This window comes from Streptococcus caprae (assembly GCF_042649745.1).
Classification (GTDB): Bacteria; Bacillota; Bacilli; order Lactobacillales; family Streptococcaceae; genus Streptococcus; species Streptococcus caprae.
Window position 1 is genome coordinate 1 of the sequence record NZ_JBHRZV010000025.1, and the last position, 51,690, is coordinate 51,690.

The following is a 51,690-nucleotide window of genomic DNA, read 5'->3' on the forward strand; positions in this document are numbered from 1 at the left end:
GAGTTCCTTTTAATGTGTTTGTGGTGAACTACATTATATCTCTCTGGGATGTTTTTTCATACTCTCAACTGGCTAACTTCATTTTAGAACTTTCAAAAACGAGTTTATCACCATTTTAGTCAATGAACTGACTGTTTTTCTTGTCTTTTGTGAGAAAATGTGTTATAGTATTAAAAATAATAACGAAAGGAGGCGAGGTTTTACCCCGCCTCTTGTCTATGTTTGCTACTAGAATATCTTTACTGATGTTAGAGTAGCACGCATTGCTTGAAATAGAAATGGAGGTAAGTCCTATCGCAACGATTGTAGAACTAGTAACGGAAGTGGTTGCTCCGCTCATTACCGAGCCTTACGAATTAGTCGACGTCGAGTATGAAAAGATGGGTTCTGACTACGTGCTGTCGATTTTGGTAGATAAGCCAGGGGGGATTGCAGTCGATGATACCGCAGACTTAACGGATATTATCAGCCCAGCCCTTGACAATATTAAGCCGGATCCTTTTCCAGACCAATATATGTTGGAGGTTTCCAGCCCTGGTTTGGAACGCCCCTTGAAGACCAAAGAGAGTCTGGAAGCAGCAGTTGGTAAGTATATCAATGTCAGTCTCTATAAGAATTTGGAGAAGAGTAAAATCTTCCAGGGAGACCTTGTTAGCTTTGATGGTCAGGAATTAGTCATCAACTATCTGGATAAGACTCGCAAAAAAACAATCACCATTCCCTACGACCTTGTCGCTAAGGCTCGCTTGGCAGTTAAACTATAAGAAAGGACCGAATTGAGACCATGTTTCTTTTGTCGACTAAAGACAAAAATGAATAGATCTCAACACAGATTACCATGAGCAAAGAAATGCTAGAAGCCTTCCGTATTTTGGAAGAAGAAAAACACATCAACAAAGAGGACATCATCGAGACGGTTAAGGAGTCCCTCAAATCTGCCTACCGCCGGCGCTACGGTCAGTCTGAATCTGCTGTTGTGGAATTTAATGAAAAGACGGGTGACTTCCAAGTCTTCACTGTCCGTGAAGTCGTTGAGGAAGTTTTTGACAGCCGTTTGGAAATCAGCCTCAAGGATGCCCTTGCAATCTCATCTGCCTATGAACTAGGTGATAAGATTCGCTTTGAAGAAGCGCCTAAGGAATTCGGCCGTGTCGCTGCCCAATCTGCCAAGCAGACCATTATGGAAAAAATGCGCCGTCAAATGCGCGAAGTGACTTATAATGAGTACAAGGAGCATGAAGGCGAGATCATGACGGGAACGGTTGAACGTTTTGACGACCGCTTTATCTACGTTAACCTTGGTTCCTTGGAAGCTCAGCTATCTAAGCAAGACCAAATCCCAGGTGAGACCTTCAAATCACACGATCGTATTGAAGTTTATGTCTACAAGGTAGAAAACAACCCTCGCGGTGTGAACGTATTTGTAAGCCGTAGCCACCCAGAATTCATCAAACGCATTATGGAACAAGAAATTCCAGAAGTTTATGATGGAACGGTTGAAATCATGGCGGTTTCTCGTGAGGCTGGTGACCGAACTAAGGTTGCTGTCCGTTCGCATAATCCAAACGTTGACCCAATTGGTACAATTGTAGGTCGTCGCGGAGCAAATATCCAAAAAGTTATCAGCAAGTTCCACCCAATGCGCCTCGATGCCAAGACTGGCCTGGTTGTTCCTGTGGAAGAAAACATCGACGTTATCCAGTGGGTTGAGGATGAAGCAGAATTCATCTACAACGCTATCGCCCCAGCTGAAGCTGACCAAGTTATCTTTGACGAAAACGATGCCCGCAAGGCTCTCGTTGTCGTACCTGATAACAAGTTATCTCTGGCTATCGGTCGCCGTGGACAAAACGTTCGCTTGGCCGCTCACTTGACTGGCTTCCGCATCGATATCAAATCAGCGACTGAATTTGAAGCAATGGAAGCGGAACTCTACGGGACTGAAGAACCTGCTCTTGAAGAAGAAATGGCTAGCGAAGAAGCCTAAGAAAGTCAAGGTGTTTGGATGGCAAAGACAAGAAAAATACCGCTCAGAAAATCGGTCGTGTCAGGTGAAATCATCGATAAACGAGACCTGCTTCGGATTGTCAAGTCCAAGGAAGGTGAGATTTCCATCGACCCGACAGGCAAGAAAAACGGCCGTGGTGCCTATATCAAATTAGATAATACAGAAGCCGCTCTTGCCAAGAAAAAGCAAGTGTTCAACCGCAGTTTTTCCATGGAAGTTCCTGAAGAATTTTACGATGAATTGATTGCCTATGTTGATCACAAGGTCAAAAGAAGAGAGTTAGGCCTTGAATAAGACAGAAAAACTCTTGAATTTATTGGGACTGGCCCGACGGGCTGGTAAGATTATTTCTGGTGAGGAACTGGTGGTCAAGGCCATCCAGACCGGCCAAGCTAGACTGATTTTCCTGGCCTTAGATGCAGGTCCTAATCTATCCAAGAAGATTACCGATAAAAGTAACTACTATGAAATAGAAGTCTCCACAGTGTTTACGACACTGGAATTAAGCTCTGCTATTGGCCAAAGCCGCAAGGTGCTTGCCATTACAGATGCTGGATTTTCAAAGAAAATGAGGACTCTTATGGATTAAGAATAGGAGGACAAGATTTGTCTAAGAAACGTTTGAATGAAATTGCCAAAGAAATCGGCAAAACCAGTAAGGAGGTCGTCGCCAAGGCTCTGGAACTTGGCCTCGATGTCAAAACCCATGCTTCGAGCGTGGATGAAGCAGGTGCTAAACGCATCGCGGATGCTTTTGGAAATGGCGGAGCTGCTAAACCAGCTGCTCCAAAAGCAGAGAAAAAAGCTGAAGTTAAGCCAGCAACACCAGCTCCCAAGGCTACAGTAGCTGAAGCAAAAGCTGAGGTCAAATCAGCTCCAACAAGTGAAACTAAATCAGCTGCTGAACAAAAGCCAGCAGAAGCTAAACCTGCTGAAACAGCAGCAACAACCGAAAGCAAGCCAGCGGTACGTCGTCCGAAAAGCCGTAACTTTAAGGCCGAGCGGGAGGCACGTGCTAAAGAACAGGCTGAGCGTCGTGCTAACGGACTAGGACGCGACAACGGCAACCGTCGCCAAGATGATCGTCGTCGTGATAATCGTGATAACCGTCCTGCACAAGGCAATAAACCACGTCAAGAGCAAGGTGGCCGCCAACAGGATCGTCGCCGTGATAATCGTCAAGGAGGCTTTAACGGAGGGAATAACCGACCAACCCAAAGCCAACAAGGTCGTTCTGCTGCGCCGAAAATTGACTTCAAGGCCCGCGCCGCCGCTCTGAAGGCAGAGCAAAATGCGGAATACTCTCGTAATAGCGAAGAGCGTTTCCGTCAGGAGCAAGAGGCAAAGGAACGCCGAGCTCAAGCACAACAAGCTGCACGTCAAGCTAACCTTAAGGCTCAAGAAGAAGAACTTAAAGCCCAGGTAGCAGCTCAAGCAGCTGTAGAGAGTGTGACAGCAGTCGAAACAACTACGCCGGCACCAACGGCTCAAGACACCCGCCGTAAAAAGCAAGCCCGTCCAGAGAAATCACGTGAATTTACGCGTGAAAATGAAAATGAAGATGGACCAAAAACAAAAAACAAGAAAAACTGGAACAAGCAAAACCAAGTGAGAAATCAGAAAAACAGTAACTGGAATAGTAAGAAAAATAAAAAAGGCAAGAATAATCGTAACGATGCTCCAAAACCAGTAACCGAGCGTAAATTCCACGAATTGCCAAAAGAATTTGAATATACTGAAGGCATGACCGTTGCAGAAATCGCAAAACGTATTAAGCGCGAGCCTGCAGAAATCGTTAAAAAACTCTTCATGATGGGTGTGATGGCCACGCAAAACCAATCACTGGATGGCGATACTATCGAACTCCTCATGGTAGATTATGGTATTGAAGCTAAGGCTAAGGTAGAAGTGGATAATGCTGATATCGAGCGCTTCTTTGTCGAAGAAGGCTACCTCAATCCAGAAAATATGGTTGAGCGAGCGCCAGTTGTTACCATCATGGGACACGTTGACCACGGTAAGACAACCTTGCTTGATACCCTACGTAATTCACGTGTCGCCACAGGTGAAGCTGGAGGAATTACTCAGCATATCGGGGCCTACCAAATTGAAGAAAATGGCAAGAAAATCACCTTCTTGGATACACCAGGTCACGCAGCCTTTACGTCTATGCGGGCTCGTGGTGCTTCTGTAACGGATATCACCATCCTGATTGTAGCGGCGGATGACGGTGTTATGCCACAGACTATCGAAGCCATCAACCACTCTAAGGCTGCTGATGTACCAATCATCGTTGCTATCAACAAGATTGATAAACCAGGTGCCAACCCTGAACGGGTTATCGGAGAATTGGCAGAGCACGGTGTTATTTCAACTGCCTGGGGCGGTGACTCTGAGTTTGTTGAAATTTCTGCCAAGTTTGGTCAAAACATCGAAGAACTTCTTGAAACTGTTCTTCTCGTTGCTGAAATTCAAGAGCTCAAGGCAGACCCAACCGTTCGTGCCATTGGTACCGTTATCGAGGCTCGTTTGGATAAAGGAAAAGGTGCGGTCGCAACCCTCTTGGTTCAACAAGGAACCTTGAATGTCCAAGACCCAATCGTTGTTGGGAATACCTTTGGACGGGTTCGTGCCATGACTAACGACCTTGGTCGTCGTGTTAAAACCGCTGAGCCATCTACACCAGTATCTATCACAGGTCTGAACGAAGCACCTATGGCCGGAGATCACTTTGCGGTTTATGAGGATGAAAAAGCAGCCCGTGCAGCTGGTGAAGAACGTGCTAAGCGTGCCCTCCTCAAACAACGTCAGGCAACCCAACGTGTCAGCCTTGAAAACCTCTTTGATACCCTTAAAGCTGGTGAAGTTAAGACTGTTAATGTCATCATCAAGGCCGATGTGCAAGGTTCGGTTGAAGCCTTGGCATCATCCCTTCTCAAAATTGATGTTGAAGGTGTTCGTGTCAACGTGGTTCACTCTGCCGTCGGTGCGATCAACGAATCTGATATTACCCTGGCTGAAGCATCAAATGCCGTTGTGATTGGATTTAACGTCCGTCCGACACCGATTGCGCGTCAACAGGCAGAGACTGATGATGTTGAAATCCGTCTCCACTCTATCATCTACAAGGTTATCGAAGAAATCGAAGATGCCATGAAAGGGATGCTGGATCCTGAGTTCCAAGAAAAAATCATCGGTGAAGCGATTGTCCGTGAAACCTTCAAGGTATCTAAGGTCGGAACTATCGGTGGATTTATGGTTATCAACGGTAAGGTTACCCGTGACTCTAGCGTCCGCGTTATCCGTGACGGCGTCGTGATTTTTGATGGTAAATTGGCCAGCTTGAAACACTATAAGGACGACGTTAAAGAAGTCGGTAACGCCCAAGAGGGTGGTCTCATGATTGAGAACTTCAACGATCTCAAGGTTGATGATATCCTTGAAGCCTACATCATGGAAGAGATTGTCCGTAAGTAAGTTTTAGGACGATAACCATAGCAGAGCTGAAACTAAAAGTTTACTCTGTCATGTCCTCCAATTACTTTAGAAAGGAACTACTATGGGAAATTCATTTCGTGTGGACCGGGTCGGGATGGAAATCAAGCGTGAAGTCAATGAGATTTTGCGACTGAAAGTCCGTGACCCTCGAGTTCAAGATGTCACCATTACTGATGTTCAAATGCTGGGCGATTTGTCTACAGCAAAGGTCTTCTACACTATCCATTCTACCCTAGCCTCTGACAATCAAAAGGCACAGATTGGACTGGAAAAGGCCAAGGGAACCATCAAGCGTGAACTTGGTAAGAACTTGACCATGTATAAGATTCCTGACCTGGAATTCATCAAAGATGAATCCTTGGAATACGGGAACAAAATCGACCAAATGCTCCGCAATTTGGAGAAAAAAGATTAAAGAAAAAATCTGTCCCCTGTGGCAGATTTTTTTCTTTTTTGTAACCCAAACCATCAGTTATTCGTTATACTATTGAATAAGGGAAGATGCATCAACTTGTTGAAGGGAGGTGAGAAAGTGAAGTTGGATGACTACGAACTACTTTTAATTGGCTATGCTAGAGAGATTACAGCCTATCTGATTAAGGGTGGGGCCAATCCTGCCCATGCCCAGGAAATTAGTCAGGACGTTCTCCTCCAGATGCTGGAAGCAGACCTGTTGGTCCCACCTGAAAAGATGCGGGCCTGGATGTATCGAACTGCCATCAGACGCTACATTGATAATTATCGCAGGGACAAACGCTACTACGATATCCTCCAAAAACACTTTTTCACCCCAGAGACCCTGGTCACCTATGACCAGGATGATTATGGCTTTCTCTACGATGCCATAGCAGAGCTGGCTGAGGACGATCAGCTCCTGCTGGATTTGTACTATTTCCAAGGCTTTTTAGCCAAAGAAATTCAAGAAATCACAGGATTTAGCTATTCTCATGTCAAAATCAAGCTCATGCGAGCCAGACAGCGGCTCAAGACCATACTAACGAAAGCAGGTTATCATCATGACATTCTATAAAAAATTCCCAAAATCATCAGGCACCAAGACAACAAGCACCTCAGATCCCCTCATGCAGATTGCCAAGAAACAAAAACGTAAGAACCGTTGGCGGACAGTCCTCATCAGTAGCCTAGCCAGCCTCACCCTCCTTGTAGCAGGGACTAAGGTCCTAACAGAAATTACCAGTAGTCATGGTCGACAGGTCCAAGATTACTACCAGACCTTATCTGAAATTGCCTATCCTAACGTAGATTACAGGTCTTCCTACTTTGAACCCAGCTCCAATTTTTCAGGTCAGTTTGTATCGGATAGGACTAAGGATATTGATGGAATTCAGGTTTTTTATGAACGCTATATCAGAAACTATAGTCTTACAGGGGCTGTTTACGGTAATGGCATGTCTACAACAACAGACCAGGAAGGGATGACTTACACGCGGCTTTCCAATCTCAAGGTTCCAATATTCTACAATGTCAAACATACCTATGATGAGACCAGTGAAAATCCTTACGATAAGACTGCCCAGGAGCTCAGCTATGTTAAGGAGATGACCGATCAGGCAGTAGAAGTTGCCCTAACCTTTGATAAGGCCTATACCATAGCAGAAATAGCAGAGCTGGTACCAGACAACCTCAAGGTGGAGTGGTACTGGATAGGAACCGAAAGTACTTTTGACACCAGCCAACTTGGTCCAAGCAACCAATTAGGCCTTGAAATCTATGACCAAGCAGAACTCTCAGCCCAACAAATTGATCAGCTTGAACAAATCGATTCTGCGGAAGAATATAGTCAAGCTTATGAAAAATTAGTCCAAGAAAATGGGGAATTGACAGACGAAAAAATTATCAACAATAACTTTACCTACTTCAAGAAATATGCTCAAAAGGCCTTGGATAAGGGCTGGCTTGAACTTATTAGCATAGGCTCAGAAGACGGAACTTGGACGGCTGATCAAGATCTTAAAGTCTTTCTAGATAAGTACAAAACCGGTACTGAGGCTAAATTTGCAGGAATTATCGTCACAGGTCGGGCAGAAAACTTTGCCCAACTGGAAGACAAGGACTGGATTTTTGCTTCCTCTATCGGTCAATCCGTCCAAATCCAACCCTACCACAAACTAGACAAATAAAAACAGGATTAGGGGCGACCAAGTGTTGCCTCTTTTGTACTCTTTCAAAATCAAAGTTATAGATTGTTAGGATTCCTTACTTAACTACATTTATACCTGCGTCAACCTGCCTTGTCTCTTTTGATTTTGAGTGAGTATTAGAGTGGGTCGGGCCTTATTGACGAAGATATGCGAACTTCCCCTAGAATTGTAAAGGGATTTCATCAAAATACTTGCAATTCTCTCGTTTTTTGTTAAAATAGATAGGTAAAGTTAGACTGTATTGCCTACTGTCTATCTATAAAATATATTTTATTGGAGGCTTTTACCAAAATGGCAAAAGAAAAATACGATCGTAGCAAACCCCACGTTAACGTTGGTACCATTGGACACGTTGACCACGGTAAAACTACTTTGACTGCAGCTATCACAACTGTATTGGCACGTCGCTTGCCTTCATCAGTTAACCAACCAAAAGACTATGCGTCTATCGATGCTGCTCCAGAAGAACGCGAACGCGGTATCACAATCAACACTGCGCACGTTGAGTACGAAACTGAAAAACGTCACTATGCGCACATCGACGCGCCAGGACACGCGGACTACGTTAAAAACATGATCACTGGTGCTGCCCAAATGGACGGTGCGATCCTCGTAGTAGCTTCAACTGACGGACCAATGCCACAAACTCGTGAGCACATCCTTCTTTCTCGTCAGGTAGGTGTTAAACGCCTTATCGTCTTCATGAACAAGATCGACCTTGTTGACGACGAAGAATTGCTTGAACTCGTTGAAATGGAAATCCGTGACCTCTTGTCAGAATACGATTTCCCAGGTGACGATCTTCCAGTTATCCAAGGTTCAGCTCTTAAAGCCCTTGAAGGTGACTCTAAATACGAAGATATCATCATGGAATTGATGAACACAGTTGACGAGTACATCGAAGAGCCAGTTCGTGACACTGACAAGCCATTGTTGCTTCCAGTCGAAGACGTATTCTCAATCACTGGACGTGGTACTGTAGCTTCTGGACGTATCGACCGTGGTACTGTTCGTGTCAACGACGAAATCGAAATCGTTGGTATCAAAGAAGAAACTACTAAAGCAGTTGTTACTGGTGTTGAAATGTTCCGTAAACAGCTTGACGAAGGTCTTGCAGGGGACAACGTTGGTGTGCTTCTCCGTGGTGTACAACGTGACGAAATCGAACGTGGACAAGTTATCGCTAAACCAGGTTCAATCAACCCACACACTAAATTCAAAGGTGAAGTCTACATCCTTTCTAAAGAAGAAGGTGGACGTCACACTCCATTCTTCGACAACTATCGTCCACAGTTCTACTTCCGTACAACTGACGTAACTGGTTCAATCAAATTGCCAGCAGGTACTGAAATGGTAATGCCTGGTGATAACGTAACTATCGACGTTGAATTGATCCACCCAATCGCCGTTGAACAAGGTACTACTTTCTCTATCCGTGAAGGTGGACGTACTGTTGGTTCAGGTATCGTTACTGAAATCGAAGCTTAAGAACATTAAGTTCCCAATTTAACAATTATAGAGTCAGACAACTCTTAAACCTCATCTTTGGATGGGGTTTTTAAGTTATTTTTTGAAAATTCCATAGAATGACTTTGAAAGCCTCTGAAAGTATGATAAAATAGAGAAGTATTAGGTGTCTGGCCTTGGTCCAGAACTCTAAAATAATCAAAAAGAGGTATGTGAAATGTCACGTAAACCATTTATCGCTGGTAACTGGAAAATGAATAAAACTCCAGAAGAAGCTAAAGCTTTCATCGAAGCTGTTGCCTCAAAATTGCCATCGTCTGACCTTGTTGAAGCTGGTATCGCAGCACCTGCCCTTACCCTTGCAACTGCTATTGAAGCTGCTAAAGGATCTGACCTTAAAATCGCTGCACAAAACAGCTACTTTGAAAATGCTGGTGCCTTCACTGGTGAAAACTCTCCACAAGTTATCGCTCAAATGGGTGCTGACTATATCGTGATCGGTCACTCAGAGCGTCGTGACTACTTCCATGAAACTGATGAAGACATCAACAAGAAAGCAAAAGCTATCTTTGCTAACGGCCTTGTTCCAATCATCTGCTGTGGTGAATCTTTGGAAACTTACGAAGCTGGCAAAGCTGTTGAATTCGTAGGTGCTCAAGTATCTGCTGCCTTGGCTGGTTTGACAGACGAGCAAGTATCATCACTCGTTATCGCATATGAACCAATCTGGGCAATCGGTACTGGTAAATCTGCGACTCAAGACGATGCACAAAACATGTGTAAAGCCGTTCGTGATGTCGTAGCAGCTGACTTTGGTCAAGCAGTAGCAGATAAGGTTCGCGTTCAATACGGTGGTTCTGTAAAACCTGAAAACGTTGCAGAATACATGGCGTGTCCAGACGTTGACGGTGCTCTTGTAGGTGGAGCTTCTCTTGAAGCAGAAAGCTTCCTTGCCCTTCTTGATTTTGTCAAATAAGCCTATTTAAACACAAAACCACTGCCGAGACCGGCAGTGTCAGATTGAGGACAAACTTCCCTGCTAGGAGGTTTGTCTTTTATTTTCCTCTTTTATGATAAAACCCCGCGTTGCACTTCATTTTACAACGCGGGGAAAGTTTAAATTTTGAAATTTTACCCATCCTATTTTCTTATAATCATTAGTTACCGCTCAATGTGAAGAATGATGCAGCTTGTTGAGTAGAATTTCTACAAATAACATAGGAATAGACTGTAGGTCCACAATAGAACTCGCATTGAGAGATTTTCCGGGTAATACAATCGTGTGTTTGAATAATTTTGAAAGGGGAGATTTTGCATTCAAGGTAATCAAGAAGGAGTTTGCTGGCATATGATGTTCAACTTCTTTCAAGGCTTGATTAAAGTTTTCTTTTGTTCCAGAGAGAGAAAAATAGACAAGGGTTGTATCTTCTTGAATCAGTTTATTAATATGTGCGGAATGATTGATATCTTCCGTACAGATGGAAGGTATGCTCAAATCTTCTAAACCAAACTGTAGGGCCTTGGCAGGCAGAGAGGAGAAAAAGATACCGACAAGAATATTTAAATTTGGATTTATTAAGGCTTCAATGAGGGAATCCAATTCCCTTTTGTTGATTGAACTAAGGGATTGAACCATATCCTGATATTCCAGTAGAAAGCTAGAGTAGGATTGTGAAGAATTTTGAGGGTGCTGTTGTTTTAATTCGCTTAATAAGGTAAACCGAAAATCCTTGTAACCATCATAGCCCATTGATTGACAGAATCGAAGAACAGCCGAGGTTGAAGTGTGAGCTAATTTAGCAATTCTTGTAATGGTGTAGGTTTCCACAGTGTCCGGCCTTGAGAGCAAATAGTTGGCGACTTTTTGTTCAGCAGGGGAGAGTGATCCTATTTTAGTTTGAATAGCTTGTAATAAGGTCATAATCACTTTTCCTTTCAAAGAATACAATTTTTTAATAAAAAAGAGGATTTAAGGTTGTAAAATCAGCTTTCATCATAGTCCCTAGACTCCAAGTTTGCTTTAAAAATTTAAAGAGAATTTGGAAGTTTGTTGTTACAAATTATTAAAAAATTAAGTACTATTTTCTTTCTTCATTCTTTTAAGAGTGTAGCAACTTGTCTTAATTATGTTCAGTCTATAAGCTTTTTCGCTAATAATATATTGTTTTGAAAAAAATGTCAAATAAAAATGATAAAGTTATCAAAAAGCATTGACAACGCTTACATAAAAGGGTATGATTACATTGTAAAAATTATCAAATCTCTTTGAAAAAATTACCGATTTTTAAAAAAGGGAGTTAAGAAAGGAGCCTAGTATGGCTAAAAATTATGATGATTTGGCTAAGGATATCGTTGCTCATGTGGGTGGTGAAGAGAATGTTGCCAATCTCGTACACTGTATTACAAGATTGCGTTTTACCTTGCGTGATGAGTCTAAGGCAGATACGGATTATTTGATGAACCATGATGGTGTTGTTACAGTAGTTAAAGCTGGTGGACAATATCAAGTGGTTATTGGAAATCATGTTTCTGATGTTTATGCAGCTGTTTTAAAGACTAGCAATATCAAGGGTAGCGGTAGTATTGATGTAGACGAAGGTGATGAAGATTTACCAAAGGGTAGTCTACTAGACCGCTTTATCGCCCTTATGTCAGGACTTTTCCAACCTATCTTAGGTGTTTTGTCTGGGGCTGGTATCTTGAAAGGGCTCGCTGCTCTTTTGGTTGCCATGGGTGTTGAGAAGACAACAGGTATTTACTTGATTATCCAGGCTGCAGGTGATGGATTTTTCCAATTCTTACCGATGGCTTTGGCCTTTACAGCGGCACGGAAATTTAAATCTAGTGAATTTATTGCTTTGGCTGTTGCTGGAGCAATGCTCTATCCGAGTCTTGTGAATCCAGCCGATGTTGAACCTTTGATGACCTTGTTTAAAGGAACCATTTTTGAGTCAAATGTATTCATGACCTTTTTAGGAGTCCCGGTTATCTTACAGTCTTACTATTCAACCGTAGTTCCCATTATTGTTGCAGTTTGGTTTGCTAGTAAGGTTGAAAAATTCTTTAAAAATATCATTCCAGATGTGGTCAAACTGGCCTTAGTTCCTGCCTTTACCTTGTTGATTTCTGTACCGATTTCTATTCTCTTGATTGGTCCAATCTCATCATGGGCTGCTGATACTGTTGGTGGTGTTATTGCAACAGTCATTGGTTATAATTCAGTTATCGCCTATGCTCTTGTCGGAGGTTTTTGGCAAGTATTGGTTATGTTTGGTTTACACTGGGGCTTGATTCCAATTGCCTACCAAAACTATCAATCGATTGGATTTGACACTGTATTACCAGGGTCATTTGGAGCTTCTTTTGCTCAGATTGGTGTCCTTCTAGCTGTTATCCTTAAAACTAAAGAAGCTAAAGTTAAACAAATTGGTTGGCCTGCCTTTGCAACTGGTATCTTTGGTATTACTGAACCAGCAATTTATGGGGTTACCTTACCAATGAAGATTCCTTTTATCATCAGCTGTGTGGCAGCCATGATTGCAGGTGGTTTGGCAGGTCTGTTGAAGTTGGTTTCCTATACATCTGGTGGACTGGGGATTTTCAAATATCCAACTTTTCTTGATCCAGCGGGTGTTAATACCATGAATATGTGGCATGGTGTTATCGTTAGTGTGTTTGCCTTCATCTTAGGTTTTGTTTTGATGATGTTTGTTAAAGTTCCAACCCTTTATGGAAATAAAGAGCAAGCAGTTGTACAAGAAACAAAAGAAGATGATCATGTTGTTGAGCCAACGGTAATTAGTAATCAGATTCTGCAAAGTCCCCTTAAAGGACAAGTTGTTGCTTTGACTGATGTTCCAGACCCTGTTTTTGCTACAGGAGCTATGGGACAAGGGGTTGCAATTGCACCTACAGAAGGTAAAGTAGTTTCACCAATTTCTGGTCGTGTAAAATTACTATTTCCTACCAAACATGCTATTGGTTTAGAAACAGATGCTGGTGCGGAAGTTCTGATTCATATCGGTATGGATACTGTTAATTTAGAAGGTAAACATTTCACTGCTCATGTTAGTGAGGGAGATCAAGTTACAGTTGGACAAAGGCTTATTAGCTTTGATTTTGAAGCCATAAGCAGAGAAGGCTATTCTGTAGTTACCCCAATTATTGTGACAAATTCAAAAGATTTTGTATCCATTGAAAACTTAGCGAGTGGAGATATTGATCAGGGCGATGATTTGTTGGCTCTCGTTGTTAATTAGTTGAAAGACACAGATTCTGATTTTAACTGATTTTGAATGGTTAAAGTGATTACAACCATATCTATAAAGCGTGAGCAAGGTCAATTTCTGATAGAATCTGACGATGCTTACGCTTTTTATACTCATCTATAATTGAAAGAGCTGATGAAATAAGTAAAGTTATCAATAGCTATGATAACAAAGAAATGGTATTCGGAGGGTAAGGGAATGCAAGGATATTTTCAAGAGGGCTTTTTGTGGGGAGGTGCAACCGCCGCAAATCAAGTGGAGGGGGCTTGGAATGTAGATGGAAAAGGAATGTCGGTGGCTGACGTTGCAAGATTTCGTCCAGGTGTTGACAAAGCAGACTATAAGTCTCAATGGCATGTTTCATTAAATGATATTGTGGAAGCCAAGAATTCCCAAGACGAAGTTTATTTTGCTAAGCGTCATGGGATTGATTTTTACCATCGTTATCCAGGAGACCTAGCTTTATTTGGAGAACTGGGTTTCAAGGTGATGCGTGTATCCATTGCCTGGACACGACTTTTTCCGAAGGGAGATGAGCAAGAGCCAAATCCTTTGGGGATAGAATTTTACCATAAGCTTTTTGATGAGATGTTAAAAAATGGGATTGAGCCCTTGGTGACCCTATCTCACTATGAAATGCCCTTGCACCTTGTTGAGGAGTATGGTGGATGGGTTTCCAAGCAGGTTATTCAATTTTTCACACGATTTAGTCAGGTGTGTTTTGATGAATACGGGGATAAGGTTAAATATTGGTTAACCTTTAATGAAATTGACAGTGTTTTTCGCCATCCTTTCACGACAGTTGGAGTTTTGGAAGAAAAATATGAGACCAAGGAAAAGGCCGAGGAAGCTATCTACCAAGCTGTACACAATCAGTTTGTTGCCAGTAGTCTAGCAACAAGGCAATTGAAAGCTAAAAATCCTGATGCCCTTATGGGAGCCATGCTCACTAAAACGACAACCTATCCAGAGACCTGCCATCCCTTGGATGTTGCCTTAGCTCAGAAAACCAATCGTCAGAATTACTTTTACTCCGATGTTCAAGTTAGAGGGCGCTATCCACAATATATTCTCAATTATCTTCAAGAAAAGAATTTTCAGGTTGAGATGACAGAAGAGGAATTGGAACTTATTCGAACTTATAAGGTAGACTTCTTGTCTTTTAGTTATTATATGACGATGGTTGATTCTATTCATGCAGGAGAGCGCGAGATTGTTGGTGGAAATTTAGTGCAAGGGGTTAAGAATCCTTATCTTGAGGCTAGTGATTTTGGTTGGCAAATTGACCCTGTCGGTTTGAAAACATCAATGATTGATCTTTATGACCGTTATCAAATTCCCCTGTTTATCGTTGAGAATGGAATTGGTAATTATGATACCTTGACGGATGATGGTAAGGTACATGATCCTTATCGGATTGATTATTTTAAACAGCATTTACAGCAGGTTGGTCTTGCTATTGCAGAGGGAGTTGAATGTTTAGGTTACACTTCTTGGGGTTGTATCGACTTAGTTTCTGCTTCGACGAGCCAGATGTCTAAGCGATATGGTTTTGTCTATGTTGATTTAGATGACTATAACGAGGGTAGCCTTAAGCGTTTTAAAAAGGATTCATTTAATTGGTATCAACGAGTGATTGCAACAAATGGTCAAAGTTTATATGAGGAGGACTAAGGCGATGACTTTTCCGACAGAATTTTTATGGGGTGGCGCAGTTGCCGCTAATCAGCTTGAGGGAGCCTGGGATAAGGACGGTAAAGGTCCCAATTTAACAGATGTAATGGTTGGCATTGCTACGGATGCTAGAACACCTGGGATAAGATGGAATGAGGACAAGGAAAAGTATGAAATTCAGTTGAATCCCGATAAGGTCTACCTAAGTCATGAAGGAATTGATTTCTACCATCGTTACAAAGAGGACTTGGCTCTGTTGGCAGGTATGGGCTTTAAAGCCTTTCGGACTTCTATTTCTTGGGCTAGAATTTTTCCAAATGGTGATGAAGAAGAACCCAATGAAGCTGGTCTGGCATTTTATGACGATTTGTTTGATGAAATGATCCGTTTAGGAATGACACCGGTTGTAACCCTGAGTCACTATGAGACACCGCTGGGGTTAGTGACCGACTATGGTGGATGGACCAATCGCAAACTCATCACTTTCTTCGAGCGTTATGTAAGGACGGTTTTAACCAGATACAAGGATAAGGTCCCATATTGGATGACCTTTAATGAAATCAATGCCATCATGCGTATGCCCTTTGCTGCTGGTGCAGTAGTTGCTCAATATCCGAAGCAAGCTGACAGACCAGTCGATGATCTAACGCAAAGAGATATCTATCAAGCCAGCCATCATATGTTTGTAGCTCATAGTCTAGCAGTAAAAGCCTGTCGAGAAATCTGTCCGCAGAATAAGATGGGAGGCATGTATACTTTTTCTTCTATCGCAACCTATCCATATAATTGCGATCCGGACAATATTTTCGGGGCCTTGGAGTATCAAAGACAGTCTCTCTTTTTCTCAGATGTTATGACACGTGGATCCTATCCTAGCTATATTTACAGGATTTGGGAGGAAAACGATTGTCGGCCGGTAATGGAGGAAGGTGACGAGCAGTTGATGGCTGACTATACCTCAGACTACCTAGCCTTTAGTTACTATCGCTCTGCTGTTTATGAAAAAAATGCCCATATGCGAGCTGATACAGGGGGGGCACAGGGGATTGATAACCCTTACTTGAAGGGGAAATCTCCAAAACCTTGGGAATGGCCTATTGATCCTAAAGGGCTCCGCTATGTCTGCAATGTGCTTTATGACCGTTATCAAAAGCCCCTTTTTATCGTTGAAAACGGGATTGGTTTGGATGAGGCCCCTAATGCGAATGGTCGTTTGGAAGACATGGAACGTTGTGTTTACTTAAGAGACCATCTTTTATCTCTGGAAGAAGCCATTAAAGATGGGGTAGATATCCTAGGTTATCTTTGGTGGGGCCCAATTGATGTTGTATCAGCTGGTACTGGTGAAATGAAAAAACGTTATGGTTTTATTTATGTTGATCGGCATAATGATGGTAGTGGTAGTTTGTCACGTTCTCTCAAGAATTCCTACGATTACTATAAACAAATTATTGAAAGTAATGGCAGTGATTTATCTCTACCTAAAGAGTGAAGTTACGAACCTTACTAGAATAATTTTCAACACGGTAACTCTATACAGATATAACAACTAGATGTTGACTGACTTTGTCAAATAAGCCTATTTAAACACAAACCCACTGCCGAGACCGGCAGTGGGTTTTGGTGTGATGATTAAAGCTCTTAGGAACGTCCTAAGAGTTTTTTTATACCAGTAATAAGTTTGAATTTTAGTGGGCTTGGATAGTAGGTAAAGGTTCCCATTTTCCGTACGATGTAGCCATTAAAGTTTTGTTTGAAACGAAGAACTCCATCAGAACCATCAAAGATTCCCTGGATTCCGAGGAAGTTATAAAAAGTAATTCCTCGTTTGATTGCTTCTGTCATGACATGTTCTTGTAGGGCTACAGGTGCATAGAATTTGTTAAATTCAGTATAGGAACCTGAGAAGAGATAGACTGCTTCATGTGGTGTATAGATAAAGAGGCTGCCGGCAAGGATAATATTTTCTTCTCCGTAATGTTGTATGAATTCATCAGCTTCTGAGATACGAACTGTAAAGGTATTGAATTGACTAGTGTACTCACGTAATTGGTTCTGCCTTTTCTGAGAACTAGGCATTTTGTCTAAGTCAGCTTGGATAGCCAAAATATGTTCCTTTATTTTAGCCTGTTGGAAAGATAAATTATTCTTATAGTCCGAGAAATTGATCTCAGCCACCATAAACTCGCAGGCATCCCCGAAAGCATCGTAGAAATCTTGGTAATAATCCAGTGATTTGTCACTGTATTCCCGGCGTTCAGAGGTGGAAGAGGTAATATCTTTGAATATTTGGAGCTCATCACGCTGGAGTTTACGAAGTTTGATACCGAAGGTTCTAGTTTTATTGACCAGAGGGCGCCCTTTTTTGCTGTAGGATTTAAAGAGCCCGGCTTCATCTAATCCGCTCAAGTCTTTGACATAGTGCCAGTCTGGTTCACCACCAGGATAGCCAGTTTGTAAACCATTGTGTTCAAAACCAAGGTCAATTAGGGTTGTGAGGAATTCTTTTCTCTCTTCAGTGATTGGCTTACCATCTGTGTCAAAAGTTTGATAGGTATCAGCGGGTTTTACCACTAAACGTAGAGCCCCCTGTGCTTTGGCATAGGCTTGGAGTTCCTTATAGAAGGTGGAAAGATATTTGCTATCTAGGCTATTAGGGCCGCTGTTGATTTCCATATGGAGACCACCTGTCATAGGTTTACTGTAGAGAATAGCAGAGACGAGGACCTTGTCTCCTTCGATTAAACCGACATAGGTGACCTTGAAACCGCGCTTGTTTAAGAGCTCTGCCATTTCTACAGTCTGGAGGAAGGAAACCTCAGAGAACGTTGTGAGGCTAGCGCTGTAGCCTTCCTTAGATAAAGTAGTAAATTGCATTTTAGTGTTTTGACCTCAATTTCTTGCGAATAGTGTAGGCTGTGTTGGACAGCTTGTAGAGGAGGGAGTTGACAGGGAGGTTAAATTCTCCGATAAATTCTTCGATTGTAGGGTCGAATTTGGATTTGAACTGGTAGAGTCCGCCGTCCATCTGGTTTTCAATCCCACCCATGTTTTGCCAACGAGAGCCACGTTTAAAAGCATGAGCTGCAGTTTCATACCAGGTCAAAATTGCGGGCTGGTAGTGTTTGTAATCGTCGTCCATTCCAGCGTAGATATTTTCGGATGTGTCACCAAACTCAAGGGAGATAGTTGCTGCTAAGGGAACAATGTCACGCTTGGTTTTAGACTGTTTACCCTTGAGGAATTTGATTTCTTCTGTTAGACGATCAATTTCTTTTTGATTGTTTTCAACCTTGTTTTTACGGGTATTCTCAGTAAAGGTTGCTTTTTCAGCAATGGCTTTTTGAAGTTGTTGGTCAAGGAGCTCAGCCCTCTCTTTGAGGTTGAGGGTTGCCATGGTAACGTAGGACTGGTCTGGATAAGTAGCCAGTAATTTTTGGTAGTAATCAAGACCGCGTAGGGAAATTCCCTTGCGAGCCTCGGTCTTCTTCATGAGGTCTGCAAAATCTTCCAGTAATTCAGAACCACCAAACTGGACTTGGACACCCTTGTTGCGAGCAGTTTTGATATTTTGTTTGGTTTTCTTTGGCAGATTGTCGAAGGCATAGTCAGCTGCGTAGAGGTTGGCCTGGTAGCGGGGTTGGATATTTTCAGCAATATCAGTGGTTTCTCCAACCCACTCACAACCTGCAGCTTGGAGGTTGCCGATAATTAACTGAGCGTCTGGATTTTCAGTAGCAACTTCGTTGACCTTACTATCCCTTAAGAGAATGGCAGGGTCAAACTTGATGAAGAGAGCCCGTTTTTGCCTTGCTAGGGTTCTGAGGGTTGTCAGTGTGTAATTTACCAGATCACCATTAGTGTAGTCCATGATTGGTCCGCGAGGGATATAGACGATGGTAAATCCCATAGGAAGGGGTTGATAGAGAAGAGAAGCCACTGCTACAAGTTGATCGTTCTCATAGATTCCCACTCGTTCATTGGCCCAGTTGTCCTTGATTTTGGCCCAAGAAGCGGACTGGAGGAGGTTGGTTTGGTCACTGGCGATGGCAAAGCGGTCATGGTCTTCCGCAGAGATGCCGATTTTATAGGAATACATTAGTTTAATACCCACTCTCTAATGGCGTGTGCGACCCCACTGTCATCGTTGGATTTAGTGATGGTCTTGGCGATTTTTTTCAGTTCAGGGTTGCCGTTTTCCATAACGACAGGATGGGCAACGACTTCTAGCATGGCACGGTCGTTCTCTTCGTCTCCGATTGCCATGGTCTCTGTCATGTCAATATCCAATTCTTGAGCCAGATGAATGATGGCTTGGCCCTTGCTAACGGTCTTGTTAACAACTTCTAAATAGAAGGGTTGGGACTTGACCAAAGTATATTTGTCATGCAGGTCCTGAGGGATGTTAGCAATAGCTTTGTCCAAGATTTCAGGCTCGTCGATGAACATGATTTTAACGATTTCCTTGTCAGCCATTTCTTCCGGTGTTCGATAGAAGATTGGCATGCTGACCAAGGTTGCTTCGTGGACCGTGTATTTACCAATGTTACGGTTGGCAGTGTAGATGCCGTCCTTGGTAATGGCGTGCATGTGGACGCCAAGTTTGCGCGCTAGCAGTTCTAAATCAAGGTAGTCGTCATAGGTCAGGGTTTCCTTGACTAATTCTTGGCCGGTAGCAGCGTCTTGAACCAGTCCACCATTGAAGGTGATGACGTAGTCGCCAGCTTGATTGAGATTTAGCTCCTCAAGGAGTTTAGTGACGCCAGCGATAGGGCGGCCTGTTGTAATCACGACCTTAACGTCCTGAGCCTTGGCTTCTTGGATGGCCTCAAAGACCTGAGGGGTAATTTCCTTGTTAGAGGTTAGGAGGGTACCGTCAATATCAACGGCTACAAGTTTGATTGACATGGGAGTCCTTTCTATTGCTCGACGCTTTTGGCAGGTCCATAGCGGAGCTTTTCATACGATTGACAGTAGCTAAGAGACTTTCCTAGTTGACTTTGCAAGGAGGAGGTCAATAAGATACCTTTGATCTGTCTAGGTTAGCTGTGTCTGTGTGCGCGATTTACCACAAATGGGCAAAATATTCCATCTACTATCTTACTAAAAATAGGCAGGTTTGTCATGGTCGGCCTATGAAAGTTCACCATTTTTATCTGGGCTTATGGTATAATGAAGGTGATACTGTATTGGGACGAGGGACAAGTAAGCCTGTCGTCTCAACTGAAAAGGCGGCTGGGAATTGTTTCCTGCTCTGCTATGGTTTAGAATAATAGAAAAGAAGTGTCCTATGTATATCGAGATGGTAGATGAAACCCAGGAGGTTTCAGAGGAGATTAAGAAGCAAACACTTGATTTGCTTGAGTTTGCGGCGGAGAAGACGGGCAAGGCTGACAAGGAAATGGCAGTGACCTTTGTGACCAATGAACGAAGTCATGAATTGAATCTGCTATACCGTGACACGGATCGGCCGACAGATGTCATCAGTTTGGAGTACAAGCCAGAGAGTGAGATTGTCTTTGATGAAGAAGACTTGCTAGAGGATCCTGATTTGGCAGAGATGCTGGGTGAGTTTGATGCCTATATTGGCGAGCTTTTTATCTCAGTGGATAAGGCGCGTGAACAGGCGACTGACTATGGCCATAGTTTTGAGCGCGAGATGGGTTTTTTGGCAGTACATGGCTTTTTGCATATCAATGGCTATGACCACTACACTCCCGAAGAAGAAGCTGAGATGTTTGGATTACAGGAAGAGATTTTGACGGCCTATGGACTTGAAAGAAACTGAAGTAAAAGTTTACCAAAAATCGGGCAAGATTGAACCCAAGGAAGTCAAGAAGAAGTGGAAAAACACCAACTTCATCAATAGTTTTGAGTTCGCTTGGTCAGGGATAAAGACCTCCTTCGTTGAAGAACGGAATATGAAAAAGCATGCCCTCTCAGCTCTCTTGGTGCTGATTGCGGGGCTAATTTTTCAAGTGTCCATGACGGAATGGCTCTTTCTTATTCTCTGTGTTTTTTTGGTGATTACCATGGAGATTGTTAATTCAGCCATTGAAAATGTGGTCGATTTAGCCAGTGATTATCACTTTTCCATGCGGGCCAAGAATGCCAAGGATATGGCTGCTGGAGCGGTACTGATGGTATCCTTCCTTTCCGTCATCGTTGGTTTGATAATCTTCGTTCCCAAACTTTGGGCACTAGTGTTCTAGGAAGAGGAGTACGATATGCCAAAAGCAGAGCAGGTCGTCTTGACCAATATGTGCATGGTGACAGATGGGACCAAGGTCCTGGTCCAGGAACAAAAAGACTCAGATTGGCCTGGAAGTGTTTTCCTGGATGGCTTCAACAGTCTGGAGAGAGACTGTTGAAGGTTGAAAATAAGAAAAGCGAAGTTTTTATCCTTCGTCGAAAAAAATGAAAGCATTGTGGACTCAGTCATTCGTGAGGTCTACGAGGAAACGGGTTTGACGGTGTCACATCTGAAGTTGTGTGGCGTGAAGCAATTTACCCACAGCCAAGGGCTTTACCGCTACATCGTTTTTCTCTACAAGACTAGCACGTTTTCGGGGGATCTACGGTCGTCTGATGAGGGCGAGGTTTTCTGGCTAGAGCGCTCAGAATTAGAGACTCGTCAGCTGGCAGATGGCTTTGCGGAGATGCTCCCCGTTTTTGAAGAGGATACATTATCAGAACTATACTTTTACCATGAAGATGGTAAATGGAAACATAGACATTTATAGAAAAATAGAAATTGGAAGGAGTGGACAAGTTCGTGTTCTGAACTGAACACGGACGAAAAGCTGTGGGAAAAAGACGAATTACCTCAAAAATCAGGATTTTTGGGCACTTCCCTATTTTCCCTTTGCTTTTAACGTCCTTTGTATCTTATGTTTAAATCAGGCTTTGTAGCGATTTTGGGTCGACCAAATGTGGGGAAATCGACCTTTTTGAACTATGTGATGGGGCAAAAAATTGCCATTATGTCGGACAAGGCGCAGACCACTCGCAACAAGATTATGGGGATCTACACGACCAAGAGTGAGCAAATCGTCTTTATCGATACGCCAGGTATTCACAAGCCAAAGACTGCTCTGGGCGACTTTATGGTGGAGTCTGCCTATTCAACCCTGCGTGAGGTGGAGACTGTTCTCTTCATGGTTCCTGCTGATGAAAAGCGGGGCAAGGGTGACGATATGATTATCGAGCGTCTGAAAAAGGCCAATGTCCCTGTTATCCTCGTTATTAACAAGATTGACAAGGTGCATCCAGATCAGCTTTTGGAGCAGATTGATGACTTTAGAAGTCAGATGGACTTTAAGGAAATTGTACCGATTTCAGCGACCCAGGGCAACAATGTCAACCGCCTCATGGAAATCCTGGTGGACAACTTGGAAGAAGGCTTCCAGTATTTCCCAGAAGACCAGATTACCGACCATCCAGAGCGGTTCTTGGTGTCTGAGATGATCCGTGAGAAGGTCCTCCATCTGACCCAGCAGGAAGTGCCGCACTCCGTTGCGGTGGTCATTGAGAGCATGAAGAGGGATGAGTTTACCGACAAGGTCCATATCCGGGCGACCATCATGGTTGAGCGTGACAGTCAAAAGGGCATCATCATCGGCAAGCAAGGTGCCATGCTTAAGAAAATTGGATCCATGGCCCGTCGTGATATTGAAATCATGTTGGGGGACAAGGTCTTCCTTGAAACCTGGGTCAAGGTCAAGAAAAACTGGCGTGATAAGAAACTTGACTTGGCTGACTTTGGCTATAATGAGAAGGAGTACTAATGATTAAAGCGGTCGATGGTCAGTCAATCTCCATCTGGTCCAATATCGCCAGTCAGTTGTGGTCGCGAACTTCTAAAGAACTAGAACAAGCCTTTGTCAATGATAGATTTCCTTACGAATTTCTCTACTTCAAGAATGGAGAATGCCTTGGGTTCATTAGTCTTTCTATTAGACAAGATTATGTTGAAGGAGCAAAGGTTTCGCCCGTAGCTTTTTTAGAAGGGATTTATGTTCAACCGTCTGTACGTCGACAAAGCATTGCCAGTGAATTGATTATCTTTGCTAGAGAATGGGCAAGAGCTCACGGACTGTCGCAACTAGCGTCAAATGCAGAGTTGGACAATGAACTGAGTCAACTATTTCACCAAAGACTTGGCTTTCGTGAAGTAAGTCGTACAGTGAATTTTATCACTAATCTTTAAGAGAGCCCGTCTCTCTTTTTTTATCCAATCATGTAAGCGCTGTACAACTTGATATAATAACGATATAATAGAGATAAATATATTCAAAATGGAGGCACCTATGTTTTTCCTAACGAACGACCGCCTGCGGGTGGAGATTTCAGAGCCTGGGGAACGACCAAATGATACCCAGCGCTTTGACCGGGCTGGCTTTGTGTCCAATGTCGTCCTGGATGGGGACACGCATTTTTGTGCTAATGAGCCCATGAACCTGCGTCATCCATCGTCTGGTGGTCGAGGCTTGTGCTGTGAATTTTCTGCTGATTTTTCAGAAGGTGTGGCTATCGGAGAAAAATTTCCGAAACTTGGTGTGGGGCTTATCACGCAGGATAGCGAGCTGGGATATCAGTTTGCCCATACCTATGCGGAGGTTGAGCCCTATCCTGTGACCTACACGCACACGGATACGACAGCCGAGTTTGTCATGACAGCTCTGCCATGTTGCGGCATCGCTGCAGAGGTCCATAAAAAACTCTCTATCGAGGGCAATAGCCTGGTGCTGGAAGCGACCATTACCAATGTGGGTGAGCGCGCGATTGAAACGGAGGAATACTGCCACAACTTTATCAGCGTGGATGGGATGGCCATTTCGCCGGACTATCGTCTGGAGTTGCCAGACATGCCGGATCTTGGCAGCAAGCGTTTGGAAGGTTTTGGTGGCTACGACCACAACAACTTTATCGCTGATGGCAAGGCTATTCGTTTTGAGAACTGTGAAACCGATGTGTCGCTGAGTCTACTTAGCACGGAAGGCGCAGCAGATGGCGAGACCTTTACCTGGAAACTTCTCCATAAGGGTGCTAAGGCCAGTGTAACAGGCGTTGACCGTGTGCAACCAACCAGTTTCTTGCTCTGGTCAGTGGACCACATGGTCAGCCCAGAGATTGTCCAAACCATTCGCATTGCACCAGGAGAAAGCCATTCCTGGAGCCGTCGGTGGACATTTGAGGCAGAAGAAAGATAGTATAGCTCAAGGGCCTGATAGTGTCAGGTCTTTTTTGGTCTACTTATGTGCTATAATAAAAAGAAAAGGAGACGATATGGCACAAGATTATATTTCTTATATTCGCTCAAAGGTCGGCCATGACAAGATTCTGCTGAATTTTGCAGGTGGGATTTTGGCTGATGCAGATGGAAATATTTTGCTACAAAGACGCAGTGATAAAGGATCTTGGGCCATCCCGGGTGGTGCCATGGAACTCGGAGAGAGTTCAATTGAGGCTGCGGTGCGTGAATTTGCAGAAGAAACAGGCATCAAGGTCTCGCCCAAACGCCTACTCAATGTTTACACCAAGTTTGATGAATGCTATCCTAATGGTGATGAGGTCCAGACCATCGTCTTTCTTTATGAATTCATTGCGACGGATCCGTACAATATTGATGGGTTTCACAATGAAGAAACAGTAGAAGTCCGTTTTTTTAGCCAGGACGAAATTAGTCACTTAGAAAGAATCTCAGACAAGCACCGCCTGATGTTGGACGAATATTTCGCAGACAGCTTTGCGATGGGACGTTAAAAAGGAGAAATTGTAAATGCCACGTAGTCAAGAGGTGATTTTAACCAATATGTGCCTGGTGGAAAATGACCAGGGTCAGTTTGTCATGCAGATTCGCAGTCCAGAGAGGTATGCATGGTCGGGGGCGGCCCTGCCTGGAGGCCACATCGAGGCTGGTGAGAGCTTGCATGAGGCGGTCATTCGGGAGATTTACGAGGAGACGGGCTTAACCATTGCCCATCCTGAGCTGGTGGGCGTCAAGCATTTCCATACGCGGGGCGATGACATCCGTTACCTGGTCTTCCTTTATCGGACGACTGCGTTTACAGGTGAGATTCGCTCCTCTGAGGAGGGCGAGGTGGTTTGGGTCAGTCGTGAGGACATTGCTTCTGGAGCGATCGAGCTCGCGGATTCCATGGACGATTTATTGGCCTTTTACTTTGAGGAGAATGCTTCTGAGCTCTACTATGAGCGGGATGAAGAGGGCATTCTCCAGCGTATCTTTTTCTAAGGAGAACCTATGCCAGAATTACCAGAGGTCGAGACGGTCAGACGGGGCCTAGAGCGGTTGATTGTGGGTCGGACCATCCAGCGAGTGACTATCCGTTACCCACGCTTGGTCGTGACAGATCGTGAGGAATTTACAGCGACTTTGACAGGTGCAACCATCCAGGCCATGAAACGACGGGGCAAGTACCTGCTCTTTGACTTGGGTGCAAAAACGCTGGTTTCCCACCTGCGTATGGAGGGGAAGTACCTGCTTTTTCCGACGGACCAAGTCCCGGACAACAAGCATTTCCACGCCTTTTTTGACCTGGACAATGGCCAGACCTTGGTCTATCAGGATGTCCGCAAGTTCGGCACTATGGAGTTGCTTGAGACAAACAGTTTGGGCAGTTATTTTGCTAAAAAAAAGCTGGGACCAGAGCCGGTCAAGGGAGAGTTTGCCTATGCGCCCTTTGAGCGGAAGGTCAGAGCTAGTCACAAACCGATTAAGCCTTATCTGCTGGACCAGTCCTTGGTCGCAGGTCTGGGCAATATCTATGTGGATGAGGTGCTCTGGGCAGCCAAGGTCCATCCGGAGCGAGTATCATCCAGCCTTAAGCCAGCAGAAATCAAACGCCTCCACGCAGAGACCATTCGTATCTTGCAACTGGGGATTGACAAGGGCGGCTCGACGGTACGGACCTACCGCAATGCCCTGGGTGAAGACGGGACCATGCAGGAGGAGCACAAGGTCTATGCCAAGACCGGCCAGCCCTGCCAGCGGTGTGGACGTGAAATCGTCAAGATTCAGGTCGGCGGGCGCGGTAGCCATTTTTGCCCCAAATGTCAGAAGAAGTAAAGCAAGCGTAAGCAAGCTAGTCAGTCAGATTTCTTAGTGAACCAACAAATGAGAGGAGAAGGAGATGGCAACAGTCATTGGATTAACAGGCAGCATCGCCTCGGGCAAGTCCACTGTGTCGGCCTATTTGCATCAACAGGGATATTGTGTCATCGATGCGGACCAAGTGGTCCATGAATTGCAGGCCAAGGGGGGGCGACTTTATGAAGCCTTGGTCCAGCATTTTGGGCCTGAGATTGTAAGGGAAGATGGAGAATTGGACCGTCCGAAACTATCTGAGCTGATTTTTTCAAATCCTGACATCAAACAGCAGTCTGCACACTTGCAGGATCAGGTGATTCGGGAGGAATTGGCAGAGCGGTTGAAGCAAGCTCAGACAGAGCAGGATGTGGTATTTATGGACATTCCGCTTTTGTACGAGTTGGGCTATGAGAGCTGGTGCGATGAAGTTTGGCTGGTCTATGTCGATAGGGAAACCCAGCTGTCCCGCTTAATGCTCCGCAATGGCTATTCCCAAGAAGAAGCCCAAAAACGACTGGATGCCCAGCTTTCTTTAGAGGAGAAAAAGGCGCGTGCCGATGTGGTGCTAGAGAATAATAGAACGCTTGATTGTTTATATGAGCAAGTTGACTTAGCCTTAAAAACTATGGGGGAAAAATAAAAAGACGGGGAGCGTTTACAGCAAATGGCTCTCCTAAATTTATGCTATAATAGGCACAGGAATGTCAGAAAGAAGATGATTATAGTTTAAACGAAGGCGATTGGAAACAAAATTTAAAGGTTGCCTGGTTGGGCAATTTTTTAACGGGAGCAAGTTTTTCCTTGGTCATGCCCTTCATGTCCCTATATGTGGAAGAATTAGGAGCGCGTGGCAACCAGATTGAATTCTATTCTGGTTTAGCAGTTTCGGCAACAGCCCTAGCCTCAGCAATCATGTCCCCTATTTGGGGGAGTCTGGCTGATCGTTTTGGGAATAAGCCCATGATGGTTCGAGCTGCCAGTGTTATGCTCTTTACCATGGGTGGGCTGGCCTTTGTTCCAAATGTGGCCTGGTTATTGATTTTACGTGTTTTGACTGGTGTTTTTGCCGGTTATATTCCAAACTCGACGGCCCTCATTGCTAGTCAAGTTCCACGCCATCGAGCAGGGTATGCCTTGGGAACGCTATCGACAGGCCTGGTTACTGGAAATCTAATGGGCCCCTTGCTCGGTGGCCTTTTGGCGGATACGTTTGGGATGCGAAATGTCTTTTTGATTGTCGGAGGGCTCCTTCTGATTCTGACTCTTTTGACGGTCTTTTTTGTCAAGGAAGATTTTGTCCCTGTCGAACGCGGGCAAGAGTTGCCCATGCGTGAAGTCTTAGCCCAGTTTAAGGACCGGCAGATGTTATTGGGCTTGTTTGTGACTAGCATGATTATTCAGGCGTCTGCCCAGTCCATTATTCCTATTTTAACCCTCTGTATTCGTCACCTTGGACAAACCAGTAATCTCATGTTCGTGGCTGGTTTGATTACATCTGCAATGGGCATATCATCCATCTTGAGTTCTGGATTTTTGGGAAACATAGGAGACCGTATTGGCAACCATCGCCTTTTACTAGGAGCCCTGCTCTATAGCTTTATCATGTACTTGCTCTGTGCCCATGCCCAAACACCGCTCCAGTTGGGACTCATTCGGTTTTGTTATGGTTTCGGGACAGGTGCCCTCTTGCCATCGGTCAATTCTCTCTTGACCAAATTGACGCCCAAGGAAGGGATTGCCAGGATATTTTCCTACAATCAAACCTTTACCTATCTGGGAAGTGTGTTGGGACCTATGATTGGTTCTGGTGTGGCAGCCTACTATGGTTACCGTTGGGTGTTTTATGTGACTTCTGGCTTGGTTTTTGTTAACCTAGTCTGGTCTCTGATCAATTTTAGACAATATTTGAAAGTTAAGGAAATCTAGTGCGCGTTAAAATTCATTTAAAATGTACCGAGTGTGGCAGTAAGAATTATTTGACCAGTAAAAATAAAACCAATCATCCTGACAAGATTCAGGTGACCAAATACTGCCCAAAAGAAAGAAAAGTAACCTTACATATTGAATCCTAGGTCAATGTGTGATAGAATAGTAAGGATGACACTGGAGGAAATCTAAACATGTATAGCATCTTATTAACAGCCTTGCTTATTTTATCAGCTTTATTGGTAGTTGCCATCTTTATGCAACCTCAGAAAAACCCATCTAGCAACGTCTTTGATAGTTCGGGTTCAGAAGCCCTGTTTGAACGTACAAAAGCCCGTGGTTTTGAGGCTTTCATGCAACGTTTTACAGCGATTCTGGTATTTTTCTGGTTAGCCATTGCCTTGGCCTTGGCGATTTTATCAAGTCGATAAGCACGAGTAGGGCTGGGTTTGTGAAGGCAAGATGTCTTCACGCCCGCTCTTTTTGTATGGTCAGATGTGTTTTACCTAGCGGTTTTGGGCAATAGCGGAGCAACAAAAACTGACCCTACCCAGAGGATGGAAATGATGAGCTTTCCTAGGGAAATTTCTCTAGGCTGCTCTGCCATGTGTCATACTCTTCCAAAATCAAAGCTGCAGGTCGTTAGGTTTTCTTGTTTAACTCCAGTTATGCCTACGTGCCCCTGCCCTGTCTCTTTTGATTTTGAGTGAGTATCAAACCAAGCAAAATGAAACAAAGAGGAATCATGAAAGAAGAATTATTAAACTATTTGAAGGAGAGAGGGCCTGCCCAGGTGGACCAGGTGGCTCAGGACTTGGGTCTGGCTGCCGCCAAGGACTTTAGTCAGTTGATTAAGGCAATCTCTGCCCTGGAAAGTCAAGGCAAGATTCGCTTTGGCAACGACGGGACCATCGGAATCAAGGAAGCCAAGAAGAAAAAAGCTGCTGTCACGGTCCAGGGGATTTTCCGGGCTAATAAAGCAGGCTTTGGCTTTGTGACAGTGGACAGCGATGAGGACGATATGTTCGTTGGTCGCAATGATGTCAATTATGCTATCGACGGTGACGTCGTTGAGGTTGAAGTCATTAAGGTTGCGGACCGTCTCAAGGGGATGGGCGCTGAGGCGCGTGTTGTCAATATTGTTGAGCGAAGCTTGAAAACAGTGGTCGGCAAATTCATTATGGACGATGACAAGCCTAAGTATATCGGCTACATCAAATCTAAAAATCAGAAAATCAGCCAGCCGATTTACATTCGTAAGGAGCCTGTTGTTCTTGATGGAACAGAGGTTATCAAGGTCGATATTGAGAAGTACCCAACCAAGCACCATGATTATTTTGTCGGGGCTGTACGGGATATTATTGGCCATGTTGACGATGCTGGGATCGACGTCTTAGAGGTCCTGGAGTCCATGGATATCGTGTCTGAATTCCCTGAAAAGGTCTTGGAGGAAGTTAATAAAGTTCCGGAGGTGCCAAGCGATAAGGATTATCTGGGACGCCTAGACTTGCGTCAGGAAATCACCTTTACTATTGATGGGGCGGATGCTAAGGATTTGGATGATGCGGTCCATATCAAGCGTTTGGACAATGGTAATTTTGAACTGGGAGTTCATATTGCAGACGTGTCCTACTATGTGACAGAAGGCTCTGAATTGGACAAGGAGGCCCTCCGTCGAGGGACCTCAGTCTATGTGACCGATCGTGTGGTTCCGATGTTACCAGAACGCCTATCCAATGGGATTTGTTCCCTCAATCCAAACGTAGATCGTTTGACCCAATCTGCCCTGATGGAAATTACGCCTCAAGGCAAGGTGGTCAACTACCAAATTGGTCAGTCAGTTATCAAGACAACCTTCCGCATGACTTACTCTGCGGTCAATGAGATTCTGGCAGGCGATGAGGAATTGGCAGAACAATACCGAGCGATAGTTCCTAGTATTGAAGCCATGGCAGAGCTCCATGAGATTTTAGAGGCTATGCGGGTTCGTCGCGGTGCCTTGAACTTTGACACCAGCGAGGCAAAAATTATCGTCAACGATAAGGGCTTCCCTGTTGACATTCAGGTGCGACAACGTGGTGTAGCAGAGCGGATGATTGAGTCCTTCATGCTGGCTGCCAATGAGTGCGTTGCGGAGCATTTTGCCAAGGCCAAGCTTCCTTTTATTTATCGGATTCACGAGGAACCCAAGTCAGAAAAACTTCAAAAGTTCATGGACTTTGCCTCACTCTTTGGAGTTCAGGTTCAAGGAACGGCCAGCAAGATTAGCCAGTCAGCCCTGCAAGATTTTATGCGGCGTGTTGAGGGTCAGCCTGGCGGAGAAGTCCTGTCTATGATGCTTCTGAGGTCCATGCAACAGGCCCGTTATTCTGAACACAACCACGGCCACTATGGTTTGGCTGCCGAGTTTTACACCCATTTCACCAGCCCGATTCGACGCTATCCAGACCTCTTGGTCCATCGTTTGATTCGGGACTATAGCAGAGCTGGTCAGGACCAGGTGGCGCATTTTGAGGCGGTGATTCCAGAGATTGCCAGTCAGGCTTCCAGTCTGGAGCGCAGGGCCATTGATGCGGAGCGTGTGGTGGAGGCCATGAAGAAGGCTGAGTACATGCAGGAACATGTCGGTGAAGAATTTGATGGGATTGTCTCCAGTGTGGTCAAGTTTGGTCTCTTTGTTGAGTTGCCAAATACTATTGAGGGGCTCATCCACGTGACGACCCTGCCAGAATATTACGATTACAATGAGCGGAATCTGACTCTCAAGGGTGAGAAGTCTGGCACAGTCTTTAGCGTCGGTCAAGCCATTCGTGTCAAATTGGTCAAGGCTGATAAAGAGACTGGGGATATCGACTTTGAGTTTTTACCAAGTGATGTCGACACCATTGAAAAGGTAGCCAAGTCGGGCAAGCGTGGCAGAGGTCGCGGCAAGGCCAGCGCCAGCCATTCTTCAAAAGAAAAAGACACAAAATCTAACAAGAAGGGCCATAAGAGCAAGAGAGGTCAGGATAAACAGGACCAGCCTAAGGCCTATAAGAAAAAGGGGGGCAAGCCTTTCTACAAGGATGTTGCCAAGAAAGGAGCCAAGCATGGTCAAGGGACAAGGAAACGTCGTCGCGCAAAATAAAAAGGCTAGACACGACTACACCATCGTTGATACAGTTGAAGCAGGACTGGTTTTGACAGGAACGGAAATCAAGTCGGTACGGGCGGCTCGCATCCAGCTCAAGGATGGTTACGCTCAGATAAAAAATGGCGAAGCCTGGTTGGTTAATGTCCATATTGCCCCTTTTGAGCAGGGAAATATCTGGAACACAGACCCTGAACGAACTCGGAAACTCCTCCTCAAGAAGAAGGAAATCGAGCGATTGGCAAACGAAGTCAAGGGGACAGGAATGACCTTGGTCCCACTCAAGGTCTACCTCAAGGACGGCTTTGCCAAGGTTCTGATTGGGTTAGCCAAGGGTAAACACGACTACGATAAGCGTGAGTCCATCAAAAAACGTGACCAAGATCGCGACATCAAACGCATTATGAAAACCGTCAATGGACGGTAGCAGAAAAGAGAGTGGGACAAAAATCAGTAACTCGTAGAGTTCGATTACTTCACTTTTGAGTTTCTGGGCTCAGGCTGAAACGGTCTCTTTCCAGGCCGTTTCATTCCCACCTCTGCATAGCTTAAACATTTCAGTGAACTTTTAAGGTTGGAAATAAAGCAAACAAGGTTTACGTCAATCGTTAGAGCTATAAAAGCTGATGAAATCAGCGAATTAGAACTCACTCAGCAGTGGTTCATTGGTACTAAAGTGCCTAATGAACTGTGTAGGGGACTTTCTAAGCTGGCAAAGCCAGCAAGAAAGGCTCCCAACCACTGCGTCTTGCAATTTATCATTAAAAAAAGTGAAGAAGCTGTGGACTTTTGTCCCAGCCTCTTTTATCATCTCAAAAAAAAACCACTGTTATACTTAGTATAACAGGTATTGCTTTACCAACCAATACCTTTCCTATCAGTATACTCTCGAACTGACCGGTATGCGACTAAGAGAGAAAAAATAAGAAAGGCGGGGAAAATCCCTGTGTGAATAAGATGGAAAAGATTTTTGGATTTGAACGCAGTAGCGTTTTAAAAGTTACTGGCTGGATAGTATTGGCACTAGTGTCCTTTTTTGTGATTGCTAATTTGCCAATTATTGAGACGATGAATAATAATATGGTTACTGCATTAGATGAGAAAAAATCAACAGTCACGGTTTTGGCAACTATGGCAACAGCAACCTCTGTAGTGGCTGGGAATATACCAGGTGCAAATTCGGTAGCAGAAAACCTCGCAGATATTAATGATTACTTAATTATTGTATTCGCTGCTCTATGGTTACAAAAATACCTTATTGGAATGGCTGCATCATTTACATTTAAGATTTTGGTTCCAATTGCCTCAATTTTATTGGCGATTAATCAATTAAAACCAGACTATCAACTGAAGCAGATGGCAAGTAAGATGATGGTTTTGGGATTAGTGCTCTTCTTTTTGGTCCCAACAAGCATTGGAGTATCTAAACATATTGAACAAACTTATGACCAGTCGGCAACAGTTTCACAGGTAAAGTCTGATAGTCAAAGTGAAGAGAGTTCCAATCAGGATGAAGGGATTGGTGGATTTTTAGCAGGACTTGTAGATAAAGCAAAGACAACAGTTACTTCTAGCATTGAAGATGTTAAGAAGATTTTGAGTGATACAGTTGATGCGGTAGCAGTTTTGATTATTACTACTTGTGTAATCCCTATTTTAGTCTTTCTCCTCTTCATTTGGGTCATTAATCTTATTTTAGGATTACAACTCCCTATATTTGTCCCTAAGGTAAATATTAGCAGAAGGCTAAAACGTCAGCATACGCATGAAAGTTAAAAATATTAAAACAGATGTGACTGGTAACCACATCTGTTTTTTCTTATCTTAAACCCACTCCACGACTTCTTGGCGTGGTTTACGGCTACGAGGGTGTTTGGGATCTTTGAGGCGGTAGCCCAGAGAGAGGAGGGTCGCCACGGCTTCTTTATCAGGGTTGATCCAGCCAAGGTCAGCCAGTTTTTGATTGACTACTGTCTGTTCAAAACCTTCGATTGGGCAGGAATCGATGCCAAGAAGGCTGGCTGTGGTCATCATATTGCCAAGGGCAATGTAGGTCTGCTTGGCAGTCCAGTCCCAAAGGGCGCGTGGCTCATCTGCCATCTGCATATCACGCACTTGAAAACTCTTATAGAGGTCAATGCGACTGGTTAGGGCCTCACCTTCACCAAGTCCGCGACGAATCAGACTCTCCCGGATGGCCTGACTATCATAGCGGGCATTTTTCTCAGCCAAAAGGATGACGAAGTGACTGGCGGTATCCAACTGAGGTTGGGCACCCCAGGCCACGTCCTTGATAGCTGACTTGAGCTCAGCAATTTTCTCGCGGTCTAAAACAAGGAAACGCCATCCCTCTAGGCCAACTGAAGATGGACTTAGCCAGGCGGTATCCAGGATGAACTCGACATCCTCTCGTGGAATGGTCTGATCATTGTAAACACGGACAGCGACTCGGCGGTCAAAGGCCTCGCGCACTTGTTGCTTGACAGATTCATTGGTCATAGGATTTACCTCACTTCCTTTATTGGAATTATGGTAGCACTTTTTTACCTTTTGGGCAATAGTAGAGCGGTTAGTGTTTGTTTCCCAAAATTTTTATAGGATTGAGAAAACGCTTATCAAATCTTGATCTAATCAGAATACTATGTTATTATATAGATACAACGTATTTTGTCTGAAAAGAGAAAGCGATGAAGATTTTAAAAGCAATTGGTGTAACCTTGTTGACTCTTTTTGTTGGAGCGATTGTCATTACAATTCCGATTTTTGTCGGATTACATTTGTTCGAGGGAAATACTTTCCTCAAGATTGGTGGCATGTTGGCGACCGTTATGCTCCTTGTTCTCTTACTAGGAGATATTCGTCGTCGTATTCTTAAAAAAGGTGAGGTTGTATTCGGTCATCTTCCATGGTGGCAGATTTTACTGATTACAGCCGTGGCCTTTCTGATCATTATGGGCGTCAATCATGTATTGGCTAAGTTTGGGATTGTGACTACGAATGGCAATAATGAGGATATTAAGCGACTGCTTCGGTCTCAAGATAGCATGTGGGTCATGATGATTTCGACTCATTTGAGTGGACCACTCTTGGAAGAATTGCTTTGTCGAGGCCTTCTTATGGAAAAACTGCTCCAGTATTTTCCAAAGTACGAGTGGCTAGGATTGGTGGTGTCGGCTGGAGTATTTGCGTTTGCTCATACTTTTAGTTTATCTTGGAGCTTGATTGATTATTTCATTTCAGGGTTGGTTTTTAGCTATCTTTATTATCGGACTCGACGGGTGGGCTATAGCTTTACCTCTCATGCGTTGACTAACATGACGATTACCCTCCTTTCTATGCTTTTTGGAGGATAGCAGAGCGGTAGTGTTAACTATCTCACTTTTACCATTCAGGGTGTTATGATGACCGTTTAGGAAATGCTCTGCTATTTTTCCCCTAAAATGCTAAACTTAGTCTATCAAGAAAAGGAGGCCTCAGATGAAAGAAGAACAAGTGTGGATAAAGGTTTATAATGCCATTCTCAATCCAGAGTTGAGCGAGGAAGAGCGCCAGTTGCTGGTAACTTTTAAGAATAGAGTCAAAAAGCCGAGTGAGTTTGATCGAGCGGCTAGGGAGTTGAGTTATCAGCTAGGGAAGCTGGCTGTAAAGAAACTTGGGGAAGAGACCTTACATCCTCAGGTCTCGGAGATTTATCAGGAATTGGCATCTTTTTATGCCCGAGAGAGTGCAGTGGCAACAGGCTTGAGTGCAAGTGGCCTCATGTTTTAAAGGAGTTTAAGATGAAATTAGTATTAAAAATGTTAAAAATCATTGGTTTGATTGTTCTTGCTTTATCTGTCAATATTATTCCGATGTTGCTAATTGGCAATCAAAGCCGTATACCAGTCGAACTGCAATGGGGCTGTGGTTTGGCTTATATTGGGATTGCAGCAGGAGTTATCTCCCTTGTTTGGAAACGTTACAGGTCCCATATCAGCGAGGCGGCTAAGTCTCTTAAGTTTGGCTGGAAAGATTTTGGAATCGCTCTGCTCTTTTTTGTGGCGACTCGAGTGGTGGCGGTTGGTGGGACTGTTCTCAATCAACTGATTTACGGCAATACCATGACAGGCAATGACGCTGCCCTTATGGCTAATTTGGAAGATCTTAAATCCATGTTTCCTCTCTTCTTTATCTGTTTTCATCTGGCTATTGGAGTTTTTGCACCGATTTTGGAGGAACTGGTCTTTCGTGGATTTATGAGTGAGTATTTCTTCAAGGGTAAACATATGATTTGGCAATTGGTGCTGACATCTCTTGTCTTTGGAATGCTCCATGTGTCGAATTTCGGAAACTTTGTTGAAATTGGTTTATATTTTGCTCTGGGTGCGATTTTTTATCTGGCCTTTAACCGCAGAAGGAATATCGTTGACTCTATAGCAGTTCATCTCTTGAATAACTGTTTATTGGTTATCATATCCGTTATCTCTTATCTTAGTCTGATATTTTAAATAAAAAGAGGTTCCGAAAGTTACTCGGAACCTTTATTGATTAGAAATAAAGCAATTCTTTTGGTGTGTGCGTGAAGACCTCAAAGCCATCTTTGGTGACCACTCCACAATCCTCGATGCGGACGCCAGCCTTGCCAGGGACGTAGATGCCAGGTTCAACAGAGAAGCACATGCCTTCTTGAAGGACCATATCGTTGCCAGCCATAATTGATGGGAATTCATGCAAGCCCATACCGATACCGTGGCCGAGGCGATGGTTGAAATACTCACCGTAGCCTGCCTTAGTGATGATGCCACGCGCAACGGCATCAACTTCAGCTGCGGTTACACCAGGTTTGATAAAGTCGCTGGCTGCTAGTTGAGCTTCTAAACAGATAGCGTAGATTTCCTTACTGAAGTCATCGGGTTGACCAACTGCAACCGTTCGAGTCATGTCAGACATATAGCCATTGGCATCAATTCCAAGGTCAAAGAGCAGGAGTTGATTAGGTTCAATCTTGTTGGCACCAGGAATTCCATGAGGGTTGGCAGCGTTGGTCCCAGTTAGGACCATGGTCTCAAAACTCATAGCGTAGCCCATGCGTTTCATTTCAAATTCGATTTCAGCGATGATATCGGTTTCGGTCTTATCAGATGAAATAGCCTTAAAGCCGATTTGGACAGCCTTGTCTGCCAGGTCACCGGCGAAATGGAGTTTTTCAATTTCGTCTGCGGATTTAATTAGGCGCATGAGGTTGATGGTTGGTGTCAGGTCAACAAATTCAGCTGAGAAGATAGATTCCAAGCCCTTGAATTTGGTGACGTTGAGGTAGTCAAATTCAACTGCCACCTTGGCAAAATTGGTTTGGGGCAGGGTAGCCTTGATTTTCTCCCAAGGATTTTCGGAGTCTACATAGCCGACAACAGGAAAGGGGACTGTTTGGCTGGCCCTAAGGGCGTCAAGTTCAGGTAAGAAGAGCAGGGGCTCATGTCCTGAGATAAGAAAGAGGTACATGTGGCGTTCATGTGGATCGCTATAATAGCCTGTCAGATAGTTGAGGGTTACGGGGTCAGCGATAACAGCAGCTGCGATGCCGTTTTGCTCTAGTTTTCCTTGAAGGTCTTGGATTTTTGTCATGGAAAAAACCTTTCTGTTTTATTTCCTTCTATTTTTTCAAATCTTAGGGTAAAATGCAAGTGTTTTCTTATCTCTAGTTGAAAATTATCAGGTCTTGTATGGTTAAAACCAAACTTTTTGTGTTTTTTTTGCAAATTTTTGCAACAAAATGCTTGAAAGTGGTTACAAGTCGTGCTAGAATGGATATGAAAGCGACATTTTCATAATGCAGGGAAAATGGACAGCAGCTCTGCCATTTTCAAGATGAAAGAAAGGAAGAAATGCATGAATACTGATGATACTATCACGATTTATGACGTTGCCCGAGAAGCAGGGGTTTCCATGGCAACGGTCAGCCGGGTCGTGAACGGCAATAAGAACGTAAAAGAGAATACCAGACAGAAGGTTCTGGAAGTTATCGACCGTCTGGATTATCGTCCCAATGCGGTGGCGCGTGGACTGGCAAGTAAGAAGACGACGACGGTTGGGGTTGTGATTCCTAACATCGCCAATAGCTACTTTTCAATTCTGGCCAAAGGGATTGATGATATTGCAGCCATGTATAAATACAACATCATCTTGGCTTCAAGCGACGAGGATGATGACAAGGAAGTTAGCGTCGTCAATACCCTCTTTGCCAAGCAGGTAGATGGTGTGATTTTCATGGGACACCATTTGACAGAGAAGATTCGCGCAGAGTTTTCTCGCTCACGTACTCCAGTTGTCCTAGCTGGAACGGTTGATTTGGACCATCAATTGCCGAGCGTTAACATCGATTACAAGCAGGCTGTTGAAGAAACCATGGATATCTTTGCCAAGAAACACAAGAAGATTGCCTTTGTTTCTGGACCACTGATTGATGATATCAATGGTAAGGTTCGCATGTCTGGATACAAGGATGGGCTCAAGAAGAATGGAATTGAGTTCAAAGAAGGTCTGGTATTTGAAGCCAACTATAGCTACGATGAAGGTTACAAATTAGCAGAGCGTCTTGTGAATTCTGGTGCAACCGCAGCCTATGTGGCAGAAGATGAGTTGGCAGTCGGCCTCCTCAATGGCCTCTTTGCGGCTGGTAAGTCTGTTCCAGAAGACTTTGAAATCATCACCAGCAACGATTCACCAATTGTGAAATTTACTCGGCCAAACCTCAGCTCAGTCAGCCAACCGATTTATGACCTTGGAGCGGTTGCCATGCGCATGTTGACTAAGATTATGAATAAGGAAGTGCTTGAAGATAAGGAAATTATCCTCAACCATGGCATCAAACACCGTGGCACAACCAAATAAGCCCCCTTCCTTCATAGACCACTGCAGATGATTTGCGGTGGTTTTTTGATTTGGACAGATGTCTGATTTGATAATCCTTCAAATTTATCCACCGAAAGTCGGATGAATTTTGGCCCAGATATAGTATAATAGGAGGTATGAAAGTTTTATTGTACCTAGAAGGTGAAGGAGCCTTGTCCAAGTCTGGTATCGGTCGTGCCATCAAGCATCAGGAGCGTGCTTTGCAGATGGCAGGTCAAGCTTATACGACTAATCCTGACGATGATTATGATATGGTTCATCTCAATACCTATGGTCTCAAGTCCTGGTCTTTGATGAAAAAGGCTCAAAAAGCTGGTAAAAAAGTGATTATGCATGGGCATTCAACCGAAGAGGATTTTCGAGATTCCTTTATCGGGTCTAATCTGGTGAGTCCTCTCTTTAAATGGTGGCTCTGCCGTTTTTACAAGCAGGCTGATGCCATTATCACACCGACACCTTATTCCAAGCGCTTGATTGAGGGCTATGGGATTGGTGACAAGCCCGTGATTGCCTTGTCAAATGGTATTGAATTGGCCAAATACAAACCTGACACAGCCAAGGAAGCGGCCTTTCGCGAGTATTTTGGACTGTCTGCTAATCAGCCTGTTGTCATTTGTGCCGGTCTCTATTTTATGCGTAAGGGGATTGATGACTTTGTTAAGGTGGCAGAGCAAATGCCAGAGGTTCGTTTTATTTGGTTTGGTGATATTGCCAAGTGGATGATTCCAGCCAAGGTCCGTCGAATTGTTGGGACAGACCATCCGGCAAATGTTACATTTGCAGGCTATATTAAGGGACCTGTATTTGAAGGAGCTATGAGTGGCGCAGATGCCTTTTTCTTCCCTAGTCGTGAAGAGACAGAAGGCATTGTCGTTTTAGAAGCGCTAGCGAGTCACCAGCATGTTGTCTTGCGGGATATCCCAGTTTATGAAGATTGGTTGACGGATGAAGCGGTGGAGTTTGGTCAGGACGTACCGAGTTTTGTCGCTGCCCTGGAGCGTGTTCTATCAGGACAGAGCCGAAAGACAGAGGCAGGCTTTGCGATTGCTCAATCTAGAGATTTGGAAATCATAGCAGAGCAGTTGCAACAGGCCTATGAGACCATTTATCAGACTTAGAAGAGAAGGAATGTTTTAGGAGAGTCTTATGCGTGTTGGTTTATTTACGGATACCTATTTTCCTCAGGTTTCGGGGGTGGCGACCAGTATCCGAACCCTCAAGGAAGAGTTGGAGAAGCTAGGTCACGAAGTTTATATTTTTACAACGACAGACAAGGATGTTAAGCGGTTTGAAGATCCGACCATTATCCGCCTGCCTAGCGTGCCTTTCTTTGCCTTTAAAGATCGACGAGTAGCCTATCGAGGACTTTCGGAAGCCTATAAGATTGCCAAAGACTATGATTTGGATATCATTCATACGCAGACGGAGTTTTCCTTGGGGATGATGGGTAAACAAATTGCCAAGGAGCTTCACCTGCCCCTAGTTCATACTTATCATACCCAGTATGAGGATTATGTTCACTACATTGCCAAGGGACATTTGGTGACACCTGGCATGGTGAAATTCTTGGTTCGGGAATTTATGTGGGATTTGGATGGGGTGATTTGTCCGAGCCGGATCGTACAAAACGTTCTCGATACCTATGAGGTCAAAACTCCTAAACGGATTATTCCAACAGGGATTGTTTTAGACCAATATGTGGGAGATAACATTACGAATGCTGAGATTCAAGCCCTACGTGAGCAACTGGGAATTACCTCTGATGAGACCATGCTCTTGAGTTTATCTCGGATTTCCTATGAAAAAAATATCCAGGCTGTCCTCAAGAGACTGCCGGATGTTTTGAGAGAAAATGATAAGGTTAAGTTAGTAGTTGTTGGTGACGGTCCCTATCTTGACACTTTAAAAGAACTGGCGCGTCAGTTGGGCATTGAGAAACATGTGATTTTTACGGGTATGGTCCCTCATGGTCAAACCGTACTTTACTACAAGGCTTGTGACTTCTTTATCTCGGCCTCTACCAGTGAGACCCAAGGGCTCACCTACATTGAAAGCCTGGCAGCTGGCCGGCCAATTATCGCTCATGGGAATGCCTACTTGGATGACGTGATTACAGACAAGATGTTTGGAACGCTCTATTATAAGGAGAGTGAGTTAGACGATGCGATTTTAGATGCTATTGCCTGCACACCAGAGCCAGATGCTAAGCGTTGGCAGACAAAGTGTCAAGAGATTTCATCGGAGACGTTTGGTAAGCATGTTGCTCAGTTTTACCTGGATACAATAATTAAAAAGGAAACGGAAGAAGCTCAAGAAACAGGAGTGCTCTATTCTTTCCGAACGGATGCTCGTAATGTTACAGTAAGATTGGCACGGACGTCCTTATCCTTGCCAGTTCGATTTGCAGAAACGACCGTTAAAACCTCTGCCAAGGTTCTCAAGGTTCCAGTCAAGCTAGTCGGAACTATCCGTGATTTGTTGGACTAACTCAGAAAAATCTCTAGGTTTATCAAATTAGTCGGTTTGCATGAGTAGGAGGTTGCGATGGCTCGTTTGGAGAAACAGTTTCTCTTTGTTTTACCGGTTATTTTTCTCTATTTGGTATTTCCCTATATTGTTGATTACCTACCAGTAGATGATTTGATGAAAAAAGGCTTGTATATCAATAACATTATCCTTTATATCCCTCTCCTGTGTTTGGTGATGGGTGTGGTTTCAGGTAGCTATCGAGGTTTTAATTGGATTTTTCCGTGTTTAGTCTTGCTTTTTTACCCTTTAACTTATCTTTTTAATCAGCAACTGGTCTTTCTGTATTGGGTAGCTTATGAGCTCTTTGCCTTACTCGGAGTTGGTTTGGGGCATTTGATTTATAGGTTTCGGATTAAAAAGCGGCGCAGGTTTGAAAAATAAAAGTAAAGTGGTAATCTGGCTTGCAAGTCGACTGGCCTTGTGCTATACTATCGGGTAGAGACTTATCAGACCTAGGAAATCTTTGAGAGAGCATGCGGTAGCTGGGAAGCATGTAGAGGATAGGCTTGACACTACTCGGTATGATTTTATGCAAACATAAAAGGGTGGTCACCTTAGAACCATTAGAGGTAGGAAGCTGTTTTACAGTACCCTATAAACTAAGGTGGAACCACGTCACGACGTCCTTTTTGAGGGCGTCGTGTTTTCTATTTCTCTTAGCGATTGCAAGTCAACATGACGTAGCAGAGCTTAGAGATATTGATGCAGTTTGAGCGAGAACGCAAACTGTAAACCTCTGAAAAATACAAAAGGAGAATTTCCATGATTAACATCACTTTCCCTGATGGTGCCGTTCGTCAATACGAAAAGGGCGCTACAACTTACGACATAGCTCATTCTATCAGTCCTGGTTTAGCCAAAAAAGCCCTGGCTGGAAAACACAACGGCAACTTGATTGACACTGTGCGTCCAATCGAAGAAGACGGGACGCTTGAAATTGTGACACCTGACCACGAAGATGCCTTTGACCTGCTCCGCCACTCGGCGGCTCACCTCTTTGCCCAAGCCGCAAAACGCCTCTTCCCAGAGCTGCGTTTGGGTGTTGGTCCTGCTATTGAAAATGGATTTTACTACGATACGGACAATGTCGCTGGTCAAATCACCAATGAAGACCTGCCCCGCATTGAAGAAGAAATGGCCAAAATCGTCAAGGAAAACTACCCTTGTATCCGTGAGGAAATCAGCAAGGAAGAAGCTCTTGAGCTCTTTGCAGATGACCCTTATAAGGTCGAACTCATCAACGAACACGCAGGTGCTGGCTTGACCGTTTACCGTCAGGGTGAATTTGTTGACCTCTGCCGTGGCCCTCACGTGCCGTCAACTGGCCGTATCCAAGTCTTCAAGCTCCTCAACGTGGCTGGTGCCTACTGGCGTGGGAACTCCGACAACGCCATGATGCAACGGATTTACGGAACAGCTTGGTTCGACAAGAAAGACCTCAAAGCCTATCTCCAAATGCGTGAGGAAGCTAAGGAACGTGACCACCGCAAACTCGGGAAAGAACTTGATTTGTTCATGATTTCCCAAGAAGTCGGCCAAGGCCTGCCATTCTGGTTGCCAAACGGTGCGACTATCCGTCGTGAATTGGAACGCTACATCGTCGACAAGGAATTGGCGTCTGGCTATCAACACGTTTACACACCACCGCTTGCGAGCGTCGAGCTCTACAAGACGTCTGGTCACTGGGAGCACTACCAAGAAGACATGTTCCCAACCATGGACATGGGTGACGGGGAAGAGTTTGTCCTTCGTCCGATGAACTGCCCACACCACATCCAGGTCTTCAAGCACCACGTTCATTCTTACCGTGAGTTGCCAATCCGTATCGCTGAAATCGGGATGATGCACCGCTATGAAAAATCAGGTGCCCTCTCTGGTCTTCAACGCGTTCGGGAAATGTCCCTCAACGACGGTCACTTGTTTGTCGCTCCTGAGCAAATCCAGGAAGAATTCCAAAAGGCTCTTCAACTCATCATCGATGTCTATGCGGACTTTAACCTGACCGAATACCGCTTCCGTCTGTCCCTGCGTGACCCAGAAGACAAGGAAAAATACTTCGACGACGACCAAATGTGGGAAAATGCCCAAGGTATGCTCAAGGCTGCCCTGGACGAAATGGGCGTGGACTACTTTGAAGCCGAAGGCGAAGCAGCCTTCTACGGACCAAAACTGGACATCCAAGTGAAGACGGCTCTTGGCAACGAAGAAACTCTGTCTACTATCCAGTTGGACTTCCTCTTGCCACAACGTTTTGACCTCAAGTACATCGGCGCGGACGGCGAAATGCACCGCCCAGTCATGATTCACCGTGGCGTTATCTCAACCATGGAACGCTTCACCGCTATCCTGATTGAAAACTACAAGGGTGCCTTCCCAACTTGGTTGGCGCCACACCAAGTAACGGTGATTCCGATTTCCAACGAAGCCCACTTGGACTATGCTTGGAAGGTTGCCAAAACCCTTCGTGACCAAGGTATCCGTGCCGATGTGGACGAACGCAACGAGAAGATGCAGTACAAGATCCGTGCGTCTCAAACCAGCAAGATTCCGTACCAGCTCATCGTCGGTGACAAGGAAGCAGCAGAAGGTGCTGTCAACGTCCGCCGCTACGGTAGCAAGGAAACGCAAACTCTGTCCCTTGAAGAGTTTACAGCAAACATCTTAGAAGATATTGCCCGTAAGTCACGTCAGGACTAATCATCATAAAAAGCCCGTTTTGGGCACTGCACTCCATACATGAGACAGAAGAAAAACACCTCCGTAGTATTCTAGTAAAATAGAAATCGGAGGTGTTTTCATGTCTAAACAAGCACACCCATATGAAATCAAGTTAGCCTGTATCGAAATGAAAAAAGCAGGCAAATCCAACAAAGTTATCATGGAGACTCTGGGCATTAAAAATAAAAGTCAAATCTACACTTGGCTGAAACGGTCAGAGAATCAAGAGCTCCACCGTCTCCGCCAACCAGTTGGCAAGCAATATAGCTATGGCAAGGGAATGGAACATTTAACCCAGATTGAACAATTAGAGTTACAGGTGGACCTTCTAAAAAAGTATCTCAGCTTGATAAGAACATCGGCAAAGTGAGTCTTATCAAGCTAGTCGAAGAATACAAAGAGCGTTATCCAATTCGCGTTATTCTGGACTGTTTCGGTGTTAAGCGTTCTACCTACTATCGCTGGCAACAGAAACCCCGTCAAGAGAAATCCCATGATTTCATCACAGAAACCATTGAGAAACTCTGTCTCGAGCACTACTTCATCTACGGTTATCGAACCATTACACGACTTCTGGCAAAGCAAGCCAGCTTCTCCGTCAATTCTAAGAAGGTGTATCGTATCATGAAGGAAAAGGGCTGGTTGTGTCGAACATGCCTCAAGAAAGCTCCAAACTTAGGCAAACCCTACTACGTTACCGACAACAAATTAGATAGAAATTTTAAAGCCAATAAACCACTAGAGAAGCTAGTGACGGATATTACCTATCTCTATTTTAGCAATTGTAAACTGTACCTATCTTCCATCATGGATCTCTACACTCGTGAAATTGTGCTTATACAATCTCTGACAAACAAGATACTGATTTTGTCTTAGATACGATCAACCAACTAAAACTACCTGTAGGCACCATCCTGCATAGTGACCAAGGATCGGTTTATACATCCCAATCTTACTATCAAGTGTGTAAGGAAAAAGGCATTATCCGCTCCATGTCCCGAAAGGGAACTCCAGCTGATAATGCCTGTATTGAATGGTTTCACTCTGCCCTAAAGACTGAAACCTTCTATCTCCGAGATAGGAGAAACTTCAACAAAGATAGTATAACAGATATTATCAATCTTACATTACATTTTATAATGAAGTTAGAATTCAACGGAATTTAAAAGACCAGTCTCCTGTTCAATACAGAAAACTAGTCTCATAAGTGTGTTTTTCTTCTGTCTCATTTATGGGGTACAGTGCCTTATCGGGCTTTTTTGTTACAATCACGAAAAGAAGGAATGACTGTATCTGAACAGTTTTAAGAAATCTTGCTACCCCGATTGTGGAAACGGAATAGTCCATGATTTCTTAGAATTTTAACGAGAAATTTCTATAATGGTGGACTTCATTGACTAAGTCGAATTAATTTAAAAGTACTTATCTAAATCGCTTGATTACGGTCTTTTACATGAATTTTAAACAAGTTGTGTTATAATAATACAAAACATAGTATGTAAAGGGTTTTATCGTATTTCTCAAAACGAAAACTCGGAATAAAAGTTGTATTAGTGACAACGATTAGATTATTTGGTCTTTACGACCATCTATTGTCCACATCTACCTTTTTGGAAAAAGTGGATGTGGAAAATCATTGCGCAACTAACGCAGACAGTTTATGCAGATTTATTGCAGAAAGAAGGACTCTAAATGAAGGTACTGATTACGGGAGCTACAGGTTTTTTAGGGGGATATCTGGTCAAAGAATGCCTGGCCTTGGGCTACGAAGTGATTGCTGTAGGGCGCAATCAAGCAATTGGACAAGGACTTGAAGTCAGTTATGAAAAGCTCGTATTTGTTGTTGCGGATTTGGCTGATAAGGCGTCTCTGGCTGCTGCCTTTGCTCATCAGCCAGACAAGGTGATTCATGCTGGTGCTTTATCAACTGTTTGGGGGCCATGGAAGGATTTTTACGAGGCCAATGTCTTAGGAACCCAGCATGTGATTGACTGGTGCCAGGAAACTGGTGTGGAACGGTTGGTCTTTGTCTCTTCACCCAGCATTTATGCCAGCAATGAAAACCAAGAATTGGTTACAGAGGAACAAGCACCTGTTGACAATCGCCTCAACAACTATATCGCTAGTAAGATTGAAGCCGAAAAGCGCGTGATAGCCAGTTTGGTTCCTTATGTGATTATTCGACCACGGGGCCTCTTTGGGGTGGGAGATACCTCCATTATTCCACGTCTCTTAGCTATTCATGACAAGGTTGGGGTCCCACTCGTTGCTGGAGGGCAACATCTCATTGATTTAACCTGTGTTGAAAATGTCGCCTACGCCATTGGACTAGCCCTGGAAAAGAAGGAGGCTATCGGTCAGGTGTATAATATCACCAATGGAGAGCCGATGACCTTCAAGGCTACGCTGGATTTGTTTTTTAAGGAAAAGGGAATCAAGGGGCGCTATTTATCCGTTCCCAAGTGGCTTTTGGCCGGGACTGCGGTTGTTTTAGAAGGGGTCTATCGGTTGTTTCATTTAAAAGGGGAACCTCGTTTGACTTGCTATACTTATTATCTCTTGGTTTACAGCCAGACTCTGTCCATTGAGAAAGCCAGACGCGAATTGGGTTACCACCCCATCATGACGATAGAAGAGGGAATACGCCATTATGTCCAGCATTCGTAGACTTGATTATTTTGTATGTGGGACCTGTATCAATCATCAGCAGATGATTTTTAAGAAGGAACCTGCTAAGGAATTAATTTTTCCTGCTGGTGTCTATCTAATCGAGCATGCCGAAAAAGGCTATATGCTCTATGATACAGGCTATGCTAGTGAAGTGATGAGGCCAACTTTGCGAAATCTGGCCTATCGTCTGCCAAATCCCATTCAGATGACAGAGGCAGATACAATTGATGCCCAGCTGCGAGCTCAAGGGATAGGTACAGAGGACATTGGAATTGTCTTTGTTTCACACTTACACCCGGATCATATCGGGCGTCTCAAAGCCTTTACCAAGGCTCAATTTATCCTGACCAAGGATTGTTACCAAACCTATCTGAAGTCGCGTTTTCGTGAGTTGGTCTTTCGGGATTACTTCCCCGATGACTTTGCAGAGCGGTTGATTATTCTTGATTTGACACAAAAGAGTGAGGTAGTAGAAGGGCAAAACTGCTTGGATGTTTTTGGTGATGGGAGCGTGATTGTCTACTCCTTGGATGGTCATGCACGTGGCCAACTCTGTCTTCATCTTCCTGAGCGAGGAATTCTGCTGGCTGCGGATACTTTGTGGCGCTTGGCGTTCATCAATAAGCTTGACAAGATGCGGCTGATTCCTCGGTTCATCCAGCAATCCTATCCAGCCTATTTGGCTTCTGCTCAAGTGTTGAAATCTTTTCTCGCAGCTGGGGTGCGGGTGCTAGTTTCTCATGAGGAACCGGCTCGAGTTAGGGAGGTGCTCTATGGATAAATGGCTCTTTCTTAAGACCTTTTACAAGGTTCGTTTTCGGGAAAAATGGACTAGTCGTGAGGCTATCGAAGCTCATCAAGCAAAGGGGCTCCAAGAGTTTTATGCTTACATGAAGCAACATTCACCCTATTTTAGGGAACATGGCTTTACCAAGGATTTTCTGATGGATAAGAGCTTTATGATGGCCAATTTTGACAGTTTGAATACCGTTGGTGTTGAAAAGGAAAAGGCCTTTGCCATTGCTCAAGAAGGGGAAAAGAGTCGAGATTTTTCAGCTTCTTATGGGGATATTTCGGTCGGTTTGTCTTCAGGGACATCAGGGAACTATGGCATTTTTCTCACTAGTCCCAATGAACAAGCTCTGTGGGCTGGAACCATTCTTGCCAAGCTTCTTCCCAAGGGACGCTTGCTTGGCCATAAAATCGCTTTCTTTCTGCGGTCTGATAACAACCTTTACAAGGCGGTAACCAGCCCCATTCTACGGTTACACTATTTTGATATGCAAATTGCGATAGAGGAGCATATTAAGACCTTGAATACCTATCAACCAAGTCTTCTGGTGGCCCCGGCCTCTGTTTGTCTGCAACTGGCAAGAGCCAAGCAAGCAGGTGTCTTAACGATTTCTCCCCAACGGATTTTTTCAGTCGCTGAGATATTGGAGGACCGAGATAGGACAATTATTGAGGAAGCCTTTGGACAACGTGTGTATCAAATATACCAGGCAACGGAAGGTTTTTTAGGGGCCTCTTGTCAGGAAGGAACCCTCCACCTAAATGAAGATGGTTTGTTAATTGAGAAAGAATGGGTCGACGACCAGCGGTTTTACCCTATCATAACTGATTTTAAACGGACCAGCGTTCCGTTTTACCGCTACAGATTAAATGATATCCTTCAAATTGAGGATAGGGAATGTCCTTGCGGATCAAAGCTTTTAGCTATCAAAAAAATTGAAGGAAGGTCAGACGATATCTTCTACTTTGAAAGCGAAGATGCTGGGGTATGTAGCATCTATCCAGATTTTATCAGACGCTGCCTCATTTTAATCCCAGAGATAGAAGAATATCAGGTGACCCAAGTCGCACTAGATCAACTAGAAATTGGACTGAATTACCGCAATCAAGCGGTTGAAGAAGCCATTGTGATGAACTTAAAGCAGTTGGCTACCGATTTTCACTTCACTTGCCCAAGCATTCGTTTTGTAGCTTATCAAGCACCAGCCAAGGGGCAAAAGCTACGGAGAATTCTTCAAAAAATAAACAAAAAGGAGCTAGAGATATATGCGCGGATTAACCATTAAAGGGTATGGAACAGCCCTACCCAGAGAAGCTGTCTTTTTTGGAAATCAACGCCGTTTCCGTGTGAGTCAAGGGGAAACCCAGCTGACCTTGGCAGTAGAGGCTTGTCACAAAGCCCTTAACAAGGCAGGAATTACCATTCAGGACATTGATTGTCTCATCGCAGCGTGTGCGGTTGGTATCCAGCCCATTCCATGTACGGCAGCCTTGATCCATGAGCAAATTGCGCTTGGAACAGATATTCCTGCTATGGATATCAATACGACCTGTACCAGTTTTATTTCTGCCCTGGATATGGCGTCTTATCTGATGGCAGGGGGACGCTACAAGCGGATTCTCATTGTCTCAGCAGAGATCGGTTCTTTGGGCCTAAATCCCCATCAAAAGGAATCCTATGAACTCTTTGGTGATGGGGCAGCAGCCTTTATCTTTGAAGCGACTGATCAGCCCAAAGGAGTGCTGTACAGTCTGCAAAAAACTTGGTCAGAAGGGGCGCATGCAACCGAAATTCGGGGTGGTTTGACGGGCTTGATGCCATATGATTACCATGAGGATATCAAGGCAGATTTCCAATTTGATATGCAAGGGAAGAAAATTTTGGCTTTTTCAGCCAAGAAATTGCCATCCATGTTTCAAGAATTTATCTCTGCTTCGGGCTGTTCTCTAGCGGAGCTAGACATGATTATTCCCCATCAAGCCAGTCGAGCCCTGCCCTTGATTATGCAAAAACTGGGTGTTAAATCCGACCAATACCTAGACATTGTTGCTGAGTATGGCAATATGGTTTCGGCCTCCGTTCCCTTTGCATTGGCTTATGCCATGGACAATCAATTAGTTGTCCCGGGGCAAAAAGTCGCTTTGATGGGGACGGCCGCTGGTCTGACCACCAATATGCTCCTCTTGCAGTTGTAAGTATGAATGACTGGGGTTATCTTATTTTTGGCATTAGTCAGTTGAAAAATATATGACAGAGAAGATGAGTCGTTATGAACCTGATGTCTGAGATAGTGCTTCCTTGATTTTACAAGATATTAAAAACGAACGACCGTTGTCGTTCGCTTTTGTTTTATCTTCTTATCTTAAACCACGTGTCTGTCGAAGGCGTCATCTGAGATGCCTTGTTCCAGGATGAGTTTAGCCCATTCGCGGGCGGAGTGGAGGCTGTGGTCCTTGTAGTTACCACAGGATTCAATAGTGGTACCTGGTACATCTTCCCAGGTTACAGAATCTGCGATTTCACGGAGGCTATCGGTGATGACTTGGGCAACTTGATTAGCGGTTGGTTGGCCCCAAACAATCATGTGGAAACCAGTGCGGCAACCGAAGGGAGAGCAGTCAATCATGCCGTCCATACGGGTGCGGATGAGCTTAGCCAGCAGGTGTTCGATAGTGTGGAGACCAGCGGTGTCCATAGCATTGTGGTTGGGTTGGATGAGGCGGATATCGAAGTTGGTAATCACATCGCCCTTAGGACCGTACTCTTCAGAAATCAGACGGACGTAAGGTGCCTTAACGATAGTGTGGTCCAATTCAAAACTTTCAACGATAACTTCTTTGGTCATAGGAAACTCCTTTTTGCATTTTCTTTATCATACCATATTTTTCTCCCTTTTTTGGAGAAATAGCTTGCGCAGAAATGGAAAAATCCCTGCTCTGCTATGTCTTAAAATGAGAAAGTCAAAAAACTGAAAGCGGATGAATTTGCTGTCGTTTTTAGATTGTGAAACGGTCTCAAATATGCTATACTAATAAATGGCTTGAAAAATCAAAAGGCCAATGTTAATAGAAAAAGTTGAGGTAAAGCATGCCAAATGTAATCATTGCAATCGGCGCTGCCCTCATTGGTTTGGTAATTGGTTATGTAGCGGTAACTCTTGGGCTTAAGTCCAAAAAAGAAGCTGCAGAACTGACTCTTCTCAACGCTGAACAGGATGTTGTTAATACGCGTGGCAAGGCTCAAGCAGAAGCTGAAGCCATCCGCCAAACAGCAGAACGTGAAAGTAAGGCCCACAAGAAGGAATTGCTTTTGGAGGCCAAGGAAGAGGCTAGAAAGTATCGTTTAGAAATTGAGCAAGAATTCAAGGCTGAACGCCAAGAGTTGAAGCAGATGGAAGGTCGCCTTTCCGAACGTGCGACAGCTCTTGACCGCAAGGACGAGAATTTGTCAAGTAAGGAAAAAACACTTGATTCCAAAGAACAAAGTCTGACAGATAAATCTAGACATATTGATGAGCGTGAGCAACGTGTTGCCGAATTAGAAACGCAAAAAATTGAGGAGTTGGAACGTATTTCCTCCCTCAGCCAAGAAGAAGCCAAGGCTATCGTCCTTGAAAAGACAGAGGCTGATTTGGCCCATGATATTGCGACCCGGATCCGTGAAGCGGAGCGTGAGGTTCGTGATCGGTCTGACAAGACTGCCAAGGAAATCCTTTCTCAAGCCATGCAACGGATGGCTGGTGAGTATGTGACGGAGCAGACCATTACAACAGTCCACTTGCCAGATGATGGCATGAAGGGACGGATTATTGGTCGTGAAGGTCGTAATATTCGCACCCTTGAAAGTTTGACCGGTGTGGATGTCATCATCGATGATACACCAGAAGTGGTTGTCCTTTCTGGATTTGATCCAATCCGCCGTGAGATTGCCCGGATTACTTTAGAACAACTGATCTCAGATGGTCGTATTCACCCAGCTCGTATCGAAGAGTTAGTTGAGAAAAACCGTCAAGAGTTGGATAACCGTATTCGTGAATATGGTGAGGCTGCCGCCTATGAAATTGGGGCACCAAACCTCCACCCTGATTTGATTAAGATTATGGGACGTCTGCATTTCCGGACTTCTTATGGTCAAAATGTTCTCCGTCACTCGATTGAGGTCGGAAAACTCGCTGGAATTCTTGCTGGTGAGATGGGTGAAAACGTAGCTCTTGCCCGCCGTGCTGGATTCCTCCACGATATGGGGAAAGCCATTGACCGTGAGGTTGAAGGTAGCCACGTTGAGATTGGAACTGAATTTGCCCGTAAGTATAAGGAAAATCCTGTTGTAGTTAACACCATTGCCAGTCACCATGGTGATGTTGAACCAGAATCTGTGATTGCTGTCCTCGTTGCAGCTGCTGATGCCCTCAGTTCTGCCCGTCCAGGTGCCCGTAACGAATCCATGGAGAATTACATCAAACGCCTTCGTGATTTGGAAGAAATTGCGACCAGCTTTGATGGGGTCCAAAGTTCCTTTGCCCTTCAAGCCGGACGTGAAATTCGTATTATGGTTCAACCGAAGAAGGTTTCGGACGATCAGGTTACTATTTTGGCTCACAAGGTCCGTGAGAAGATTGAAAACAATTTGGACTACCCAGGTAATATCAAGGTTACTGTCATCCGTGAGATGCGGGCCGTCGATTACGCCAAATAAGATAAGTATCAAAGAGGTTGCAATGGCAGCCTCTTTTTAAGGTCATAAAAGTGGCTCTTTGTCAACTGTAGTGGGTTGACCAATTTAACACCGAGAGAGGACAGGACTTGTCTTCTCTCGTTTTATGTTTATGGCAATGAAAATACGAGTT

General features: G+C 44.3%; 48 protein-coding genes and 2 pseudogenes. 43 read left to right on the top strand and 7 right to left on the bottom strand.

Going from position 1 to position 51,690, the window contains the following annotated elements; translation table 11 throughout:
- The first annotated feature begins 278 nt into the window (after positions 1-278).
- The 10 genes from rimP (at position 279) to tpiA (ending at position 10,111) form a co-directional block, all read left to right on the top strand.
- Positions 279-764: a ribosome maturation factor RimP gene (rimP, locus tag ACFORF_RS03190; protein WP_380425435.1), complete on the top strand. Its 486-nt coding sequence runs from the start codon at positions 279-281 to the stop codon at positions 762-764.
- 74 nt (positions 765-838) lie between these two features.
- On the top strand, positions 839-1,987 hold the full coding sequence (nusA, locus tag ACFORF_RS03195; RefSeq protein ID WP_380425437.1) for a transcription termination factor NusA: 1,149 nt from the start codon (positions 839-841) through the stop codon (positions 1,985-1,987).
- A gap of 18 nt (positions 1,988-2,005) precedes the next feature.
- Positions 2,006-2,302: an RNase P modulator RnpM gene (gene rnpM / locus ACFORF_RS03200; RefSeq protein ID WP_380425439.1), complete on the top strand. Its 297-nt coding sequence runs from the start codon at positions 2,006-2,008 to the stop codon at positions 2,300-2,302.
- On the top strand, positions 2,295-2,597 hold the full coding sequence (locus ACFORF_RS03205) for a YlxQ-related RNA-binding protein (protein WP_380425441.1): 303 nt from the start codon (positions 2,295-2,297) through the stop codon (positions 2,595-2,597). Before rnpM ends, ACFORF_RS03205 begins: the two co-directional genes overlap by 8 nt.
- Positions 2,598-2,614: 17 nt before the next feature.
- Positions 2,615-5,485 (top strand): translation initiation factor IF-2, encoded by a 2,871-nt coding sequence (gene infB / locus ACFORF_RS03210; RefSeq protein WP_380425443.1) that lies wholly within the window; start codon positions 2,615-2,617, stop codon positions 5,483-5,485.
- 82 nt (positions 5,486-5,567) lie between these two features.
- The gene (rbfA, locus tag ACFORF_RS03215; protein ID WP_380425445.1) at positions 5,568-5,921 is read left to right on the top strand and encodes a 30S ribosome-binding factor RbfA; all 354 of its coding nucleotides are present in this window, start codon (positions 5,568-5,570) and stop codon (positions 5,919-5,921) included.
- Between the two features lie 117 nt (positions 5,922-6,038).
- Complete coding sequence (locus ACFORF_RS03220; protein ID WP_380425447.1) at positions 6,039-6,536, top strand: RNA polymerase sigma factor; 498 nt, start codon at positions 6,039-6,041, stop codon at positions 6,534-6,536.
- Positions 6,523-7,647, top strand: a complete 1,125-nt coding sequence (locus ACFORF_RS03225; RefSeq protein ID WP_380425449.1) for an anti sigma factor C-terminal domain-containing protein — start codon at positions 6,523-6,525, stop codon at positions 7,645-7,647. The genes ACFORF_RS03220 and ACFORF_RS03225 overlap by 14 nt, the downstream gene beginning before the upstream one ends.
- A gap of 312 nt (positions 7,648-7,959) precedes the next feature.
- Entirely contained in the window at positions 7,960-9,156 is a 1,197-nt protein-coding gene (gene tuf, locus ACFORF_RS03230; RefSeq protein ID WP_380425451.1) for an elongation factor Tu, read from the top strand.
- Between the two features lie 196 nt (positions 9,157-9,352).
- On the top strand, positions 9,353-10,111 hold the full coding sequence (gene tpiA, locus ACFORF_RS03235) for a triose-phosphate isomerase (protein WP_380425453.1): 759 nt from the start codon (positions 9,353-9,355) through the stop codon (positions 10,109-10,111).
- A gap of 192 nt (positions 10,112-10,303) precedes the next feature.
- Here the strand turns inward: tpiA and ACFORF_RS03240 are convergent, their stop codons facing one another.
- Entirely contained in the window at positions 10,304-11,056 is a 753-nt protein-coding gene (locus ACFORF_RS03240) for a MurR/RpiR family transcriptional regulator (RefSeq protein WP_380425454.1), read from the bottom strand.
- A gap of 394 nt (positions 11,057-11,450) precedes the next feature.
- Here ACFORF_RS03240 and ACFORF_RS03245 point away from each other — a divergent pair, with 394 nt between their 5' ends.
- The 3 genes from ACFORF_RS03245 to ACFORF_RS03255 all read left to right on the top strand — a co-directional run bounded on the left by ACFORF_RS03245 (position 11,451) and on the right by ACFORF_RS03255 (position 16,569).
- Complete coding sequence (locus tag ACFORF_RS03245) at positions 11,451-13,394, top strand: beta-glucoside-specific PTS transporter subunit IIABC (RefSeq protein ID WP_380425456.1); 1,944 nt, start codon at positions 11,451-11,453, stop codon at positions 13,392-13,394.
- Positions 13,395-13,601: 207 nt separating this feature from the next.
- Entirely contained in the window at positions 13,602-15,077 is a 1,476-nt protein-coding gene (locus ACFORF_RS03250; protein ID WP_380425458.1) for a glycoside hydrolase family 1 protein, read from the top strand.
- Between the two features lie 4 nt (positions 15,078-15,081).
- On the top strand, positions 15,082-16,569 hold the full coding sequence (locus ACFORF_RS03255) for a glycoside hydrolase family 1 protein (protein WP_380425460.1): 1,488 nt from the start codon (positions 15,082-15,084) through the stop codon (positions 16,567-16,569).
- Positions 16,570-16,718: 149 nt separating this feature from the next.
- On the opposite strand, the gene ACFORF_RS03260 is transcribed toward ACFORF_RS03255, so the two are convergent.
- Genes ACFORF_RS03260 through yidA form a run of 3 tightly spaced genes read right to left on the bottom strand, consistent with a single transcriptional unit; the run spans position 16,719 to position 19,985 of the window.
- The gene (locus ACFORF_RS03260; protein WP_380425462.1) at positions 16,719-17,954 is read right to left on the bottom strand and encodes an aminoacyltransferase; all 1,236 of its coding nucleotides are present in this window, start codon (positions 17,952-17,954) and stop codon (positions 16,719-16,721) included.
- Between the two features lies 1 nt (position 17,955).
- Complete coding sequence (locus ACFORF_RS03265; protein WP_380425464.1) at positions 17,956-19,176, bottom strand: aminoacyltransferase; 1,221 nt, start codon at positions 19,174-19,176, stop codon at positions 17,956-17,958.
- Positions 19,176-19,985, bottom strand: a complete 810-nt coding sequence (gene yidA / locus ACFORF_RS03270) for a sugar-phosphatase (protein ID WP_380425466.1) — start codon at positions 19,983-19,985, stop codon at positions 19,176-19,178. The genes ACFORF_RS03265 and yidA overlap by 1 nt, the downstream gene beginning before the upstream one ends.
- Positions 19,986-20,367: 382 nt before the next feature.
- Between yidA and ybeY the strand changes: the two genes are divergently transcribed.
- From ybeY to ACFORF_RS03350, 16 genes and pseudogenes are all read left to right on the top strand, one after another.
- Complete coding sequence (gene ybeY, locus ACFORF_RS03275) at positions 20,368-20,865, top strand: rRNA maturation RNase YbeY (RefSeq protein ID WP_380425468.1); 498 nt, start codon at positions 20,368-20,370, stop codon at positions 20,863-20,865.
- A complete protein-coding gene (locus ACFORF_RS03280) occupies positions 20,846-21,289 on the top strand; it encodes a diacylglycerol kinase family protein (RefSeq protein WP_380425470.1) in 444 nt (147 codons plus the stop codon). Before ybeY ends, ACFORF_RS03280 begins: the two co-directional genes overlap by 20 nt.
- Positions 21,290-21,304: 15 nt before the next feature.
- Positions 21,305-21,820, top strand: a pseudogene (locus ACFORF_RS03285) (NUDIX domain-containing protein).
- A 147-nt stretch (positions 21,821-21,967) separates the two neighbouring features.
- A complete protein-coding gene (gene era, locus ACFORF_RS03290) occupies positions 21,968-22,864 on the top strand; it encodes a GTPase Era (RefSeq protein ID WP_380425472.1) in 897 nt (298 codons plus the stop codon).
- On the top strand, positions 22,864-23,286 hold the full coding sequence (locus ACFORF_RS03295; protein WP_380425474.1) for a GNAT family N-acetyltransferase: 423 nt from the start codon (positions 22,864-22,866) through the stop codon (positions 23,284-23,286). Before era ends, ACFORF_RS03295 begins: the two co-directional genes overlap by 1 nt.
- A 100-nt stretch (positions 23,287-23,386) precedes the next feature.
- Positions 23,387-24,289 carry a hypothetical protein gene (locus ACFORF_RS03300; protein ID WP_380425476.1) on the top strand — a complete coding sequence of 301 codons (903 nt, stop codon included), beginning with the start codon at positions 23,387-23,389 and terminating at the stop codon, positions 24,287-24,289.
- 76 nt (positions 24,290-24,365) lie between these two features.
- A complete protein-coding gene (locus ACFORF_RS03305; protein WP_380425478.1) occupies positions 24,366-24,842 on the top strand; it encodes an NUDIX hydrolase in 477 nt (158 codons plus the stop codon).
- A 16-nt stretch (positions 24,843-24,858) separates the two neighbouring features.
- On the top strand, positions 24,859-25,332 hold the full coding sequence (locus ACFORF_RS03310) for an 8-oxo-dGTP diphosphatase (protein ID WP_380425480.1): 474 nt from the start codon (positions 24,859-24,861) through the stop codon (positions 25,330-25,332).
- A 9-nt stretch (positions 25,333-25,341) separates the two neighbouring features.
- The gene (gene mutM / locus ACFORF_RS03315) at positions 25,342-26,166 is read left to right on the top strand and encodes a DNA-formamidopyrimidine glycosylase (protein WP_380425481.1); all 825 of its coding nucleotides are present in this window, start codon (positions 25,342-25,344) and stop codon (positions 26,164-26,166) included.
- Positions 26,167-26,230: 64 nt separating this feature from the next.
- Entirely contained in the window at positions 26,231-26,827 is a 597-nt protein-coding gene (gene coaE / locus ACFORF_RS03320) for a dephospho-CoA kinase (protein WP_380425483.1), read from the top strand.
- A gap of 128 nt (positions 26,828-26,955) precedes the next feature.
- Positions 26,956-28,113, top strand: coding sequence for a multidrug efflux MFS transporter (locus ACFORF_RS03325; protein ID WP_380425485.1), 1,158 nt, complete (start codon positions 26,956-26,958; stop codon positions 28,111-28,113).
- Positions 28,113-28,259 (top strand): 50S ribosomal protein L33, encoded by a 147-nt coding sequence (rpmG, locus tag ACFORF_RS03330; protein WP_380425487.1) that lies wholly within the window; start codon positions 28,113-28,115, stop codon positions 28,257-28,259. Before ACFORF_RS03325 ends, rpmG begins: the two co-directional genes overlap by 1 nt.
- Positions 28,260-28,307: 48 nt before the next feature.
- Complete coding sequence (secG, locus tag ACFORF_RS03335) at positions 28,308-28,544, top strand: preprotein translocase subunit SecG (protein ID WP_380425489.1); 237 nt, start codon at positions 28,308-28,310, stop codon at positions 28,542-28,544.
- A gap of 314 nt (positions 28,545-28,858) precedes the next feature.
- Positions 28,859-31,240, top strand: a complete 2,382-nt coding sequence (gene rnr / locus ACFORF_RS03340) for a ribonuclease R (RefSeq protein WP_380425491.1) — start codon at positions 28,859-28,861, stop codon at positions 31,238-31,240.
- Positions 31,203-31,670, top strand: a complete 468-nt coding sequence (gene smpB, locus ACFORF_RS03345; protein ID WP_380425493.1) for an SsrA-binding protein SmpB — start codon at positions 31,203-31,205, stop codon at positions 31,668-31,670. The genes rnr and smpB overlap by 38 nt, the downstream gene beginning before the upstream one ends.
- Before the next feature lie 521 nt (positions 31,671-32,191).
- Positions 32,192-33,019, top strand: a complete 828-nt coding sequence (locus tag ACFORF_RS03350; protein ID WP_380425495.1) for a hypothetical protein — start codon at positions 32,192-32,194, stop codon at positions 33,017-33,019.
- 48 nt (positions 33,020-33,067) lie between these two features.
- On the opposite strand, the gene ACFORF_RS03355 is transcribed toward ACFORF_RS03350, so the two are convergent.
- On the bottom strand, positions 33,068-33,742 hold the full coding sequence (locus tag ACFORF_RS03355; RefSeq protein WP_380425497.1) for an NAD(P)H-dependent oxidoreductase: 675 nt from the start codon (positions 33,740-33,742) through the stop codon (positions 33,068-33,070).
- A gap of 188 nt (positions 33,743-33,930) precedes the next feature.
- Between ACFORF_RS03355 and ACFORF_RS03360 the strand changes: the two genes are divergently transcribed.
- From ACFORF_RS03360 to ACFORF_RS03370, 3 genes are all read left to right on the top strand, one after another.
- A complete protein-coding gene (locus ACFORF_RS03360; RefSeq protein ID WP_380425499.1) occupies positions 33,931-34,596 on the top strand; it encodes a CPBP family intramembrane glutamic endopeptidase in 666 nt (221 codons plus the stop codon).
- Positions 34,597-34,720: 124 nt separating this feature from the next.
- A complete protein-coding gene (locus tag ACFORF_RS03365; RefSeq protein ID WP_380425501.1) occupies positions 34,721-35,011 on the top strand; it encodes a bacteriocin immunity protein in 291 nt (96 codons plus the stop codon).
- An 11-nt stretch (positions 35,012-35,022) separates the two neighbouring features.
- Complete coding sequence (locus tag ACFORF_RS03370) at positions 35,023-35,730, top strand: CPBP family intramembrane glutamic endopeptidase (protein WP_380425503.1); 708 nt, start codon at positions 35,023-35,025, stop codon at positions 35,728-35,730.
- Positions 35,731-35,770: 40 nt separating this feature from the next.
- Here ACFORF_RS03370 and ACFORF_RS03375 read toward each other — a convergent pair whose 3' ends face one another.
- Entirely contained in the window at positions 35,771-36,847 is a 1,077-nt protein-coding gene (locus ACFORF_RS03375) for a M24 family metallopeptidase (RefSeq protein WP_380425505.1), read from the bottom strand.
- A gap of 264 nt (positions 36,848-37,111) precedes the next feature.
- Between ACFORF_RS03375 and ccpA the strand changes: the two genes are divergently transcribed.
- From ccpA to ACFORF_RS03425, 10 genes and pseudogenes are all read left to right on the top strand, one after another.
- A complete protein-coding gene (gene ccpA, locus ACFORF_RS03380) occupies positions 37,112-38,113 on the top strand; it encodes a catabolite control protein A (protein ID WP_380425507.1) in 1,002 nt (333 codons plus the stop codon).
- A gap of 137 nt (positions 38,114-38,250) precedes the next feature.
- Positions 38,251-39,252, top strand: coding sequence for a glycosyltransferase family 4 protein (locus ACFORF_RS03385; RefSeq protein WP_380425509.1), 1,002 nt, complete (start codon positions 38,251-38,253; stop codon positions 39,250-39,252).
- Between the two features lie 28 nt (positions 39,253-39,280).
- A complete protein-coding gene (locus tag ACFORF_RS03390; RefSeq protein ID WP_380425511.1) occupies positions 39,281-40,621 on the top strand; it encodes a glycosyltransferase family 4 protein in 1,341 nt (446 codons plus the stop codon).
- A 57-nt stretch (positions 40,622-40,678) separates the two neighbouring features.
- Entirely contained in the window at positions 40,679-41,044 is a 366-nt protein-coding gene (locus ACFORF_RS03395; protein WP_380425513.1) for a hypothetical protein, read from the top strand.
- 381 nt (positions 41,045-41,425) lie between these two features.
- The gene (thrS, locus tag ACFORF_RS03400) at positions 41,426-43,360 is read left to right on the top strand and encodes a threonine--tRNA ligase (RefSeq protein ID WP_380425515.1); all 1,935 of its coding nucleotides are present in this window, start codon (positions 41,426-41,428) and stop codon (positions 43,358-43,360) included.
- A gap of 100 nt (positions 43,361-43,460) precedes the next feature.
- A pseudogene (locus ACFORF_RS03405) lies at positions 43,461-44,588 on the top strand (IS3 family transposase).
- A 485-nt stretch (positions 44,589-45,073) separates the two neighbouring features.
- Positions 45,074-46,048, top strand: a complete 975-nt coding sequence (locus tag ACFORF_RS03410) for an NAD-dependent epimerase/dehydratase family protein (protein WP_380425516.1) — start codon at positions 45,074-45,076, stop codon at positions 46,046-46,048.
- 43 nt (positions 46,049-46,091) lie between these two features.
- Positions 46,092-46,832: an MBL fold metallo-hydrolase gene (locus ACFORF_RS03415; protein ID WP_380425518.1), complete on the top strand. Its 741-nt coding sequence runs from the start codon at positions 46,092-46,094 to the stop codon at positions 46,830-46,832.
- On the top strand, positions 46,825-48,129 hold the full coding sequence (locus ACFORF_RS03420) for a F390 synthetase-related protein (RefSeq protein ID WP_380425520.1): 1,305 nt from the start codon (positions 46,825-46,827) through the stop codon (positions 48,127-48,129). Before ACFORF_RS03415 ends, ACFORF_RS03420 begins: the two co-directional genes overlap by 8 nt.
- Entirely contained in the window at positions 48,110-49,039 is a 930-nt protein-coding gene (locus tag ACFORF_RS03425; protein WP_380425522.1) for a 3-oxoacyl-[acyl-carrier-protein] synthase III C-terminal domain-containing protein, read from the top strand. The genes ACFORF_RS03420 and ACFORF_RS03425 overlap by 20 nt, the downstream gene beginning before the upstream one ends.
- 167 nt (positions 49,040-49,206) lie before the next feature.
- On the opposite strand, the gene ACFORF_RS03430 is transcribed toward ACFORF_RS03425, so the two are convergent.
- Entirely contained in the window at positions 49,207-49,689 is a 483-nt protein-coding gene (locus ACFORF_RS03430; protein WP_380425524.1) for an S-ribosylhomocysteine lyase, read from the bottom strand.
- A gap of 242 nt (positions 49,690-49,931) precedes the next feature.
- Between ACFORF_RS03430 and ACFORF_RS03435 the strand changes: the two genes are divergently transcribed.
- A complete protein-coding gene (locus tag ACFORF_RS03435; protein ID WP_380425526.1) occupies positions 49,932-51,539 on the top strand; it encodes a ribonuclease Y in 1,608 nt (535 codons plus the stop codon).
- Positions 51,540-51,690: the final 151 nt, after the last annotated feature.

Excerpts from the sequence above, each read along its gene's own strand:
- rimP (WP_380425435.1), top strand. The coding sequence starts at position 279 with ATGGAGGTAAGTCCTATCGCAACGATTGTAGAACTAGTAACGGAAGTG.
- nusA (WP_380425437.1), top strand. The coding sequence starts at position 839 with ATGAGCAAAGAAATGCTAGAAGCCTTCCGTATTTTGGAAGAAGAAAAA.
- rnpM (WP_380425439.1), top strand. The coding sequence starts at position 2,006 with ATGGCAAAGACAAGAAAAATACCGCTCAGAAAATCGGTCGTGTCAGGT.
- rbfA (WP_380425445.1), top strand. The coding sequence starts at position 5,568 with ATGGGAAATTCATTTCGTGTGGACCGGGTCGGGATGGAAATCAAGCGT.
- ACFORF_RS03225 (WP_380425449.1), top strand. The coding sequence starts at position 6,523 with ATGACATTCTATAAAAAATTCCCAAAATCATCAGGCACCAAGACAACA.
- tuf (WP_380425451.1), top strand. The coding sequence starts at position 7,960 with ATGGCAAAAGAAAAATACGATCGTAGCAAACCCCACGTTAACGTTGGT.
- tpiA (WP_380425453.1), top strand. The coding sequence starts at position 9,353 with ATGTCACGTAAACCATTTATCGCTGGTAACTGGAAAATGAATAAAACT.
- ACFORF_RS03240 (WP_380425454.1), bottom strand. The coding sequence starts at position 11,056 with ATGACCTTATTACAAGCTATTCAAACTAAAATAGGATCACTCTCCCCT.
- ACFORF_RS03245 (WP_380425456.1), top strand. The coding sequence starts at position 11,451 with ATGGCTAAAAATTATGATGATTTGGCTAAGGATATCGTTGCTCATGTG.
- ACFORF_RS03250 (WP_380425458.1), top strand. The coding sequence starts at position 13,602 with ATGCAAGGATATTTTCAAGAGGGCTTTTTGTGGGGAGGTGCAACCGCC.
- ACFORF_RS03255 (WP_380425460.1), top strand. The coding sequence starts at position 15,082 with ATGACTTTTCCGACAGAATTTTTATGGGGTGGCGCAGTTGCCGCTAAT.
- ACFORF_RS03260 (WP_380425462.1), bottom strand. The coding sequence starts at position 17,954 with ATGCAATTTACTACTTTATCTAAGGAAGGCTACAGCGCTAGCCTCACA.
- ACFORF_RS03265 (WP_380425464.1), bottom strand. The coding sequence starts at position 19,176 with ATGTATTCCTATAAAATCGGCATCTCTGCGGAAGACCATGACCGCTTT.
- yidA (WP_380425466.1), bottom strand. The coding sequence starts at position 19,985 with ATGTCAATCAAACTTGTAGCCGTTGATATTGACGGTACCCTCCTAACC.
- ybeY (WP_380425468.1), top strand. The coding sequence starts at position 20,368 with ATGTATATCGAGATGGTAGATGAAACCCAGGAGGTTTCAGAGGAGATT.
- ACFORF_RS03280 (WP_380425470.1), top strand. The coding sequence starts at position 20,846 with ATGGACTTGAAAGAAACTGAAGTAAAAGTTTACCAAAAATCGGGCAAG.
- era (WP_380425472.1), top strand. The coding sequence starts at position 21,968 with ATGTTTAAATCAGGCTTTGTAGCGATTTTGGGTCGACCAAATGTGGGG.
- ACFORF_RS03295 (WP_380425474.1), top strand. The coding sequence starts at position 22,864 with ATGATTAAAGCGGTCGATGGTCAGTCAATCTCCATCTGGTCCAATATC.
- ACFORF_RS03300 (WP_380425476.1), top strand. The coding sequence starts at position 23,387 with ATGTTTTTCCTAACGAACGACCGCCTGCGGGTGGAGATTTCAGAGCCT.
- ACFORF_RS03305 (WP_380425478.1), top strand. The coding sequence starts at position 24,366 with ATGGCACAAGATTATATTTCTTATATTCGCTCAAAGGTCGGCCATGAC.
- ACFORF_RS03310 (WP_380425480.1), top strand. The coding sequence starts at position 24,859 with ATGCCACGTAGTCAAGAGGTGATTTTAACCAATATGTGCCTGGTGGAA.
- mutM (WP_380425481.1), top strand. The coding sequence starts at position 25,342 with ATGCCAGAATTACCAGAGGTCGAGACGGTCAGACGGGGCCTAGAGCGG.
- coaE (WP_380425483.1), top strand. The coding sequence starts at position 26,231 with ATGGCAACAGTCATTGGATTAACAGGCAGCATCGCCTCGGGCAAGTCC.
- secG (WP_380425489.1), top strand. The coding sequence starts at position 28,308 with ATGTATAGCATCTTATTAACAGCCTTGCTTATTTTATCAGCTTTATTG.
- rnr (WP_380425491.1), top strand. The coding sequence starts at position 28,859 with ATGAAAGAAGAATTATTAAACTATTTGAAGGAGAGAGGGCCTGCCCAG.
- smpB (WP_380425493.1), top strand. The coding sequence starts at position 31,203 with ATGGTCAAGGGACAAGGAAACGTCGTCGCGCAAAATAAAAAGGCTAGA.
- ACFORF_RS03355 (WP_380425497.1), bottom strand. The coding sequence starts at position 33,742 with ATGACCAATGAATCTGTCAAGCAACAAGTGCGCGAGGCCTTTGACCGC.
- ACFORF_RS03360 (WP_380425499.1), top strand. The coding sequence starts at position 33,931 with ATGAAGATTTTAAAAGCAATTGGTGTAACCTTGTTGACTCTTTTTGTT.
- ACFORF_RS03365 (WP_380425501.1), top strand. The coding sequence starts at position 34,721 with ATGAAAGAAGAACAAGTGTGGATAAAGGTTTATAATGCCATTCTCAAT.
- ACFORF_RS03370 (WP_380425503.1), top strand. The coding sequence starts at position 35,023 with ATGAAATTAGTATTAAAAATGTTAAAAATCATTGGTTTGATTGTTCTT.
- ACFORF_RS03375 (WP_380425505.1), bottom strand. The coding sequence starts at position 36,847 with ATGACAAAAATCCAAGACCTTCAAGGAAAACTAGAGCAAAACGGCATC.
- ccpA (WP_380425507.1), top strand. The coding sequence starts at position 37,112 with ATGAATACTGATGATACTATCACGATTTATGACGTTGCCCGAGAAGCA.
- ACFORF_RS03385 (WP_380425509.1), top strand. The coding sequence starts at position 38,251 with ATGAAAGTTTTATTGTACCTAGAAGGTGAAGGAGCCTTGTCCAAGTCT.
- ACFORF_RS03390 (WP_380425511.1), top strand. The coding sequence starts at position 39,281 with ATGCGTGTTGGTTTATTTACGGATACCTATTTTCCTCAGGTTTCGGGG.
- ACFORF_RS03395 (WP_380425513.1), top strand. The coding sequence starts at position 40,679 with ATGGCTCGTTTGGAGAAACAGTTTCTCTTTGTTTTACCGGTTATTTTT.
- thrS (WP_380425515.1), top strand. The coding sequence starts at position 41,426 with ATGATTAACATCACTTTCCCTGATGGTGCCGTTCGTCAATACGAAAAG.
- ACFORF_RS03410 (WP_380425516.1), top strand. The coding sequence starts at position 45,074 with ATGAAGGTACTGATTACGGGAGCTACAGGTTTTTTAGGGGGATATCTG.
- ACFORF_RS03415 (WP_380425518.1), top strand. The coding sequence starts at position 46,092 with ATGATTTTTAAGAAGGAACCTGCTAAGGAATTAATTTTTCCTGCTGGT.
- ACFORF_RS03420 (WP_380425520.1), top strand. The coding sequence starts at position 46,825 with ATGGATAAATGGCTCTTTCTTAAGACCTTTTACAAGGTTCGTTTTCGG.
- ACFORF_RS03425 (WP_380425522.1), top strand. The coding sequence starts at position 48,110 with ATGCGCGGATTAACCATTAAAGGGTATGGAACAGCCCTACCCAGAGAA.
- ACFORF_RS03430 (WP_380425524.1), bottom strand. The coding sequence starts at position 49,689 with ATGACCAAAGAAGTTATCGTTGAAAGTTTTGAATTGGACCACACTATC.
- ACFORF_RS03435 (WP_380425526.1), top strand. The coding sequence starts at position 49,932 with ATGCCAAATGTAATCATTGCAATCGGCGCTGCCCTCATTGGTTTGGTA.